This is a genomic window from Sphingomonas sp. IC081 (assembly GCF_006874585.1).
Lineage (GTDB): Bacteria > Pseudomonadota > Alphaproteobacteria > Sphingomonadales > Sphingomonadaceae > Novosphingobium.
Genome location: NZ_CP029767.1, coordinates 1 through 45,673 on the forward strand (window position 1 = coordinate 1; position 45,673 = coordinate 45,673).

Sequence of the window (45,673 nt, forward strand, 5' to 3'; positions counted from 1 at the left end):
GGTGGATGATAGCCCGAAGGTCGAAGATCTAGCTTCCAGAAAATTGGCAGCCCAGGAAGCCCGTAGAGCGCATTTGTCGTTCCGACCTCAATTCCCCCTTCCCCACGTTTGAAATGCGCTCCAGTGGCCCGGAAATCGCACTAGGGACGACGTTTCCGCCTTCCCGGCCCTCTCGATCGGACTGCCGCCCTATCCACCTGGCTTTTTTGGAAAGCCAATTCGCTACCTGGCCGTTGGTGCTGATGTGGCGGTAAGGATGCAGCGTTTAAACATTTCCAATAAAAGAAAAAGCACACCGGCGAAGCCGGTTCATTAGTGGGGATGCCGGGTGGGAGGATCGCTTTAGCGATCCGGGGCGGCCGAAGGCCGCGAGCCGGCGGGGCGAAGCCCCAAGAGGCGGTGCTTTCTTTCTTCTTCGAGCCTAATGGTACGGTCAGCGCAGAGTTATCCACAGGCAGGACTACCCTAAAACTCACCGTTTGCGTTCTGATTCTAAGATTCTTCTGGATTCAAGATTCAGGGTGCCTCAAACCCGCAGGAGACTGCGAAAAATTGCTCCGAAAAGTGAGTGTTGGGGTCGAGTCCGGTGAGTTTTGGGGTAGCCTTTGGTGAGTGTTGGGGTCGGTAAAGGTGAGTGTTGGGGTCGAGTCCGGTGAGTTTTGGGGTAGCCCCAAAATCGACGGTGAGTTTTGGGGTATCCCCTGCCCGCCCTCCATCGGCGAGTTTTAGAAATTGCCTAGCTCACCGTTGCTGCTAAAGTGAGGGCATGACTCGCGCAAGCTCACCTGTAACCAATGGTAAGGCAAAGGTCGCCCTAGGCGACGATACCGCCCTCACCCTCGCGCAAAAGGGGCGCGGCAATCCGTTCGATCCCGCCAATTACGGGGAAATCGTCAAGCCCGGCGAGCTGGTCGATATTGTCGAGCTATCGCCCCTCACCCTCGCCGATCGCCGAATCTACAATCTGCTGATCGCGAACGCCTGGGAACGGATCGGCGAGCCAGTCATTCACCGGATCGCCAAATCCGCGCTCAAGGGCACGCACCAGGGCAACGAGCGCATAGAAAGCTCACTGCTGCGTCTGATGGGCACCATCGCCATCGTCACGATCCGCAAGGGCGGCAAAAGCTATAAGCGCCGCGTCCAGCTACTCGGCCCCAGCGACGAAAGCCTCGAAAAAGACGGATTCCTGCATTACCGCATCCCCGAGGAACTGATCGAGATTTTGCGTAACAGCGAGGTCTATGCGCGGCTCAAGACGCAGGTGATGTATTGTTTCGAGTCGAAATACGCGCTCTGCCTTTATGAAATGATCGAACGCCGCATTGGCCTTGAATACAAGCAAAGCGAGGAGTTCACGATTGCGGAGCTGCGCGGCCTGCTCAACGTGCCGGAAGGCAAGTTGGAACGCTTCGCCGATTTCAACAAATACTGCCTCAAGGTCGCCAAGGACGAAATCAACAAGCTCTGCCCCTTCTGGGTCGAGTTCACGCCGATCAAGAAAGGCCGTAAGGTCGAGCGGGTTTCTATGATGTGGCTCGCCAAAACCATGAGCGGCCGCCGTGACGCACAAAACCTGATCGACCAACATAGCATCGTGCGACGGGCGAAGCTGCGCGGAGACATACCGGAAATGCCGGTGCTGGTGGATTTCAACCAGCCCGCCGCCCAACGGTGAGGACCTACCCCAAAACTCACCTTTCGCGCGCCAAGACCGCCTAGCCTCCGCCAGATCGGCCCACGCCTGCCCTATCCCTCGCCGGCATCAAGCGCGCGGCTCACCGTGAACTGAATCCATGCGCTGCGGCTGATCCCGCGCCGCTTGGCCGCTGCATCGACCTTCGCCAGCAACGCCCGATCGAACCGGAGCATCACCGGCGACTTGCGCGGCTCGGCCCCCTGCCCCGCCTCGTCGGCCTCGCCCCCGACCGGCGCGGCCTTCGGCTTGGCCGCTCCGGCAATGAAGGCATCAGCCGCCGCCTCATCCATCGGGGGCTTGGGCTTGCTATTCGGTTTACGAGCGATAGCCATCGCAATTCACTCCGCTATCATTATGCTATACAAATACCGCACTAACCAATGCGGCCAGCTCGTCGATCGCCTTGGCGTCACGCGGGGATTGCTCCACTACCGCCCTGCCCTCGGCCGCCGCGTTCGGGAACGCCTTGCGCCGCACGATCGACGTAGGCAGCACCTCGATCCCCTCGATGTCGCCGATCATTTCCAAGGCGGCCTCATTGTCGGCCCCTTGCGCGTCCGCGCCGTTCAGCACGGCGACGGCGCGCAAGCCCTCGTTGATCTCGCGCGCCTCGGCCACCAGCGCCGCCACCTGGTCGAGCGCCCACACGTCGAAGCTGCGCGGCTGCACCGGCACTAGCAGCGTGTCGGCGACGGTGAGCGCGGCGCGCAGCGAGCCGGTATCACGGCCGCCCACGTCAATGATGATGTCGTCATATTTGGCCGCGAGCTGGCGGACCTGGCTGCGAAGCGCCGCGCCGGTAAGCGCAACGGCGGTATAGCCCGCCTCGCCAAGTCGATCGGCGCGCAGCTCGGTGAAGGTGAGGGCGGTCCCCTGCTCGTCGCCGTCCACCAGCAAGAGGTCGCGGCCCGCAAGCGCGCGCGCCACCGCGAGGTTGACGGCAAGGGTGGTCTTGCCAACGCCGCCTTTAGTGTTTCCGACTGCCAATATCATTCTGCTCTCGCTCCGCAGGCAATATGGTTGCGCTATAACATCGTTTGTAATGCTAGGCGATATACATTTTATCGGGGCGCTTATCCGCCCTCGTCGCCTGCATCCTCGCTGTCGTCGTCCAGCGGCTCATGGCTCATCTGGCCGTGCCCTTCGATCGGGCAAAGCGGCGCTCCGGCCTGCTCAAGCCATTTGCGCGCGGTCCTGACGGTATAGCCGCATGTCCCGCACTCGCATTTGAGCATCCGGGGTTTCTGCTTCCTAGGCGCGGTCGACTCCCCGTCCGTGTCGAGACGGGCATGGGGGAGGGGGCCGGCGGCATCGAGGATTGGCGCGACGGCGGCAAGGAATGCTTCCCCCGGCGTCGTCGCCCGCATCGGCCCGACCAGGCCAAGGCCCAGCGCGACCCGTTTAAACGCCTTCCCATGCCCTGCCGGGATGCCGACGGCGGCATGGACCAGCTCATGCGCGAGAATGGCCGCGATCTGCGCCGGCATCGCGTCGGGCGCGTGCGCCAGGTCCGGGCGGATGAAGATTTCAAAATGGCCATCCGCGCTCAAGCGATTATCCCAGCACTCGCCGATCGCCTTGGCCTTCGCGCCTCTGCTGGTGAAGCCGATCGCCACGCGGATACGCGCGGGGAGGGGGCTTTCCAGCGCCTCGAACAGTGGGGCCATGCCCGCCGCGACCCGATTGAGCCAGCTTTCCCGGTTGTCCTGCGCCATGCTTTCTACTCCCTTCAAATCGCCTGTCCGGCGATGGCCATGCCATCGGCCGGAACACGGACGCCCAAGAAGGCCCAGTCGGCCCCAAGCTGCGATTTTGGCCAAGTCGGAGAACGTTTTGGGAACGTGGCATTCGGTATTGACGATGGAAATCATAGAAGAGGACAGTTCGCTCCATCATAGGGAGTGGGTTGATGGATCGGAGTATTCCGGGCGGGGATTTGATCGGACGATGGAGCCTGAGCTTTGCCGATATTGATTTTGTAAATTCGAAGCCGGCCCTGACGCGCCTTGGCCTCGCCGCGCAGCTGAAATTCTTCGCTTCCCTGGGGTTTTTCGCGATCGATCCCGGCTCAATCCCTACCGATGGCCTCTCGTATCTGGCCGAGCAACTCGGTGTCGAGGCTGGCGAGATAGCCGGTTATGACTTTTCCAGTCGGACAGCACGACGGCATTGTGCGGAGATCCTGATCCATCTTGGATATCACCGCATGAAGCGGGTGGATCGCGCGCAATTGACGGAATGGATTGCTGGCGAGCTGTGCCCGGGCGGCCAGTCGATCAATGCCATGCTTGAGCATGTTTTCCTGTGGTGCCGGGACCGGCGTATTTATGGGCCGTCGCGCAAGGAGCTTGAACGTGTCGTTCGCTCACAACGGCAAGATTATCTGGACACCTGGCTGATCGGAGCCAGTGATCGGCTTTCGTCAGATGCGGTGGCGTTATTGGAAGCCTCGCTTGCCGATCCGGACAGCTCGACCGGATTCAACAGGATGAAGGGTGACGCCGGACAGGCAACGCTCGACAACATTCTCGACGTGACCGAGAAACTCGCCTTTATCCAGAGACTTGATCTTCCCCATGATCTCCTGACGGCTACGGGCAAGCCATGGGTCGATCAGATTGTTCGCCGCGTTGCCGGTGAAAAGGCCTCGGAGATGCGCCGGCATGCGCCGGCGCGACAGCTCGGCCTTTATGCGATTTATCTAATGTCGCGGGAGGCGCAACTCACTGACGCGATGATCGACCTGCTGATCGAAACCGTTCACAAGATCGGAACGCGCTCGAAACGCAAGGTGGTGGGCGATATCGCGAAAGACATCGAGCGGGTCTATGGAAAGGAGCGCCTGCTGGTCGAGATCGCCAGCGCCTCGATCAATGAACCATCGGGGCGCATCTGCGATGTCATTTTCCCGATCGCCGGTAAGGCCAAGCTGGCGGCGATCGTCAAGGAGAGCCATGCGAAGGGCGCTCTGGACCGGCGCATCTACAAGGTGATGCGTGGTTCCTGGGCCAATCATTACCGGCGCATGCTGCCAAGCCTGCTTTCCGTACTTGAGTTCCGGTCGAACAACGCGGTGTGGCGGCCGGTCCTGGCGGCCCTCGACTGGATCAGGAGCAAGGTGGATGGCGGATGCCGCTTCGTGCCATTGCAGGATGTTCCGATCGATGAGGTGATTCCAGCGCGATGGCGCAGTTCCGTCATTGATGACGATGGGCGGGTAAACCGGATCAGCTATGAGCTTTGCGTCCTGACGCAACTGCGCGACCGCATCCGCTCCAAAGAAATCTGGGTGGTCGGGGCGGATCGCTATCGCAATCCCGATGACGATCTTCCCAAGGACTTCGAGATCAGGCGAGAGGCGTACTATTCCGGCCTCAGCCTGACGCCAGATGCGCAGGCGTTTTGCGCCTCGATCCGGGAGGAGCTTGAACGGGAACTGTTGCTCCTCAATGCCAATATTCCACAAAACGACAAGGTCCGGCTCCTGTGGCGCGGCGACAACCGGATATCGATTACACCGTTCAAGCCCTTGCCCGAACCGAAGGGTCTCGCTTCGATCAAAAGCGAGATCGGTCAGCGCTGGCCGATGACCGGACTGCTGGACGTGTTGAAAGAGGCTGCTCTGGACACGGGATTGATGGATGCTTTCGAAACGTCGGCCTCGCGGGTTACCCTGTCGAAAGCAGCCTTGGCTCAGCGTCTTTTGCTGTGTCTCTATGGCTTGGGCACGAACGCCGGGCTCAAGCGGGTCGCTGGCGCAACACCCGATGTCAGTTACGAGGAATTGCTGCATGTCCATCGCCGTTTCATCCACGCGCCAGCGCTGAGGGAGGCGTGCGCGCGGGTAGCAAACGCGACACTGGCAATCCGCAATGCCGCAGTATGGGGAGATGCGGGCACGGCATGCGCGTCCGATTCAACGAAGTTCGGCGCGTGGGACCGCAACCTGATGACGGAATGGCACGCCCGCTATGGCGGCCGTGGCGTCATGATCTACTGGCATGTGGAGAAGCGCGCGACCTGCGTTTATTCCCAGCTCAAGCGGTGCTCTTCCTCGGAGGTCGCCTCCATGATCGAAGGCGTGCTACGCCATTGCACCGACATGGAAATCCAGCGCCAGTACGTCGATAGCCACGGCCAGAGCGCAGTCGGCTTTGCGTTCTGCCGACTCCTTGGATTTGAGCTTGCCCCGCGGCTGAAAGCAGTGGCACGCCAGAAACTGGCCCTTCCCCAAGCCGGCATGCGCACGCGGCTTTCCAATTTACTGCCGATCCTCTCCAGCCCGATCGACTGGGACGAGATCGAGCAACAATATGACGAAATGGTCAAATATGCCGCTGCCATGCAATCGCGCACCGCCGATCCGGAAGCGATCCTGCTCCGGTTTGCCAGAGCCGAAGTGATGCACCCGACCTACAAGGCGCTGAGTGAACTCGGCCGCGCGGTCAAAACAATCTTCCTATGCCGGTATTTGCGTCAGGAGGCATTCCGCCGCGAGATCCACGAAGGGCTGAATGTGGTTGAGAACTGGAACGGCGCTAATGGTTTCGTGTTCTTCGGCAAGGGCGGCGAGATCGCCACCAACCGCATCCATGAGCAGGAAATCTCCGTTCTGGCGCTACACCTCCTGCAAGCGTCGCTGGTGTATGTGAACACCCGCATGCTTCAGACCGTACTGGTTGAGCCGAAGTGGGCGGGGCGGATGACGCCGGAAGATTATCGTGGTCTCACGCCGTTGATCTACAGTCATGTGAACCCTTATGGCCGCTTCGACCTCGACCTGAACGACCGGATTGATTTTGGACGGCTTGCAGCGTGAGGCGGCTGATCGGCCTATAACATTTGGGTACACCCCAGAGTGATAGGGCCGAGTGACACCATTCGTCTGTCACAAAAGGGTGGGTTTGCGCTCAATGTGACGATACACTGCAAGAGCCACCCTAATGTGACGGATTTTGCACTTGGCTCGTATCGGATATGCCCGCGTCAGCACCACGGACCAGGATCTGGATATCCAGATTGGCCGCCTCAAGAATGCAGGTTGCGAAATTATCCGTTCCGAGACCGGATCGGGGGCCTCGCGGAGCGGGCGCACGGAACTGGAAACGATCATGCAGTTTATGCACACCGGCGACGAGCTGGTCGTGCTGCGGCTCGACCGGCTCGGCCGCTCCACGCGCGATGTCCTGAACCTGGTGCATGAGCTTGATGAAAAGGGAGCTTCGCTGCGCATCCTTGAGCCAGAGGTGACGACGGCGGGCGACATGGGGCGAATGGTCATCACCATACTCGGCATGGTCGCCGATATGGAGCTGAAGTTCATCAAGGATCGTCAGCGCGCCGGGATCGAAGCGGCGCGCGCCGAAGGCGTTTACAAAGGCCGGAAGAAGAACGTCGATGACGATGAAATCCGCCGTCGCCTTGCCGCCGGCGCCAGCAAGGCCCGCGTTGCCCGCGACCTGAAGGTCTCACGAATGACCGTCTATCGGGCGCTCGACATTATTCCGTCACAGACCAAACTGCCGGAAAAGCCGCCCACTGCCAGCATCGCCCTGCATCTGATTATCGAGAACTTCAACAAGCGTGGAAGAGGTAGAAAACCCGCTCGGGAGCGGATTGAGGCGATGCTGGAACGCGACTACGCCATGGTAAAAAACGGCAATTGTGATTACAAACTGACCGTCGCCTATGACCCCGATCCGGATGGCATTTCCCTTGATGAGGAAATCCAAAGCCTCCTCTCCGAGATGTTCAACATCGCAGAGAGCTACAATTGCTCCATGGAAGCCGATATCTACGAGGTCGGTGGTCAGCAACGGTCCTGGTAGAATCAATCAAGCGTTCAGTGTTCGTTCTTCAACCTGGCCAAAATCGCAGATTCGGGCCGACTGGGCCTTGATCGTGCAAGGCGGCCAGCGCCCATTTTCCCATCAATACAGGAATAGCCAATCGAAGGACGGCAATCACAATCGCGCGGCATCGATTTCGCGCCCAACAGGAATGCCGACGCGACAAGAGGAAGGTCGTTCAAGCCGCAACCACCGAGCCGAATTGAGATGGCAGGCAGCTTTGGAAATGAGATGACGGTGCCGATCACGCCTCTGCGGCCCTTTGGGCTGGACGCTACGGCCGCGTTCGTCGATGAAAATCGCTATCAGCAAGCACGAACGTGGCCATTTGAGCGCGACGGAAACCGCTTGCTCCTCTCGGGAGCATCGCGACGCGTAGCGCCGCGTCCGACGGAGCGGCTAAGTGCCTCGGGGTGGGATTTTGTCCTGTGGGTTCGTCTAGGCCGTTCTGCGCCGTCAGGCGTTAGAGCGTTGGCCGACTAGGCCAACTCCATCTGCCCTTAGATTATATGAATCTAGGAGCGGTTGACCATTTTTTTGAGACTCTTGCTTCTCGAGCGCAATGGCAAGGCTGTCCAACACCCGGCGCAGACCGTCGTCCTCGATCTCCTCAGCCACCACCTGTCGCGGCGTCCGCCAAAGGCGCATCGTCTCGATTTCTTCGATGCGGTCGATCTCGCGTTGCACAACATCGTCGGGGAGCGGAACGGGACGCAGGAAGCGCGGAAGAAATCGAGCAAGCCGATTGGGAAAGCTCATGCGATAGACGTTCGACGTCTGCGCATTGCGGGCCTTGGGACGATCAGCGGGCGGATCGATCGGCACGCAGCGGCGCTGCTTCTCGATCAAGCCCATCGTGGCGAGGATCGAAAGGCCCCGCCCGACGCTCGCACGAGACAGGCCGCTTGCAGCCTCGATCCACTCCCAGGTCGGAAACACCTTGCCAGCGCACGTCCGGGCCAAGGTGGTAAGCTGCTCGAACACGCGCACGGCTGCCGGCGTTATCAGCGTCACAAGCCGCTCGTCTTCGGTGAGTTGTCGCCCCTCGGCGCGCGCCAGCCTGCGCACGGCATTCTTGCGCTTCAGCAGCTCGACGGCCTTCTTGTAGAGCCGGTCGGTCTCGCCTTTGGCATAGCTATAGAAGAAGTCGTCCTCGAACGTGCCCGCCTTGCGGCTGTTCGGGTGGACATGCGCCCGTGTCGGATTTGCAGACCCCGATCGCGATCGTGGGCGCGCCCGCTCGATGCGGTCGAGCGCCATGAAGCTCGCCTTCGCGAGTGAAACAGCTCCCATCTTCCGTCCCCTTCGTGGGGCCGGGACCAGGCAAAACTAGAGCGTGGCGCGAAGCGCGCTCCCTTGAACCAAGGCTCGGGAACGAGTATGAGGGGGGTGTCTTACGTCCCGATCGATGCTTGCAGGCATCGCTCATCACGTTCCAGGGTGCCCGGCCTTCGTGCCGGGCATTCGTTTATGTGGTCACGGCCGCTCCCTGATGGCCGATCGCAGAATGCTCCCGGCACTCCGATATTTTTGGCGAATTACGCGGAGGGGCGAAACAGTTGAAGTTCGTGCTTTCGACGACCGACTCCAACAAAAGTTCGTGCTTTCGCTGACCGTTGCCGATCGCGTTCGTGCTATTGGCGACCGCGCTTCGTGCTTTGGCCGACCCTACTTCGTGCTATCGCTGACCGAAGGGCGGCAACGCCGCTTAGTTGATTCGCGAAGTCGAACTGATGAAGAGGGGGTGACTACACGAAAGTGACGTATCTGCACGGTAAGGGCGAACGGATAGCGAACGTCATGCGGCTAACAGGGAGCTGACGGCGCGCAGCGGTCGCAACGCATCCGGATCGGGCCGATCATCGACATTCCAGCTATAATCACCGGTCAGCGAAATATGCTCCCAGCCCAAGGGTGCGATGTGGCGGGCGATCTCATCGGGCGTGCCGATGTCCGCCAGCGCCATTTCGAGATAGCGGGTGTTCCACAAGATGATGGCGGCGACGAGCAGATTGAGGCCGGAGGCACGATAGGTCTGGTTCTCGAACCGACGATCGCGCAGTTCGCCTAGCTGGTTGAAGAAGATCGCGCGGGCGAGCGCGTTGCGGGCCTCGCCCTTGTTGAGGCCCGCCTGGGTGCGCCGGCGCAGATCGATGTCGCGCAGCCAGTCGAGCATGAAAATCGAGCGTTCGAGGCGGCCCAGTTCGCGTAGCGCGAGGGCCAGTCCGTTCTGTCGCGGATAGGCGGACAGGCGGCGCAGCATCGCCGAAGCAGTGACGGTGCCGGTGCGGATCGACGTGGCGAACCGCAGCAGTTCGTCCCAATGCGTCGCGACATGACCCAATGCGATCGGCTCGGCTGTCATGCCGGTAAGCAAAGGGCCGGATTCCTGGCCCGGAAGAAGGTGCAAACGACGCTCTTTGATGTCGCGCAGGCGCGGTGCGAAGCGGTAGCCGAAGAAGGGCATGAGGCCGAATACATGGTCCGATGCCCCGCCCGTATCGGTGTAGTGCTCCTCGATCGTCAGGCCGGTCTGGTGATACAGCAAGCCATCCAGCACATAGGGCGCTTCGCCAGCGGTTGCCGCGATCACCCGACTTGCGAAGGGGTCATATCGATCCGAGACATGGGTGTAGAAGGCGACGCCCGGTTCGTTGCCGCTGCGCGCGTTGATATCGCCGATCGCGGCCCCACGGCCCCCGGCATGAAATTGCTGTCCGTCGCTCGACGAAGTGGTGCCGTCTCCCCACAGCGCGGCGATCGGCATGGCGCGATGGGCGTCGATCAGCCTTCCCAGCGCTTCGCCATAGGCTGCCTCGCTGATGTGCCAGTCGTGAAGATGGGCGAGCTGGCGCAGACTTGCGCCCCGGCAGGTTTCCGCCATGCGTGTGAGGCCGAGATTGATGCCATCGGCGAGGATGACCGTGAGCAGCGCATTGCGATCGTCGGCTTCCCGGCCCGAACGACGATGGATGAAGCATTCGCTGAACCCAGTCCAGGCATCGACCTCCAGCAGAAGATCGGTGATCTTCACGCGCGGCAGTCGATCATAGGCGGCGCGACGGGCAATCTCGGTGGCGGGCGGTGTTGCCGCTTTCAGCGGCGAGATGACGAGGCCGTTTTCGTCAAGCCTGACCTGAGGCAGCTCGCCCTGTCGGGCGAGGACCGTCACCTGTTGGCGTCACCTCAAGGTTTGTTCGCCAGACAACGATTTTATGGACATAAAGGGAACGAAGGTGTGACTGGGCGAACCATCTGCTCAGATCAAAGCGAGTTCGACCCTGCGCCCTACGACAGCTGCCGCGCGCTGAAGGGTTTCGATGGTGACATTGCCATCAGCGGGATCAAGCACGCGGTCAACCTGGGTTCTGCTGGTGTGCATTAATAGCGCCAGTCGTTTCTTGCTAAGCTTGCGCTCACGCATTGCCTCAGCGAGCTGCCAGGCAATGACTTCCTTGATGGCCTTGGCCTGAAATTCGGCGAGAACACCTTCCTCCGCAAGGAAGCTGTCTAGCGTCGGGCCGCGATGTTTGTTCTCAGCCATTTTCAACCTCTTTCTGCCGCTTGCGAGCCAATTCCAAATCTGCCGCAGGCGTCTTCTGCGACTTCTTGATGAACCCATGCAGCGCATACAGCTCGCCTTGATGAAAGCAGAACAATACGCGACTGATCGTGCCGTCAGGCAAGAACGTCCGTACTTCGAACAAGCCCTTGCCCATGGGGCGGACCAGCGGCATTCCGGCCGGCCAGCGAAACTGGACCCGCTGCAAGTCCTGGCCAATCTCGCGGCGATTGACTTCGGGGAGGCCGAGCAACCAGTCGCGAACGGGTACATTACCTGCATCGGTCTGGTAGAACACCAGCTCGATGCGTTGTGCTGCCCCTGATTTCATGGCCGCCACATGCACTATATAAGGTGCATAGTCAAGCCGCTTCCGGCCTGGTGGTAATGCCCGTGGCCTGCCGGCCGAGAGTGCGATAGACGGTCGGGCGCGAAATCGAGAACAGTTCGGCAAGGTCGCTGATGGCGTAATCGCCGGTGTCGTACATCCGCCGCAACTCCTTCTGCTGCCGCTCTGACAGCTTTGGCTTCTTGCCGCGCAGTTTCCCCTTGGCACGGGCGACGGCCATGCCCTCGCGAGTCCGCATCCTGATCAGATCGGCTTCGAATTCCGCGAAGGTGGCAAGGATGTTGAAGAACAACTTGCCCATGGGGTCAGCAGGATCATGGACACTGGCGCCAATCTGCAACTTCACGCCGCGCGCAGTCAGTTGGTCGCCTATCGACCGTGCATCAAGGACGGAACGGGCAAGGCGATCGAGCTTGGGCACCACCAACGTGTCGCCCTTGCGGACCGCCGCCAATGCCTGATCCAACCCGGGACGCGCACGATTGGTGCCGGTGAAGCCGTGGTCGGTATAGATCCGGTCCGGCGCAACCCCGAGCCGAGTCAGGACTTCGCACTGCGCGGAGAGGTCTTGTTTGTCCGTTGAGCAGCGGGCGTAGCCGATCAGGGTGTGGGTCATTCGGAATTTGTATCGTATATGGCACCCTCAATGCAAAACAAATCGGACCATTCAAATGAGACAATTAAATCGAAGCGATGCCGTGTGTGGGCAACGCTGCCATCAGATGTCCGGTAGAGGATCGTCTATCGGACAGTGCGCTCCTTCGCATTGGCGGACCCATGCGTTAAACTGACGCGACGAATCGGTTGGAGGGTAAATTGGCAAGACGGCGGCTCCTGACCGATCGTGAGCGCCGATGCTTATTCGAGCCGCCGACCGACGAAATCACGATCATCGCCAACTACACGCTGTCCCCTGACGACATCGAGGTGATTGGCAGACGTTACGGCGCGCCGAACAGACTTGGCCTCGCAAGTCACATTGCCCTGATGCGCCATCCTGGTTTCGGTTTGTCGGCAAGCAATGCCGTACCCGTTCCCATTCTGCATTATCTTGCCGCTCAGCTGAACGTCGATCCGACAGTGCTCACCACCTACGGTCAGCGCCCGCAGACCCGAAACGACCATGCCGAAATCGTCGCCGGCTATCTGGGGCTGCGCCCTTTCCGCCGCTTGGACATCCCCCTCGCACTGGAACTGGCAGAAACTGCCGCGCGCTACACGGACCGCGGCGAACCCATCGTTCGTGCACTGCTCGAAGGGCTCAAGGACAGGCGCTTTATCCTGCCGGCACCGGACACGTTGGAGCGGGCCGGTCTTGCCGGGCGTGCTCGCGCGCGCAGAGCGGCGGCCGCCGCGCTCATTGAGACGCTGGATTCCAACAAGATCGCGCACCTCGACGACCTGCTCGTCAACAATTCCGATTTCGGGATGACACCCTTGGCTTGGCTGCGGGCCTACGATGAAGCGCCAAATGCAGCGAACATCAATGGCCTCCTGGAGCGGTTGCGGTTTGTGCGTGCTATTGGCATCGACCCCGCTGTCGGCACGGCGATCCCCGAATTCCGCTTCGCCCAATTTGTTCGCGAAGGAGGCGTGGCCCCGGCCTTTCTGCTTTCCGACTATGGCCTCAACCGCCGCCGGGCAACGCTGGCGGCAGCCGTCGTCGACCTGGAAGCCCGGCTCGCCGATCACGCGATCCAGATGTTCGACCGTCTGATCGGCGGCATGTTCTCGCGTGCCAAGCGGGGCAAAGAGAGGCGCTATCAGGACAGCATCCAGTCCGTTGGCCAGCTGATGCGATTGTTCGGTGCGACGATTTCGGCCCTCGACGAAGCCGTCCAACACGGTGGCGATCCGCTCGAGCTGATCGATGAAATGGTAGGCTGGCACAAGCTGGTCGCCGCAAGGGCCCAGGTCGACGCGTTGGCCAATCTCGCGGGCGAAGATGCATTGGTCGCAGCAACCGAGCGCTACGCAACGTTGCGCCGGTTCAGCCCGGCCTTCTTCGAGGCGTTCTCATTCAAGGCGTCCGGCAGTCGGTCGCAGTTGATCAAGGCCATCGACATCATCAAGGATGCCAACCAGCGCAAGGCTCGCCAACTTCCGGACAACGCGCCGCTTCCATTCCCGAGCCGCAAATGGAAGCAGATCATTACTAGCGGCGGGCGCATTGATCGTCGGCTATATGAAACCGCAGTTGCCGCCACCTTGCGCGATGGCTTGCGCGCCGGCGATGTGTGGGTCGAGGGCAGCCGCAGCTATCAGCGCTTCGATGCCTATCTGCTGAGCCGCCGCGACACAGCGAAAGCCCTGGAGCAGCTTGCCTTCGAAACCAATGCCCAGGCCTACCTTGCCGAGCGCGGCAGAACGCTCGACTGGCGGTTGAGGCGCTTTGCAAAGCAGCTGAAGGGCGGAAAACTCGAAGGCGTGTCACTGGAACGCGACCGATTGAAGATCCAGCAAATGCCGCCGATCACTCCGCTCGAAGCCGAAACGCTGGACCGCCGGCTCGACGGGCTATTGCCGCGCGTCAGGATAACCGAGCTGCTGGTCGAGGTGGCCGAACGCACGGGCTTTCTGTCCGCGTTTCGCGACCTGCGATCCGGCAAGGAGCATGACAACCCGAATGCCGTGCTCGCGGCCATCCTGGCGGACGGTACGAATCTGGGGCTTGAGCGCATGGCCAATGCCAGCGAGGGCGTGAGCTATGCCCAGATCGCCTGGACCCACAACTGGTACCTGTCGCCCGAAAATTACCAGCAGGCGCTTCAGACAATAGTCGCGGCCCATCATCGCCTCCCGTTCGCTCGCCACTGGGGATCTGGAACCAGTTCGTCATCCGATGGCCAGTTTTTCCGCTCTGGAAGAAGCCGGTCCGGCGCCGCCGAGATCAATGCCAAATATGGTGCCGATCCGGGGGTGAAGATATATTCGCATCTATCCGACCATTTTGCATCTTACGGCTCACGGATCATGTCCGCGACCGCAGGTGAAGCCCCCTATGTGCTCGACAGCCTTGTCCTTGGCGCTGAGCAACTCCCGTTGCACGAACACTATACCGATACCGGCGGCGCAAGCGACCATGTGTTCGCGCTGTGTCATTTATTGGGCTTCCGGTTCGTACCGCGTCTGCGCGACATCGCCGATCGCAAGCTCGCTTCCATCCTGGCCCCGTCGACCTATCAGGGCATCGAATGCCTGATGGGACGCCCAATCAAGGTTGGCGCGATCGAGGCCGATTGGGATGATATCGTTCGGATCGTGGCATCGATCAAGGATGGCACCGTCGCCCCATCTGTCATCATGCGGAAACTCGCGGCCTACAAACGGCAGAACAAGCTGGATTTTGCGCTTGCCGAACTCGGCCGGATCGAGCGCACGCTGTTTACCCTCGACTGGTTAGAACAGCCCGCGCTGCGGCGAGCATGTCAGGCGGGTCTGAACAAGGGCGAAGCGCGCCACACCCTGGCAGCGGCCATCTACACCAACCGTCAGGGACGATTCACGGACCGAAGCCTTGAAAACCAAGAGTATCGCGCCTCTGGCCTCAATCTACTAATTGCCGCGATTGCCTATTGGAACACGCTCTATCTCGATCGGGCCATGCAGCACCTCATTGCCACCGATGCCGAATTTGACCCGGCACTCCTCGCCCATCTTTCGCCGATGGGCTGGGCGCACATCAGCCTTACCGGCGATTATCTTTGGGACCAGGCCATGCGTGTTCCTATGGGCGAATTTCGGCCGCTGAACGACCCCTTGGCGCGGCTCAAGCTCGTAGCATGACCAGTGTTCTCGAAATGTCCGTGAAATCGTTGTCTGGCGCACAAACCTTGAGGTGATGCCATATCCCCCAGACCACGGTTTTCGTGCTGCCGGATCACCCACGCGCGCCCAAGCGCAAGCGGGCGAGCATCAAGCCCATGCGGCTCGATGACGATGAGCTGGCGGCGATCGAGGCGGCCGCCGATCGCTACGGGCTGACCTTTTCCTCGTTTGTGCGCGCCGCGTCATTGTCGGCCGCCCAGGGCAAAGGGCTGGCGGGCCTGCCGATCCGCAGCGTGCGGCGCAAGCCCGTGGACCGGGAGATGTTGGCCCGTGTGCTCGGGCAGCTCGGCAAGATCGGCAACAACCTCAACCAGCTCGCCAAGAACGGCTATTCCGGGCTCGATCCTGCCGAGCGGGCGCAGGTGGCCGAGGTGCTTGGTGAAATTCGTGCGCTCGCGCCGCAGATCATGGACGCGCTTGGGAAGGGCGGGCCATGATCATCAAGGGGGGCAGCGTCGGCAACGCGAAATGGTGGGGCAATCACCTGCTCAGCGAGAAGAACGACCGCGCCGAGGTCAAGGACATGCGCGGGGTGTTGTCGGAAGACCTGCGCAAGGCGCTCTATGAAATGCGCGGGGTTGCCGAAGGCAGCCGGTGCGGCGCGAATTTCCTATACCAGGCCAATATCAACCCGGAGCGCGGCGAGGAGCTGAGCGAGGCGCAATGGGCGCAGGCGTTCGACGTGCTGGAACGCAATCTCGGGCTTGAAGGCCATGCGCGGGTGATCGTCGAGCACGAGAAGGAGGGCCGCGTTCACCGGCATTGCATCTGGAACCGGGTCGATTCCGAGACGATGCTGACCGCGAACATGTGGGGCAATTATGAGACGCACGCCGCGACCGCGCGCGAGCTTGAACAGAGCTTCGACCTGTCGCCGACGCCGAGCCCGTCGCGCGAGGCCGATCGGCTGCGCTCACCTGAGCAGTGGGAATATGAGGCGGAGCAGCGCAGCGGGATCAGCCGCGCGGCGGTGCGCGAGGAATTTACCGAGCTGTGGTATGAGGCCGAGAACGGGCAGGCATTCAAGGCGGCGATCGAGGAGCGCGGCTATATCCTGGCGCGGGGCGATCGTCGCGATTTTTGCGTGATCGACCAGGCCGGAGACTATCACAGCCTGGCGCGCCGCCTGGACGGGGTGAGGGCGGCCGAGGTCCGTGCGTTCATGGGCGATGTTGACCGGGAATCCCTGCCCAGCGTCACCGAGGCGCAGGCGATGCAGCGCGAGCGCATCGAGCAGGGCCAGGAGCAGGTTGCAGCACACGATCGTACCCAGGCCGAGTATCCGGGTATGTCGGGGGCATACGATAGCAGGGTGACCGAGGCGCATAATCTGCGCGATGACTTCCGGGCGGCGCGGGTTGAAGCCGAGCAGCCGCAACGCGATGCCCACGACACCGATTCCGATACCGACGCGGGAGGTCAGGGGCAGGACGCCGGGGCCGATGGCGTCAGGGACGGCCTGGCGGTTGTCGATGCCGCTGCCAACACATTCGCCAAGCTGGGCGATTTTATCGCGGATTTGCTTTCGTTCGGAGCAACCGAAACGAAGCCCGATCCGGCGCAGGAGATCATTGCCCGTCGCCGTGCCGCGGCGGCGCTCAGCAGCATCCGTGACGACATCGAGCACGATCGGCCGCTTAACGCCGAGGATGTACGCAACCTGTCACCGGCGACGCTGGCCAACATCCAGGCCAAGGGCGACGCCTGGCTCGTCATGCTCGCCGAGCAGCACCAGCGCGAGGAGGAGGAGCGCCGAAGGGGCGGGTTGGAACGGTAGCGGCCTATCGCCCGCCTCGCGGCGGTAGGTCAGGACAGAGCGGGGAGGGAGGGAAACGCGGCGTTTATGGGAACGCGGCGCGAAGCCGCTTTTCTGGTGCATCGCGGGCTTTGCTGGCGCGGCAGGGTGGCCAGGGCGATGCAGATCGGCGTGACGCGGGCCAGGTGAAAGGCGGGCGGCGCGGCAGGGGCGACGGCCGAACGGATATTTCGGTGCGGTGTGGCGGCGGGCCTATCCGGAGCGGCCGGATTGATCCGCAGGCGCTTGGCCGCGCACGGGATGCCTACAAGGAGGTTTTGCGCGGCATGGCGGCGCAGATCGAGGCGATCATGCGCGATCCTTCGCTGACCCATGATCAGAAGCTTGCCGCTGTTGCGAGCCTCAGGGCGGCGAAGCTGGCCGAAGCGAAAGCCGTGCGAGCGCGGATCATTGCGGAGGCCAAGGCGATTGCCAAGGTCCGGCGGCGTATGTCGAGACCCAGGAGGGGATTATGACATATTGCCCTTTGTTCGACGCGCTGCAGGCGTGGAGAACCGGACGCGGAGCGGACGAAGGCGACGCCCTTCGTCCCGACACCACCCGATCGGCATCACGCGCAGGCCAGGGTCAAGGAAAATAGGAGCCGCTGCACCGCATTTTCCTTGAGGCGGCCGAGCATGATGGCACTCAAGCCGCATAAACCGGGCACTTCCACGAATTTCTTGCAAAATTAGAGATTTACATGTCAAATGTTCCCTGTCCGGCGATGGCATGAGGCGCGCTGGACCCATAACAGAACAGGAGGGGGCAATGGCCAAACCGACACACGACCTGACGCTGATTTCAGGGGAGGGCAAAAGCGCGCAATTCACGCGGGTTGCGGCGCTGTGGCCGACGAAGGACGGCACGGGCTTTACAGGCGAGATTCCGGCAGGGGTGACGATCACTGGCCGCGTTGCCGTCCTGGCGCGCAAGGATCAGGACGACGAACAGTCCTGAAATTTTGTTGCTATTGGCCATTTTGCTACGAAATGTGGCTGTGGCAGAAAATAGCTTCAAATTCGAGATTATCTGGCTATTGCCGCAATGCGGTATAAGGCAATGCGGTATAAGGCAATGCGGTATAAGGCATTGTGGTGGGGCTGGTGAAGATTCTTTTGGCAGATTATTCGGGCCATCCGTTCCAGGTGCAGCTCGCGCGCGAGCTTGCCCGGCGAGGACACACCGTCCGTCATGTCTATTCGGCCAGTTTCCAGACACCAAAGGGCAATCTGACACACCAGCCCGGCGATCCTGAGGGTTTCGAAATCGTTCCGGTTCGCAACGTCGCAGTCTTTGCGAAGGGAACTTTCTATGCCCGCCGTCGGCAGGAAATAGAGATAGGCCATGCATTTGCCCGACAAGTTGCGGACTTCCGGCCCGACGCTGTGGTGTCGAACAATGCGCCGCTCGATACCCAGCGCGTTTTCCAGAAGGCTGCATCCCGCTACGGTGCGAAATTCGTGTTCTGGCTGCAGGATATCTACAGCGAGGCGATTTCGCGGGTGATTCCGAGGAAGCTTCCGGTCGCCGGTCACGCCATCGCGGCTTGGTATCGTCATCTCGAATTCAGCATGTTGAAATCCAGCGATAGGATCGTCGCAATTACCCAGGATTTCGTTCCGATCCTTACGGCCAAGGGCGTCGCTTCCGATCGCATCGCGGTGATTGAGAACTGGGCGCCGGCCGATGAACTGCCGCACTATCCACGTGACAACGACTGGGCCGCGAGTAACATGCCTGAAGGGCTGCGGATTATCGAGCGCAACGAAGCTGGCTTCACCGGCGCGCCGGGTGAGGATGCTGTTCTGCTCGGTGCGCTCGCGTGTCTCGCCGCCGAGCCTGATCTGCGCAAGCGGCTTGGCGACAATGGGCGGGCCTATGCTCACAAGACTTTCGACATTGGGGAAATCGGCGATCGGTTTTGCGCGGTTCTGCAGGACGCATAAACTCGGAAAGGTATTTCTATGAAAACGGCACTGGTGCTCGGCGCAGGCGGCTTTATCGGAGGCCATCTGGTCAAGCGGCTCAAACGCGAAGGTTTTTGGGTGCGTGGTGTGGACCTCAAGTTTCACGAACACGCTGAGACCGAGGCGGACGACTTCGTTATCGCCGACCTGCGCCAGCAGGATGCCGTTCATCGCGTGATCGATCGTAATTTCGACGAAGTGTACCAGTTGGCGGCCGACATGGGCGGCGCTGGTTACATCTTCACCGGCGAGCACGACGCGGACATCATGCACAATTCGGCGACGATCAATCTCAACGTCGCCGACATCGCACACAAGCGCAACATCAAGAAGATCTTCTACTCCTCCTCAGCTTGCATGTACCCCGCCTACAATCAGGAAGATCCAGACAACCCGAACTGTAAGGAAGAATCGGCCTATCCCGCCGCGCCCGACAGCGAATATGGCTGGGAAAAGTTGTTCTCGGAGCGCTTGTTCCTCGCCTACAACCGCAACTACGGCACCAAGAACCGGGTCGCGCGCTATCATAACATCTTCGGGCCGGAGGGCACTTGGGACGGCGGCAAGGAAAAGGCTCCGGCTGCGGTTTGTCGCAAAATCGCCCGTGCCAAGTCGGGCGACGCCATCGACATTTGGGGTGACGGGCTGCAGACGCGCTCGTTTCTCTATGTTGACGAATGCGTCGAGGGCACACTGCGGCTGGCCCGTTCGACTGACTTCGAGGGACCGGTCAACATCGGTTCGGACGAGATGGTGACGATCAATCAGCTGGTCGAATATGTCGCTGACATCGCCGGCAAAAAGATTGAGAAGAATCATATTCCCGGGCCGACCGGGGTGCGTGGGCGCAATTCCGACAACGAGTTGATCAAGGAGCGCCTCGGCTGGGCTCCATCGCAGACGCTACGCGCGGGTCTGGAGAAGACTTACGAATGGATCGAGCTGCAAGTTCGTCGAAATGTCCGATGATGCCATTTTGACCATCTAGTTCGAATATGCAGCGAGAAAGGGGCGATGTAAATGAAAGCGCAAAAGCACGCATCCTATTTGGCATTGTTAATCGAACAACCAGCAGCTCTAGGCGACGCTCTGGGCAGGATAGAGAATTTTCTTTCTAGAGAAAATAATTTGGAGTTATTCTCTAAATTCAATATTTCTCGCGATGATCTGGAATTAATCATTGCGCATAGCCGTGCGACTAGCAACTCCGTTATAATGCATGTGATGAAGCCGAATGCATCTGATGTGAGTCATTAAGGGGGGTGAGGACAAATTTCGGTTTATCCGTTGAGGACTGTGCGAGCCCGGAAGGTTTCGGTCGATCGGTGCGTCCTGCCGATTACCTGCTGGACTCGATGGCGGCGGAAGTTGATAGTCTCTTGTAAACGAGGGCGATCGGGAGGGCCAGCGCCCATCACGCCCAGGCCCTTCCGATCGGCCCTTTCTATCTCTCAGAACTATCCCTTGCTTCAATCTCCCAAATCACGGTACCTTGTGGCGGCAATTCGGAGATTGAACCTTGTTTGTCGGCTATGCCCGCGTTTCCACGCGCGACCAGAATCCCGCCTCGCAGATCGACGCGCTATCGGCGGCCGGCTGCGAGCGCATATTCACCGAGAAGGTGTCCGGGGCCAACCGCGACCGCCCCGAGTGAGGTGGTGCCGTTTTTTTGGACAGGGTGATAAGCTCAGCTTGACCTGAGGAACGGACAGGAATGAAGACGACGAGAAAGCGCTACAGCGCGGAGTTCAAAGCCAAGGTGGCGATGGAAGCGATCCGTGGCGATCTGACGCTGGCGGAACTGGCAGCCAAGCATGGCGTGCACCACACGATGATTGGCGCTTGGAAGCGTCAGGCGATGGATGGCATGGCCAGCCTATTTGACGGCGGGGATCAGGCTGCCAAGGCTACCAGCGAGGCCGAGATCGAGAAATTGCACGCCAAGATCGGCCAATTGCTGGTGGAACGGGATTTTTTGGCGCGGGCCTCCGGTCGATGAGCATGGATCGGAGGCGGAAGATGGTCGAGCCAGACAACCCGAAACTGTCGATCACGGCGCAATGTCGCCTGCTCTCGATCAGCCGTTCGGGCTATTATTACGCGCCCGTACCGGAGAATGGCGCGATGCTGGCGCTGATGGGCGTGATTGACCAGGTGTTTATGGACTGCCCATGGTACGGTAGCCGGCAAATGGCCCGTCACCTGCAGCGGATGGGCCATGCTGTTGGCCGTCGCCGGGTGCGGCGCCTGATGGCGAAGATGGGGTTGGCGGCAATCTACCAGCGCCCACGCACCAGCGATCCCCATCCAGAGCACCGGATCTATCCCTATTTGCTGCGCGATCTGGCGATCACGCGGCCCAATCAGGTGTGGTGCGCGGATGTAACCTATCTACCGATGCGGCGGGGCTTTCTGTATCTTGTCGCCATCATGGACTGGGCGACACGTAAGGTGCTCGCCTGGCGCATCTCGAACACGATGGACGCCGGGTTCTGCGTCGAGGCGCTGGAGGATGCCATGGCCCGCTATGGCAAGCCGGAGATCTTCAACACCGATCAGGGCAGCCAGTTCACCAGCCATGCCTTCACCAGCGTGCTGCGCGAGGCCGAAGTGCGGATCAGCATGGACGGCCGGGGCCGCTGGATGGACAATGTCTTCATCGAGCGCCTGTGGCGATCCGTGAAGTACGAGTGCGTGTATCTCCACGCGTTCGAGACCGGCAGTGAACTGAGGGCAGGCCTCGGGCGTTGGTTCACCTATTATAATCACCATCGGCCCCATTTCGTCCTTGCCGGTAGAACCCCGGCAGAGGCATATGGAAACATCGACCCATCAGGTCATGGGGGGCATGCCCCCCATGACCTGATGCTCAAACGCGCGGCATAATGACATCGGCTTGAGCTTAACTTCGCCGCAAACCTGTCCAAGGAAGCGAGACCACCTCAATGAGTGCGGCCGGCATTTCCGATCAACGCGCGGGCCGAACAATGGCGGGCGCCATATACAATCGCCCCCAGACCGTTTGGCAGAGGCTGTTCGTTTGCGCGTATCTTACAATGCTCTTTGGGCCAATATACAGCCTGTTTTCGGGTATTGAAGGGATGGGAATTGTCGTACGATCTTCCAACTCGACAATTTACATGGCGATTTGGGCAGCATTATACGCGCTATTGGCGGCCAACACCGTATTTAAATACGACATGTTTTTTGTACCGTTTCTACGCGGATGGGCTGTCTATTTATTTTTCATTTTTGCGATATTTTCATATTTAAGTTATACGCCAGAATATTACGCTGTTTATATTAAATTTGCAGGATATGTTTTCAGTTTTATTTTTGGATCTTATTTGTCATCATGTTTTGGTATAAGAAACACGATGAAATATTTGATATTGATTGGTCCATTCATCTTAATATTCCATTTTCTAGCCTACCCAATCGCGAGCAACATGATCGACTATGACCTGTTGGGGCGATCCAATGTGCTGGGCTTCAAGCCCTATGGTGGCTTCTTCGGTCATAAGAATCTCGCTGGAATCGCATTTGGCGTGTTGGCCGTTTGTGCTTTTGACGATCAAGCCTTGTTGGCGTTTGGAAAATTCAGAAAAGTCTGGGTAGGGCTCTATTTCGTCGCGCTATTGGCGACTGGCGCGGCCGGCCCGTTGATCGCGACGATCATGGCCCTAATTCTGGCATGGGGTCTGAAGCTGATTGTACGGCGCAGCCAGTTCTCCTTCTTTTTCTTGCTCGGTTCCTCGTTCACGGCGGCACTGGCTGCCTTGGTTGGCGCCAATGGCCTTCTGTCGCTCGTCGGCCGCACGTCGGGCATGACTGGCCGAGACATGCTGTTTGAAGCCTGGAGGATTTATTTCTGGCAGCGGCCGATGCTCGGATATGGCTATGCCAATTTCTTCACTGGCCTGCCCGATTCACCGGGTGCTCAGCTAATGTGGTTGACGCCATGGCATAAGGTATTCTTGACATTCGAGAGTAGTTATCTAGAGGCGGCGATTCAATTCGGCATATTTGGCTGCATTCTTCTTTTCATTATTTATATAATGGGTTTCTACAAGGCCCTTAAGGGTGCAATGACTGATCCAACGGATTCTGTTCCAAGGACAATGGTCGCCTTACTCGTGCTCATTCTGGTCTCGTCGATTTCCGATACATATCTGACCCTGCAGAATTCGATCTTCCCGACCCTTGTCGCGGCGAGCTTCTATGCGGTTTACGCCCGGCCCGCGCCCAGAAGGACCAGACGCAATGAACCCATTCCAGGCGGAGGGGCGGCCCGTGCGTGATTGCGCCATTGGCGTGATCGACGACATCACGCTCGGAATTGGCCAATATGTATCCGGTGTCGTTGAACAGGCGGGCCGACTGGGTGAGCGTGAATTCTATGCTCATGCATTTGGCGTCTGGATGTTCAGCTGTCTCGGCAAGTCGTTCGATCGGCCCAGGCATCGGTTGCTGGACGCGATCCACGCGAATGGTGATGCGGTCAGCGATCACCATCCGACCAAATTTCACTGGGAATTTGTCCGCTTTGCCCTCGAAAAGGCAAAGGTCCTCGGCGGCCTCGAACCATATCATTCGGTGACCTCCCTTTTGGGCGGCAAGCGCTTCGCCAACGTGCCAGTCGCCAATTGGACATTGTTGCGGGCCGCTGCCCGGGCAGCGGGTTCGCCGATTGCTGGTGCCCTTGCCGCACATGCCGAGCGCGGGCTGGCGCTGCTCTATTTTCAGGGGAGGCACGGATTCATCGAGGATCGCCGCCATGCTCCGACCGCGCAATATCATGCTTTCTCGACAGCGCTTGTCGGCATGCAGGTCATGGCTTCCGGCTTGGCCCGGCGGATGCATCTCGCAGCCTTCCTCAAGGCTATCGGCGCCCTTGAACGGATCATGCTGCCCTCCGGAGACATGAATGTCTTCGGGCGCGGCGCGAAGCAGTCCTTCGGCTATGCCGCCGCGACGCTGGGATTTGCCCAGGCCTATGCACTCACTGGCGACGAGCGCTACCTTGCCTGCGTCCGACGGGTAGTGCGGTTCCTGGCCGACGCGCAGCGCGCCGATGGGTCGCTGCCGCTGGTCCTCGGTGGTCATGAAACCTGCCGTGGCGAGTTGGTCGACCTCGACGATCCCCGTTTCGCGGGCTGGTATATCTATAACAATTATTTCGACTATCTCTGCTTCACCGGAGCGCTGCTCGCGGAAGCCCGCGCTGTCCTGGCGCGCACGTCCCACCCTGTGGCGCCGTCCCCCGCGCCTCAAGCCGACGCATGCGTGGCCGACAACATCCTGCGCATCAGCCGGCCGCTCTATTCCGCCCTTGTCCTCCCGCCCGCCACCGGCACGGCCGACAGTCTGCCGCTCCCGTTTCTGGAAATCGCGGGGCGCCAGCCGCTCCCTTGCTATGGCGGCGAGAATTATCCCAACCAGCTCTATCGCCTCGAAGGATTGCCGCTCCCACGTCTCATTGCCCCGGATGGAACGAGCAAGATGCTGTTCGAGCCGCGTGCCTATCGGTGGACTGGGGACCGGAGCTTCTCCGGGAGTGGGGACGGCTGGCGGCTGACCCGCCATTTTCTGTTCGAAGATGATCACTTTACGGTGCAGGACGAGCTGCATGTCGATGCTCGCCATGCGGGATGGGCCCTCTTTTCGCCTCGCATCCTGATGATGGCCGATTGCGTCGAGCAAGATGAAGACGGGGCCTTGCGAGCGCCGGGCCTCAGGATCGCAAGCGAGCGACCGTTGACCGCCGAAACCGATGAACAATGGTGCGCCCGCGGTCGATTGATCGCCTATAGCAACCCTACCACCATTCCCTCCGAAGGGCTGTCTCAAAGCGCGACCATCACATTCGACATCGACGGCAAATGCTGACGCTCTTCTTCCGCGTCGGACGCGCGGCCGGGTTCGGCATCACCGAGCAGGCGCTGTCGAGCATTTCCAATTTTCTTTACATCGTTTTCCTCAGCCGACTTCTCGACGGCGTGGCCTTTGGCTGGTTCAGCATCGCCTGGTCGGGCGCGATGCTGATCGAGGCCATTATCTGGGGCATGATCGGCGACGGCGTCCCGGCAATTGCCGTGCGCGTGCCGATGGAGAACTGGCCGCAGCTGCGCGGAGCGATATTGGCGTTGTCCGTCGCTGTGGTGGGGAGTGTTTCGGCCCTGCTGCTGATTGCCGCGGCGCTGACGACGATATTTGACCCGTCGGTGACGCCGGTTCTGGCCGGAACCGCGATCGCCGTGCCCGGACTGCGTGGACAGCAGGTCTATCGCCGGCTGTGCTATCTCGACGAGCGACGCGACTACGCGCTTTATGGAACAGTCTGCTTTTCGCTGTCTCTGGCCCTGTTGTCGGGGATCAGCTGGTATTTCAGGCTGAACAGCACCTTTGTGGCGCTCGGCGCGCTCGGCCTGGCGTGCGGCGCGACCTTGCTCCCGCTCAGCCTGGGTATCCTGACCTTGCGCAAGCCGACCGCGCGGCTCCTGGTCTGGGCGACGCGGCGCATGTGGCGCTCGGGCCGATGGCTGATGGCGTCATCGCTGAGCTTCTGGCTGGGCAACACCGGCATGGTGCCGCTGGCCGGCGCTCTTTATGGCCTTGAGGCCAGTGGCTCACTACGTGTCCTCCAGAACATGGCCAATCCTCTCACGCAGCTGTCGGCCGTCATGTTCTCGATCGCCCTGCCGCCTGCCGCCAGGAAGCTGCGGAACAATCCGAAGGCCAATATCCTGCGCCTGTCGATTGCCATGCTGGCGGTCTTCTCGCTGGTCGGATTCTCCTATGTCGTCGCCTTCACCGCGTTGGGCACGAGGTTCCTCAATGCTGTCTTTCCGGGCAAGACGGCCGGTATTTCCGATTGGACCGTTGCCGTCGTCATGTGTTCCGCTGCGTTCGACGTTGTCCGGTCCGGCGCGTCCGTCCCCATGTTCGCGCTGGGAAACACGCGGGAATTCTTCATGGCGCGCAGTGTGTCCTTGGTCGTGCTTTTCGTCAGTCTCCTGGCGCTCTCGTCGGTCGGCGGTCTGCTGGGGCTCTGTCTGTCGATGGCTCTGGGCAACCTCGCGGCGACGATCATCATTTTCATCAGCCTGACGTTCATGATCCGCAAGATGTTCCGATCATCTTGAGACACAGCCCCCCCTACGATCGCGCAGCGACAAGTTTGGCATCTGTGCGATGCCGGACCCGTTTCGACCGAACCAACGGCGATGCGGCTCTGGCGTCATTGGCCAGGCGGCCTGCGGTCCCGCGCGTCTCGTCCGGGCCCCATGCCGCAATCGGCCCGGCGTATAGCCATCCTGTGCCGGCGGTCTTCTCGAACCCCCATGAAGGGAGCCGCCATGCGAATCCTGATTGCCCATAATCGCTATCAGCAGCGGGGCGGGGAAGACACGGTTGTCGAGGTCGAAGCCGCCAATCTTCGACAGGCGGGCCACGATGTGAAGGTCTGGCTCGTCGACAATGACGGGATTTCGGGTCTGGCTTCAAAGATGAATGCCGCCCTTCAGGCGACGAAGTCCCCTGCCATGCAGCGCCTATTTGACACCGTGGCATTGCCCTTCAAGCCCGACATCGTCCACTTTCACAATATTTTCCCGCGTATTACGCCAAGCGTCGTCGAGCACGCCTTGCATATGGGGCTGCCGACGCTGCTCACATTGCACAATTTTCGCTTCATCTGCGCGGGGGCAATGTTGATGCGCGACGGCGCGATCTGCGAGCAGTGCGTGGGGAAAAGCCGCATTCCCGCCGTTCTGCACGGTTGCTATCGCGGTTCTCGCCTGGGCTCGGCCATCACCGCGCGGATGGGGCTTGCGTTCAAGGCGGTCTGCAACCGCAACCCGGGCTTGCGCCTGATCGCGCTGACCCAATTTGCTCGGTCCCGCTTTATTGCCGACGATTTTCCGGCGGATCAGATTCTGATCAAGCCTAATACCGTCGAGGATCTCGGCGTGGGTGATCCGGTCCGCGATCGCAAGGTGGTTTTCGTGGGCCGCTGCTCGCCCGAAAAGGGCGTCGATTTCCTCATGCGCATCGCGCCAAGGTTGCTGGATCAGGATATCGGCATTGATGTGATCGGCGACGGTCCGGCACTCGGGGAGATCCGGCGCAATGGCGTGCCGGAGAATGTGCGCCTGCTCGGTCATATGCCCCGTGAAGAGGTCATTGCGCGGATAAAGCGAGCCGCCGCGGTGGTCATGCCGTCGCGCTGGTACGAAGGCTTTCCGATGGTTCTGCTCGAAACCTATTCCACTGGCACGCCGGTGATCGCCTCGCGATTGGGATCACTCGCCGAACTTGTCCATCCCGAAAAGACGGGCTGGACCGTGGACGTCGATGATGAAGAGGGCTGGATCCGTGCGATCCAGCAGGCGTGCAACAATCGCGACAACACCAGCATGCTGGGCCGCAATGCGCGACAACTCTATGAATCCCAATATGACAGGATTCGCAATGTTGTGCTGATAGAGGAAATTTATCAAAGTATGCTGCGATTGCGTAATGACCAACGGTCGCGTAATCGAATCTAGCGCCAGCGAAGTGAGATCTATCTTGGTCGGACACGAAACACTCAGCATGGCCATTTCCAGGGGCAGCCCTGATGCCGTTTCCTGGGGGGGGGCGGTCATGGGCACGCATTGGGGTATAGAAACGGCTGACCGGGGATCGTTTATTTCGACGACAGAAGGCGGTTGGAATAATTCTCAAAACATATTGAAAGAGTTGTCCAACGACACAGGTGGGTCTTGCCTATTTGACGTAAATATGTCCGAAAGTGGCCATATTATTGAAGCAAGTTGTGAGATATCCGAAAGAACAATTGAGCGGATCATCGAACTGAAAACGAAGCGTCCTAGTGTATTTCAGGATTTTGTCTGCCGATTTCGTTTCGATGCGCGGCAATTTCCAGTCGGAAATATCGCTGGGCGGAGACTGGAACATCGGGGTACCAATGTCTGGCACCAGTTCCCGGTTCAAGAGGCGAGCGTCAGCGGACCGATCGGTACATTCCATGTGCAAGCGACCGAGTGGGAAACGGCGGGGCTGTTCGAGCTGCAATGCTATCTGCGCGACGAGCCGACGGGCCTTTGGATATTGCACTTGCGAATGATGCCGGTCCGAGAAGACCTGTTCTGGATTAGGTGGCAGAATCGGTTCGGCAATTTCAAGGTGACGGACCGTCCAGCGGACTGGCTCCTGCGCAATCGTCGATTGCGCAAGGCGCTCTGGTATTATGCCGAACGTCATGGCGGCAGTCCTAACATTCAGGCGCAGCCTCTGGCCGTCGCAGACGCCGGCGTGCGGTTGGCCATCCGCTCGATCACGACCTTCGTTCCGGAGCGCGGCTCATGACAACCGTTGCCGATTTTTCGTTCGTGACCACCGTCTACAATGGCGTGCCCTATCTTCCGCGCTACATCGCGCATCTTGGCAAGATCGCGGCCGACAGTGGCGCCGAGATCGTCCTTGTCGACGATGGCTCCAGTGACGGCAGCGTCGAATTGGTCAGGCAGGCGAACCATCCGGCGATCAAATTGGTGGCACTCGAGAGGTCGGGGCGTTCAGCAGCACTCAATGCCGGATTAAGGGCCGCAAGCCGCCCACTTGTGGCCATCATAGACGTCGACGATGTTGTGTTGCCACAACGGTTGATGAAACTGACGGCTCTGGTCAACAGTTTTCCGGACTTCAAGCTGTTCGCGACTGGCGGCGTCGTCGTTCCGGAAGATGATCTGAAGGAAACCGAAGATTACGCCAGATTCATACCTTCAGATGGCGGTATTGATGATATCAGAATCTTTGATAAGAGCGATATTTTCAACAAGAATTTTCTCATTCATTCTGCGGTCGCATATTTTCGCGAAGACCTCTTGCGGCGCGGCGGTTATGACTCAACGCTGAAATCATGTGTGGACCTGGCCGCCTATTTCGAATTGCTCGGTCAGGGCAATGGCGCCTATGACCCGGCACCCACTGTCCTCTTTTCCTATAACAAGAAAAGCTTCTACAGAACGCGCTCTCGCAGCGCCTATCGACAGGACCTTTTCGAAGTCCTGAAGAGATATGGCGCAAGGTTCGATATTCGAGCGAAGGATAAGCTGATCGGCTACCTTCGCGCCTTTAAATATACGACCTTGTAGAATGAAGGTCGTCATATTCAATAATATGCTGACACCATACACGGCCAGATTGTACAATAATCTGGTGGCGAGAGGACTTGACCTGACGGTCCTGAGCTGCACCGCGGTTGAATCCAATCGCAGTTGGGGGGCGTTTTCCGTCCAATTTGCGCATGTCGTGCTGCCGGGCATGGTGGTTAGACTCGGGCCCGGACGCTTTGCGCATGTCAACCGGGGCGTTTTTAGGACGCTGGATCGACTTTCGCCGGACCTGCTCGTCATCAATGGATTCTATCCATCGATGCTTGCCGGCTATCTCTGGGCGCGGTGGCGGAAGCGGCGGCTGGCTCTGACGATCGACGGCTGGGCCGAAACCATGCCGCAGTCACTGTTGCATCGCTTGATCCGGCCGCCCGTCGTGCGCCGATGCGCCGCGATTGCGGTATGTGGCAAGAAGGGGCGCGCCTATTTCGAGGAGTGCGGCGTCGATCCTGCGGCGATCTTTGAGGTTCCGCTGGTTCCAGCCTGGCCGGCGCCAAGCGACACGCCCGATTTCGACGCACGCCCATGGGATGTGCTTTGGGTTGCCCATCTCAATGATGAAGCGAAAAACATCAGCTTCTTCCTCGATGTCATCGAGCGACTTGCGGGGCAGCGCGCCGGACTGAGCGTGCGTCTGGTCGGAAGCGGGCCGATGGAGCAGGAGGCTCTGGAAAGACTGCGCGCGTTGCCCATTCGCTTGCTTCACGAACCGTCGTTGCAATGGCATGAAATGGCGGGGGTTTTTTCATCGGCCCGGATATTGCTATTCCCTTCGCGATGGGAGCCCTGGGGATTGGTTTCCAATGAGGCCATGCAATGCGCGACTCCGGTATTCGCGTCGTCCCATGTCGGGGCGAGTGACGATCTGGTCCTCTCCGGCGTGAATGGACTGGTTCTGCCGCTGGAAGTGGCGGCATGGAGCCGGCAGATCGATGCCCTGCTGGACGATCCGGAGAGGTGGCGCAGTTGGGGAACACAGGCCAGGCTGGCGGCTCTTTCGCGGACTCTTGATGGGTCATCGAAGGCATTTGAACAAATGGCAAAACATGCCATGGGGCATGCCGGAACATGCGACAGCGCATGCGACAGCGCATGCGAAATGCATGGAGGAGCTAATGGATCCACAATTTGAACCCATCGGAACCTACAATGTCATCGGGGTCCCCATTTCGGTCGTGACTCCCGATTTGGCGGCGACGCTGGTCGAGAGCTGGGCGCGGGACGATGTCGGGCGTTTCGTCTGTTTTCGCGATGTTGCGAGCCTCATGACCATTGCGGAGGACGAAACTATTCGTGACCTGCATCATGACGCCACGATCGTCGCGCCGGACGGCATGCCACTCGCCATGATCGGCAAGTTCAGAGGGTTCAAGGTGCGGCGGACTTGCGGACCGGACTTCATGGATCAACTGATGCGGCGCTCCGTGCAGACCGGTCTCCGTCATTATTTCTATGGCGGCAAGGAAGGCGTCGCCAAACAACTGAAAGAGCATTTCGAGGCAAAATATACGGGTGTCGCCATCGTCGGCTATGAAAGTCCTCCCTTTGCTCCGGTCAGCGATGAGCCGGACCTGGCGGCCCTCGCGCGGTTCAAGGAGAGCAAGGCTGATGTCGTCTGGATCGGTCTGTCGTCACCGAAGCAGGACGTCTGGATGTGGCGCAATTACCGCCATGCCAGTCAGACACTGCTGGGCGTCGGAGCCGCCTTCGATTTTCATAGCGGATCCGTCGATCGGGCTCCTTTCTGGATGCAGAAAATGATGCTGGAATGGTTCCATAGGCTTTTGCAGGAACCACAGCGTCTGTGGCGCCGCTATCTCGTCCTGGTTCCACGATTCCTGGTGCTTTTGGCCATCGGGCGTTCGCCGCGATAGCCGGCTGTGAACGCCGTTGAGCCGACGATGGGGCGAGCCGCCACAGGCCTGGAAAAGGCAGCGTTTCACGGCGCGGCCGAACCTCGACAAGAGCGCCCCGCCATTACCAATTCATAATATTGCAGAACTTTTCTTTAAATCGATTCCATTATATTATGAGTTATATTGTATTTTTGCATTTCATGACTTTAACTTCATTTTCCAGACTCGGGCAGCCGGCGACAAACGAAAGGTTTATCCATGAACCGCAGGGATGTCATGATTGCGGGTGTTTTGGGTATTTCCTCGGATCCGCTCAAAGTCTTGACCGCTAACGCCCAAGAGGCACAGCGCGAGACAGTGAACAAAGTAGCGGCATCGTTTCGATACAATGAGGACAGCCTCGAGGCGGCCAAATATAACTCAGACCTGCTTGACCAGATCGCCGAGCATCTCCGCCTTGCGAACCCGCGCAATCCCGCGGCAATCGCGGCCGATGCGGGCCAGGTCTTTCTGTCCCGGACATTCGAGCTCCCGCATCAGGTCTCGCTCGACACGCCACAGACGCGCTGGAGCGCGGCGCAGTCGTTCCAGAGCCAAGGCTACGGCCCTGAAATGATTGGCTATCTTTTTACGCTCGGATCGAGCCGACTGCAGGACAAAGTTGCCTTTCATTGCCGGATCAACGCTGTCATCGACTGCAATCACGTGCCAGGGCTCGGCGGGGTCTGGACCAACATGGCGCAGGAGCACAGCGGCATCGATCAGGCCACGATCATGAACTGGGGCAGCAGTGCCATAACGTTCGAAGCTTACCAGCACTGCACGCCGCAGAACTGGACTCTGAACGACATTCACGCCTTTCCGTCCAGCACGGCGAAGGACCGGACATTCGTCCAGATCAACGGCAATGCCAATCAGGGCCGCATCACCAAGGCATCGCTCACCACCGGGGCACTGGGCCAGCGGCAGGCATGCGGCCTGCTCGCCAATGCCTCACGGGTCGTCGTCGAAGGCCTGCACGTGGAGAATCTGGACAGTGGAGTCATCTTCACAAATGGCGCCTCCGGGAGTGTCCGTGACAGCGAGGGCTTGGGCGGAACCATTGGAAAGGGACTGGTCGAGACGCTCGTACGGATCCGAGCCGGTGCTGGCGCCGCCATCGTGGTCGACAATTGCCGTCGCTTCGGCGCGGTGAATCTCGTCGTCGACGAGCGCCTCGGTCTGCGTATCACCGAAGACCTCGCGCGCTACACCAGCGGCGAGACCGCCAGCTTTGTCGAGCGGGCGGACAGACTCTACGCGGGCAACCCGGACAACAGCGCGCTGGATATCGTCGCGGCCGGACAGCAAAGGGCGGACCTGATCCGCTTCCTCAAGCCGGATGGTACTGTGATGAGCGCGATCGACGCCTCGGGACGGTTCAGGATCAACCGCGCCCTTGATGAGCGGAGCACCGAGATCGAGAGCTGGTCGCCGGCCAGGGGCATTGCCGATCGTTCGCCGTTCGACACCCGCTCGGCAAACGTCGCGCAATTGGCTGAGCGGCTTAAAGCGCTGATCGACGATCTGCTCGCGGCCGGCGTCATTGAATGACCGGGCACATGCGAGCCTTGACACTCCGGCCGGCGGAGACGCCTGATCGATCCTCGGCCGGAATCATCGTCTGGACTGATGAAGCGCGAAGGGAGGCGGCGCCAATTTCATGATCACCGATCTGCAGAATGCCGCGAGCGACCTGGATCTGACCGATGAAATCTGCGTGATCGGCGCTGGAGCGGTCGGTCTGGCCCTGGCCGTCAAGCTTGCGCGAGCCGGGCACAAGGTCACTCTGCTGGAGGGCGGCGGCAAGGGACTCGAAACCAAGTCCCAGGAGTTGATGAAGGGCTTTTCGGTCGGTCATCCCTTCAAGCATCTCGGCATCGGGCGCTATCGGGTGCTTGGTGGCTCGACGACATTTTGGGGCGGGCAGGTCGTTCCATTCGACTCCTTCATCTTCGAGGAGCGTCCGTGGGTCGCGCCGTCCGGCTGGCCGATCAGCCATGCTGACCTGCGCCCCTATTATGACGAGGCCTATGCGCTGGTTGGCTTATCCCGGGCCGAAATGGAAGATGCGAAGATCTGGGACAAGGTCGGCGTGTCGGCGGATCTGGGTGATGACGCGCTGTCGCTTCAGCTGACAAGGTGGATTCCTCAGCGCAATTTCGCGAAACTCTTCCGGAAGGACATCGACGCAAACACCAGTCTGCGGATCGTCACGCACGCCAATGTCACCGGGTTCGAGGTCGATATGGCGGGCAAGGTGACGGAGACCAACGCCAAGGCCGTCAATGGCCGGACGTTGCGTCTCAAGACGGACCGAGTCATCGTGGCTTGCGGCACGATCGAGACGGTCCGGCTGCTGCTTCACCCCCTGTCCAACGGGCAGCCGGCACCATGGCACGATAATCCCTGGCTTGGCGTCGGCTTCCTCGACCATCTCGACAGCTTGGCGGGCGAGGTCGAAGTGATCGACCGCGACCGCTTCCATGACCTGTTCGACAACATCTATCTCAAGGGTTTCAAATATTATCCGAAGATCAGGCTTTCCCAAGCCGCGCAGAAGTCCAAACAGGCCGTGGATGTCGCAGCTCAGTTTCGCTTCGATAACCAGTTCAGCGAGCATCTCGACAATATCAAGATGTTCATCCGGTCGCTCATGGACGGCCGGATGCCCGACAATCCGCTGAAGATACCCGCCCATCTGCTCGCGGTACTCCGGGTCGCCGCGCCGCTGGTCTGGCGCTATATCGTCGCCAACCGGTCGTTCAAGCCGGGCGGGACGCGCGTGCGTCTCGCCCTTTATGGCGAGCAGATTCCCACGCGCGTCAGCCGGATCCGCTTGAGCCCCGAACGCGACGCCCTTGGCATGCAAATGGTGGAAGTCGACTGGCAAATCGATGGCCGGGAACTCCAAGCGTTTTCGGATTTCGCCGGGCATGTCAAAGCGGCGCTCGAACGGCTTGGCCTGGCGAACGTCACACTCGACCCGCAGCTCGAACACGAGGATCCGGCCTTCCTCTCGCGCATAGGCGATGCGATCCATCAGATGTCGGGCGCGCGGATGGGGCGTAACGCCGACGAGGGCGTGGTCGATGCCAATTTGCGCGTGTTCGGTACGTCGAACCTCTATCTCGCCAGCGCGGCCGTTTATCCAACGACGGGCTTCGCCAATCCGACCTTCACGGCGATCTCACTGGCGTTGCGTCTGGCGGACCACATCGGGGAGAATCGGCTTTGAACGTGATCCTGCCCGGCGGACGCGTGACGACGCGCATCGGCTTTGGCTGCTCGGGGCTGAACGGCGGGCGGGACCGCAGAAACAGTCTGGCCCTCATCGAGGCCGCACTCGAAGCGGGTATCCGGCATTTCGACGTTGCGCCATCCTATGGCAATGGGCAGGCCGAGGCGATCCTCGGCGAGGCGCTTCGCGGCCACCGCGATGCCGTGACGATCACGACCAAGTTCGGCATACCGCGTCCACGCAACGCAACGCTTATTGCGTCGCTGCGTGGGTGGCTGAGGCCAATTCTCGGTGCGCTGCCGGCGCGCTGGCGCGAGCGGGCGCGCAGGCAGACCGTGGGGGGCTCGGCGCGCACCTTCGAGCCTGCGGCGCTGAGGCAATCGCTGAGTGAGAGTCTGACAGCGCTTGGCACCGTTCATGTCGATCTATTGCTGATGCACGAGATGCGGCGGGGCGATTGCAGCGCAGGCCTTTCCGACACCCTGTCCGAGCTGCGCGCCGCCGGCCGGGTTCAGGCGCTTGGTGTCGGTAGTTCACGGCCGGACAGCCAGGCTCTGTGCACGGAATGGCCGGAGCTGTTTCACGTGGCACAACATGAATGGTCGATCGCGGATGTTGAGATTGTGCCGCTTCCTGGAAGCTTGACCATTACACATCGTGCAATCCGCAATGGCCTGACCGCCATCGGTCAGCTCCAAGAAACGGACCCCGCGCGACTGGAGGCCTGGTCGCGGATCATCGATGCGGACCTTCGTGATCCTGAGGTGCTGCCGCTGTTGCTGTTGGGCGCCGCGTTGGATCAGAATCGCGGCGGCATTGTGCTGGCATCGACTTCACGCCCACGACGTGTCGCGTCTTTGGCGCGCGTGGCAAACGACGAAGGTCTCATCCTGAAGGCCAGGGCGCTCTATGAACTATATGGTCGTGTCCCGCGGAGTGGTGTAGGAAGGTTTCCCTGAGAGGGTAGCCACCGTCGATCTTCTGGTAGGGTTCGGATGCGACTCGAACCTGGAGAAGACGACGATGACCGACGACAGAATGGCCCTGATCGAGCTGATTGAACCGCGCCGGGTTTGTCGGAGGCTGTTGATTTGCGCTGAGACTTGACCCGGGATTTTCATTGAGAACTGACCCGGGTGGGTGTGGGTTATGTGCTGCCCCGGGCGGGCAGGGTCAAGAGTTGGCTTTACCCCTTTCTGACTTTTGGTGTTGTGGAACTGGTCCTGAAGCGGAAGCTGTCATTGCCGGTTTCCAGGATATGGCAGTGGTGAGTAAGGCGATCGAGCAAGGCCGTGGTCATCTTGGCATCGCCGAAGATGCTGGCCCATTCGCTGAAGCTCAGGTTGGTGGTGATCACGACGCTGGTGCGCTCGTAGAGTTTGCTGAGCAGATGGAACAGAAGTGCGCCGCCTGACGGGCTGAATGGCAGATAGCCAAGTTCATCCAGGATGATGAGGTCGAGCTTGAGCAGGCGTTCGGCCAGCTGGCCAGCCTTGTTGGCCGCCTTTTCCTGCTCGAGCGCATTGACCAGATCGACGGTGGCGAAGAAACGCACCTTCCTTCGATGGTGTTCGACAGCCTGGACGCCGAGGGCGGTGGCGATGTGACTTTTTCCGGTGCCGGGCCCACCGATCAGTACGACATTGTCGGCGCTGTCCATGAAGGGGTCGTTTGCGGGAGGGGGCGAAATCCTACGCTAAGCCGAGGACGCGCTTTCCGTAATCTCTGAGTTCACCCTTGGGACCGACATAGCGGTAGAGAGTGACGCGCTCGATCCCGAGTTCCTTGCATAGATCGGAGACGGACGTGTCGCGCTGGGCCATGGCGGCCTGGGCGAGGCGCACCTGAGCTTTGGAAAGGGCAAACTTGCGGCCGCCCTTACGGCCCCGCGCGCGGGCGGCGGCCAGGCCAGCCATGGTGCGCTCGCGGATCATATCCCGCTCGAACTCCGCCAGCGTGGCGAAAATGCCGAATACCATACGGCCCGATGGCGTCGTGGTGTCGATCTGCGCGCCCTTGCCGGTCAGCACCCTCAGACCGATGCCTCGATCCGACAGGTTCTGCACCGTGCTGACCAGATGCGCGAGCGTTCGGCCGAGCCGATCGAGCTTCCAGACAATCAGGACGTCGCCGTCGCGCAACGATTTGAGGCAGGCGGCAAGACCGGGTCGATCATCACGGCTACCGGATGCACGATCATCATAGATATTGCCTGGCTCGACACCGGCGGCGCGAAGAGCGTCGTGCTGCAGGTCGAGGGACTGCGAGCCATCAGCTTTGGAGACGCGGGCGTAGCCGATCAGCATGGATCACAAACGAAGGTTTGAGGTGGCGGAGCGAGCATAGGCATTTGAGGGGTGACTACACGAAAGTGACGTATCTGCACGGTAAGGGCGAACGGATAGCGAACGTCATGCGGCTAACAGGGAGCTGACGGCGCGCAGCGGTCGCAACGCATCCGGATCGGGCCGATCATCGACATTCCAGCTATAATCACCGGTCAGCGAAATATGCTCCCAGCCCAAGGGTGCGATGTGGCGGGCGATCTCATCGGGCGTGCCGATGTCCGCCAGCGCCATTTCGAGATAGCGGGTGTTCCACAAGATGATGGCGGCGACGAGCAGATTGAGGCCGGAGGCACGATAGGTCTGGTTCTCGAACCGACGATCGCGCAGTTCGCCTAGCTGGTTGAAGAAGATCGCGCGGGCGAGCGCGTTGCGGGCCTCGCCCTTGTTGAGGCCCGCCTGGGTGCGCCGGCGCAGATCGATGTCGCGCAGCCAGTCGAGCATGAAAATCGAGCGTTCGAGGCGGCCCAGTTCGCGTAGCGCGAGGGCCAGTCCGTTCTGTCGCGGATAGGCGGACAGGCGGCGCAGCATCGCCGAAGCAGTGACGGTGCCGGTGCGGATCGACGTGGCGAACCGCAGCAGTTCGTCCGGCTCTGTTGCAAAGATTGGCGGCAGTCAGAGGTAGGCTGTCGCTCTGCGCCGATCAGGCGGCTGCTGCGAAATGGTGGTTGAGCATGCCCATGGCCTCCGTCAGCGCCGAGGGCCCAATGCCAAAAGCTCTCTCCACAAGGCGCACCTCGCCCCTGATGCCGGGCTGCAGGCACCAGGGGCGAGCCTGTCCTTTGCGCAGGGCTCGCATGACTTCGAATCCCTTGATCGTGGCATAGGCCGTGGGGATCGATTTGAAACCGCGCACCGGCTTGATCAGTATCTTGAGCTTTCCGTGATCGGCCTCGATCACGTTATTGAGATACTTCACCTGCCGGTGGGCCGTCTCCCGGTCCAGCTTTCCTTCGCGCTTCAATTCGGTGATCGCTGCACCATAGCTCGGCGCTTTGTCGGTATTGAGCGTGGCAGGCTTTTCCCAGTGCTTCAGGCCTCGCAGGGCCTTGCCCAGGAACCGCTTCGCTGCCTTGGCGCTGCGGGTCGGCGACAGGTAGAAATCGATCGTGTCGCCCCGCTTGTCGACTGCCCGGTACAGGTAGGTCCACTTGCCCCGCACCTTGACGTAGGTTTCATCCAGGCGCCAGCTCGGATCAAAGCCACGCCGCCAGAACCAGCGCAGCCGCTTCTCCATCTCCGGGGCGTAGCACTGGACCCAGCGATAGATCGTCGTATGGTCGACCGAAATGCCGCGTTCCGCCAGCATTTCCTCAAGGTCGCGATAGCTGATCGGATAGCGACAATACCAGCGCACCGCCCACAGGATCACATCACCCTGGAAATGGCGCCACTTGAAATCCGTCATCGTTCCGTCCGTCCAATCTCCGCCAAGCATGCTCAAGCTTCACGATTTTTGCAACAGAGCCTACCAGGCCAAGCCCCTGATTGTTGGACGAAGGCTCGACAACTTGCGGGAGCTACAGACCGAAATTGACGAGCGGTTCAATGTGCCGTGCGAGATTATAGTGGCTGATCAACGTGAAATCGAGGGCAGGGAGAAAATCGCGGCTAAGGTTGCAGAATTGCAAGTAACAGCCGCTTTGTTGGTTGCCGGAATGACGAGCGTTGGTTCATTTGATGCAGGCCGTGCCGACACTTATGCCGAGGTAATTGAAACAAACATACTCGGTTTCACGGATTTGCTGGCTCGCCTGATTGCGATTTTCAGGGAGCAGCCGTTTGAATCCTCAGTAATCGCCGTGTCGAGCCTGGCGGGCGAAACATCCGTGCCCTTCCAAGCGGTCTACGGCGCGTCGAAAGCCTATGTGAGCACCCTCATGCGAGCGCTTTCCGTGGAGCTTGCCGGGACGGGAGTGAGTGTTGGGTCTTTTGCACCCGGTGGAATCGACACAGACATGGCTGCCCTCAGCGATTTGAAGTGGGGGAGGTTGGGTTTGATGGACGTTGACCGGTGCGCGGCCCATGCAGTCCACGCTCTGGTTTATCGGCAATCCTTCGCCATACCGGGGATGGGCAACCAGCTCACATATTTGGCGAGCAGGGTTCTACCTCGATCGTTGGTCAATCGGATTGCCGCCCTCCCATATCGGCGCCCGTAGGGCGGCACCACATAAAAGGGGCAGGAAAGCCTGCGAATAGCATCTGCTGGCATCGTACCGGATTTGTTCGCCCTTAGCGTGCAGATACGTCACTTTCGTGTAGTCACCCCAATTGGGCGCAAGACGAAGCGCCTCAGCAACACCCCCCTCCCCCAGCAGAGCGCGCACGCCATGATCCGCCGGCGGGCGGCCGCGATCGGCATCGAAACCGCGATCGGCAACCATTCTTTCCGCGCGACCGGGATCACCACCTACCTGAAAAACGGCGGAACGCTGGAAACGGCTGCAACGATGGCAAACCATAGCTCAACCCGCACCACCCAGCTTTATGATCGCCGGCCCGACGATGTGATACTCGACGAGGTGGAGAGAGTCTTGATTTGAAAGCTGGGCAGCGCAGCAACGGACTTGCGCCGGCGCAAGTGAGGGAAGGGAAGATATGACGGAACCACAACCCCAGTGGATGCCAGATCAGGACGTTGCCTATGACGGCGCAAGGGACAGCATCAACTACGTGGTCGGGATGTGTTCGGCCGCCCTCGACGAGGAAGAACGGAAAGAGGCCCCCAATCCTGACCGCCTCGCTTTCCTGCACCTGCGGATGCGTCAGTGCGCTGAACTTCACAGCGCCTTGAGCTTCTATGACGGCGCGTCCGTTGCCGATGTTAGGCGCGATTTCGGTGCCATCATTCGTGCTGATCGGGCCGAGTGGGACCAGAAAAAGCAGGCGGTGGCTCTCGATGCCTGACTTGCGCCGGCGCAAGCCTGCAACCTCACCCCCCGATCACCGGCTTCACCTCGATCGCGCAGCGCACCGGCTTTTTGGCCTTGGTCGCTGCCGCGCTGCATTTCTCGATTTCCTGCCGGTTCCCGTCCGCAAGCGGCGCCGCCACAACGATCAGGTGCCAGCTTTGCGGTGAAGCGCGCTGCATGAGCCGCTGCCCTGCATCCCATTGGTCGCTTTCGCCCAGCACGCGCGTCGCCATGCGCTCAGGCCATAGCCAGCTTGCCGGCATCATACGCGCGATCGGCCCCGCCAGCACGGCGTAGAGCAACAGCCCCAGCACCACACCGCCGATGCCGAACACATAGAGCCATTGGTTCTGTTCATCGCCATGCCGCGCCGACGCCACCAGGCCGGAAAGATCGCGGGTGGCCCCGTCCAGCGACGATTTCGAGGATTGCACGAGGCTGCGCAATTCGCTGGTCGCCTTGGTGACGGAGGCGTTTACACGATCCCCCAGCGTTTCCGGGGTGATCTGCATGGCCGGACTCTTGCGCACGCCGTCCACCTGCTGCGCCAAAAGCCCCAGCACCTTTTCGGTGCGCTCCAGCGTCGGCTGATAGTTCGGTATCTCGATCGACGTGCGCGCCGCCGCCATATCCGCGACCGCACGGCGCAGCAACGCCACCTCCCCGCGCAACCGATCGAACGCCACCGCCGGATCATCGCCAGCCTGGGCATCGTCGTGATATTCTCCCTCGACCATATTCTCTCCTACCGGCTCATGCCAAGATCGCGGCCCCGGCCCATGCCTAACTCCAGCGCCAGTTCACGCCCAAGATCGCCGCGTCCGAAGTCGTGGCTGCGGTTCTTGCCGATCTCCAACCCCAACTCGCGGGTGCGCCCGCGCAGGATCGATTCCACCTGCGGATCGCGCTCAAGGCTTTTCGCCATACCGGCAAGCGCCTGCCCGGCCTTCTCGCGGCCCGCCATGTCGCCGGCACGGTAAAGCTGGTCGCGCTCCTGGCGCAGCCCCTGCCAGCGCTCCACGAACCGATCGGCACGCAACACGGGATCGGTGCGCACCCGCGCCTCGGTATTGATCGCCGTGAGCATCGGCCCGCTACGCCCCGCCGCCGCCTCGCCGATCAGGCCGGGATCGCGCTCGATGGCCGCGATCATGTCGCGCGAGGCACCGGGCCGGATTTGCTCGAGCGTGCCGCGCGCGGTCTCGAGCGCGACTTTCTGATGCTCCAATACCGGCGCGCCGCGCTCCTGCGCCTGGATGATCGCCTGCGCCGCGCGCGCCGTCCGTTCGACCGCCTGGACATAGCTGCGATCCTGCCCACGCTCGGCCGCCTTCGCCGGCGCCGGCGATGCCGGTCCGGCCGACAGCTTCAACCCGTCGAACATCGACCGCTTCGGCTTGTCGCCGGCAGGCACCTGCTCCGGCGCTGGCCGCGAGAAGCCGGAACGCAGGCCATCGAACATCCCGCGCCGCGGTTGCTGCTCGGGCGCGGCCTTCGCCGCGCCAACGCCGCGGTCATCCCCAATTCCGCGCTTTTCGGGCGCATCCGCCATGCGGATCTCGCCCGACAACCCGCGCCGCTCGGCAAAGTCGCGCACCCCGGCATCGGGGTCCCGAAACATCGGGTAATCCGATGCCATGTCTTTCGCCCGCTCCCGGCCAAGCGTGCGGACAAGCTGGCGCTGATCGGCAAAGTCGTCGCGGCCGTAATGGAGCTGCACTCCGTCCCGGTGCCGCGACAACGCCACATAGGCCGAATGCCGGTCCATGCCGGGGGTCGCCAGCACATGCGCGCGATCGACCGTCACCCCCTGCGATTTATGAATGGTCGCGGCATAGCCATGATCGACATGGGCATAGTCCTTGAGGTCGAACGCCACCTGTCGGCCATCATCAAGGCGGACGGCCAGGCGCTCCGGCGATACCTGCTCGATCTTCCCCAAGGTGCCGTTCTTGACCCCAAGCCCGCGCTCGTTCTTCAGGAACATGATGCGATCGCCGCTCGCAAACTCGCGCGCACCCCGCTCGGCCGATACCCGCACGTCCTCGCCCAGCTCGCCGGCATCGCGCAGCCGATCGCGCGCGGCCAGGTTGAGGTCGCGCACCTCGGCATTGGTATGGGTGAGGATGATCCGGGTCTGATCCGGATCGGCCACGCGCTGCGCGTCCCAGCGCTCCACAAGGGCTTCCCGGGCCTGCTCGCGGGTTTCGGCAACCGCAACCATGCCGCGCGCCTCATAGGCGTGCACCGCCTCACCAGTGCGGCCCGTCGCCAGCGCCCTGGTCGCATCACGCTGCCAGTCCTCGTGCTGCCGCCGTATCTCCGTGATCTCGGCCCAGCCATGCCGCTCGGTGACAGAACGGAACGCCGCCCCGGCCTCGATCGCCTGTAGCTGTTCCGGATCGCCGACCAGCACCACCTTGGCCCCGGCCCGTTCCGCCGCCGACAATACCCGCTCCAACTGGCGCGTGCCGATCATGCCGGCCTCGTCGATCACCAGCACATCGCGCGGCCCCAAAGCCTCGCGGCCTTGCCCCCACTGATATTCCATGCTGGCGATCGTCCGCGAGGCGATGCCCGATCCCCCTTCCAGATTCTCCGCCGCGATCCCCGACAACGCTGCACCGCGCACCTCGTAGCCCGCCGCCTCCCAAGCCTCGCGCGCCACCCCCAGCATCGCCGACTTGCCGCTGCCAGCATACCCCACCACCGACGCCAGCCCGTCCCGGTCCGTGATCCGCTCCAGCGCCCCGCGCTGCTCGGCCGACAAGACAAGCCCTCGCCCTTCCGCCAACTCCAGCGCGCGGCTCACATGCCGCTCGGCAACGCCATGCACAGCCCTGTCGGCAAGCGTATCGGCCGCCCGCTCCAACCGCTGCTCGGCCGCGATCATGTCGCGTGAGGTGAACCGCTCCTGGCCTTTCCCATCCTGCCCCAGCGCCACCAATTCAGGCGAAGACCGCACCGCCCCCAGCACCTGGTCGAACTGCTCCTTGCCGTCACTGTGCCGGTGCGCGAACATGGCGAGGTCACGCACCGTGAACGTCGCCTGCCCCCGCGTGATCGCATCAAGCGCAATACCCGGATCGGCGATGATTTTCGCGCCGTTCTCGCGCGCAATGCGCAAATGGTCATCGGCCCGCTCGGCATCCTCACCACGCTCCAACCGCCGCGATCCAGCGGGGCCGATCTTGTGCTGCGGCTCTAGCTCGATGCCCTGCGCCTGCAACGTCCGGTGATCGATGCGGGCGTCTATATCGAGTGCCGCCAGGCGCTCGTTGACATGGACCTCCCACGCCTCGCGCCAATCCTTCAGCAACTCCGTGCCGTTCCACTCGCGCACCTTCTGGCCGAACCCCTCCGGCCCCACTTCGCGCATCGTCAGCATGACATGGGCATGGGGCTTGGGCTGGCCATCCTTGCCCACATCCCAATGCACATTGAGGTCCGCGACCATGCCGCGTTCCACGAACTGCTTGGCCACAAAGTCGCGCGCCAGGCTGACGCCCTGCTCCCGGTTCATCTCGCGCGGAATCGAGAATTCCACCTCACGGGCAAGCTGCGCGTCCTTGCGGATCTCGCCAGCCTCGACCTCGTTCCATAGCCTTTCGCGGTCGCCTAACCGCTCTGGCGCACCTTCCGGCAACAACACTTCGGAATGCACGACGCCGGCCTTGTTCGTGAAGTCATGGGTGCGCCCAAGCCGCTCGTCGTGAAGCTCGGCTGCCGAACGATAGGCAGCAGACGCCACCGCGCTCGATCCGCGTCCGCGACTGATCACTTTGGCCGAGAAATGATAGATCGCCATGACGGCCTCTACACTACCCTTCTTAGCGCACGTCGGCAACGACGTATAAGCGCGCACTCAAACTCTCTCCGTTCGCCTGATTGACATTGTTCGTGTTGTGGTCAAAGCTCTGTTCTCGTATCGCGGTATGATAAGCTGCTACTTGTCGATGTGTGCGAGGGAGATGCCATGCGCAGGGTTCGGAACTATGACGCGGAGCTGAAAGCGCTGGATGCCAAGGCCCGCGTGCTCAAGGCCAAAAAAATCGAGCAGCTTGGGCAACTGGTGACAGCGTGCGGAGCTGATGTGCTCGATACTGAAACCCTCGCGGGCGTGCTCATCGCCGCCGTGGAAGCCGATGCGGATGCAAGGGAGGTGTGGCGCGCGAAAGGCTCCGCCTACTTTCAGCAACGCAGCCGGGAAACTGCCCGACGCGCTCGCAGCAACGGCGAAGGCGCAAGCGAAACTGGTCCAGGCGAGACGCCGCGTTGAAGCCGCCCAGCGCCGCACCGATACGAGAGGATGGGTCGTGGCTCGCCGTGAACGCACCCGTCATCTGATTGAGCTTGGCGGCCTCGTCCAGAAAGCCGGCCTGGTCGAGCTGACCGACGACGATCGTGCCACCCTCTATGGCGCGATGCTCGATCTGGCCGCGCGCGTCCGGGGGAACGACGCCGGCGACATCCTGGCGCTGTGGAAGCGGCGCGGCAAACGTGCGTTCGAGGCGGAAGCGGACGATGGCGCATAGGCTGGCGGTGACCCCGCCGCCGATCACGGTTGCGCTCAATTCGATGTTGCGCAATGGTGTGCCCCCAACAGTGCGTGACAGCAGTTCAAGGTCTGCGGCACCCCCGCTCCTCCTGACCTTGCGCTGTGCCTGAAGCCGGTCCGGTTCCCGTCCGGGCCGGCTCTCTTTTCCGGCAGTCGGAGTTCACCTCATGCCGGGTGGCGCCCCCAAAAAAACGGCCTGGGCCTTAGTCGTCGCGAGACAAGTCCCTGATCGTCCGTTGGAGACAACCGAGATGATGCTTCATGAGTTTGATGTCGTGAGCATAGTCCGGCTCGGGGCGGAACTCGAAATCAGCGTCGATGTGCAGGGTGTTGCGGGCAACACACTCGAACAAGTTCATGCCGTCATATGTGGCCACGACATGGGCGATGCTGTCCGCCAGATGGTGGATCGGCGATCCCGGCGCGTTTTGGTCCTGCAATAGATGAACGTGCCGGTGGATACCGAGCAGCAGATCCGTCCGCATGTAGTTGTTCAGGAGCAGCAGCGAATGGCCGGGTGAAACCGGAACCGCAAAGCCCCTCCTGTCCCCAGGAGGAAAGAGACCATTATCAGTGGTAGCCACGTTTTTCGCCATTGTCGGATCAGGCAATGACGAAGAAGACGGCCAGTGCTCGCGTGACCGGCAGCATGGCTTCGGCATCGAGGTGGCCGATCGTCGCCCCGATCTTGTCGCGGTTCACCGACATGGCCTTGTCCACCATGACCTGCGACCGCTTCCTCAAACCATTGGCCGGAGTCGGATCGATCGTCGTGCGGATCAGGGGTGCGTCCACCAGCGTGCCCGACACCAGTAGCACCGTGACGGTGCCGGTCTGGTCGAACTGGTCCGACTGGATGATGAGGGCGGGGCGCGGTTTGCCAAATTCACCGGACAGCGCGATCGTCACCAGATCACCTCGGTTCACGCCTCACCCTCGGGATCAAGATCGACCAGGGCTGCATCCATGAAGGCATCTAGATCGCGATCCGCCGCGTCGGCCGCTGCGACTACCAGCGCCTGTCGTCGACATTCCTCCGCGAATCCTGGCCGTCGGGTATCGGGAACCCATATCTGGATCGGTCGCAGACCGGCCGCGCGCAGGGCGTCGCGACGCTTCTGGACTCGTTCTGTTACTGGTGCTGGCACCAAGGTTACTCCAATTCAAATTGTTACATGTAACATAGGCCATGTCGGCCGTCGCTGCAAGGAAACTGGCCGTTTTTCTGATGGTCGGCTGATGATCTGCTTCTGTAAACCTCATACGGGCCACCATGGGTGGGAATGGACCATCCTCATGCGAGCGGGGGCGCTGCGGTCCATCACAACAACCCGCAATCATTATAATATCGTTTGTATATCTATCCGATGACGATTTGCTATACCTCCGCCTGCGACAAAAATCGCCCGAAGGCGCGAAAAATCGCGCTCTGGCGGTCTAAAGGTGAGTTTTGGGGTATGACCTCACCGTTAGCAATCGGCGCGAC

41 protein-coding genes and 5 pseudogenes are annotated in these 45,673 nt (G+C 60.8%); 29 read left to right on the forward strand and 17 right to left on the reverse strand.

Going from position 1 to position 45,673, the window contains the following annotated elements:
* Window positions 1-766: 766 nt before the first annotated feature.
* Window positions 767-1,678 carry a replication initiation protein gene (locus DM450_RS25310; RefSeq protein WP_142640208.1) on the forward strand — a complete coding sequence of 304 codons (912 nt, stop codon included), beginning with the start codon at window positions 767-769 and terminating at the stop codon, window positions 1,676-1,678.
* Between the two features lie 71 nt (window positions 1,679-1,749).
* On the opposite strand, the gene DM450_RS25315 is transcribed toward DM450_RS25310, so the two are convergent.
* The 3 genes from DM450_RS25315 to DM450_RS25325 all read right to left on the reverse strand — a co-directional run bounded on the left by DM450_RS25315 (window position 1,750) and on the right by DM450_RS25325 (window position 3,414).
* Window positions 1,750-2,031: a hypothetical protein gene (locus DM450_RS25315; protein ID WP_142640209.1), complete on the reverse strand. Its 282-nt coding sequence runs from the start codon at window positions 2,029-2,031 to the stop codon at window positions 1,750-1,752.
* Between the two features lie 25 nt (window positions 2,032-2,056).
* Window positions 2,057-2,692: an AAA family ATPase gene (locus tag DM450_RS25320; protein WP_142640211.1), complete on the reverse strand. Its 636-nt coding sequence runs from the start codon at window positions 2,690-2,692 to the stop codon at window positions 2,057-2,059.
* Between the two features lie 80 nt (window positions 2,693-2,772).
* A complete protein-coding gene (locus DM450_RS25325) occupies window positions 2,773-3,414 on the reverse strand; it encodes a SprT family zinc-dependent metalloprotease (RefSeq protein ID WP_142640213.1) in 642 nt (213 codons plus the stop codon).
* A 194-nt stretch (window positions 3,415-3,608) separates the two neighbouring features.
* On the opposite strand from DM450_RS25325, the gene DM450_RS25330 reads away from it, so the two are divergent.
* On the forward strand, window positions 3,609-6,518 hold the full coding sequence (locus DM450_RS25330) for a Tn3 family transposase (protein ID WP_066270942.1): 2,910 nt from the start codon (window positions 3,609-3,611) through the stop codon (window positions 6,516-6,518).
* A 142-nt stretch (window positions 6,519-6,660) separates the two neighbouring features.
* Window positions 6,661-7,527 carry a recombinase family protein gene (locus DM450_RS25335; RefSeq protein WP_006953933.1) on the forward strand — a complete coding sequence of 289 codons (867 nt, stop codon included), beginning with the start codon at window positions 6,661-6,663 and terminating at the stop codon, window positions 7,525-7,527.
* Between the two features lie 477 nt (window positions 7,528-8,004).
* Here the strand turns inward: DM450_RS25335 and DM450_RS25345 are convergent, their stop codons facing one another.
* The 5 genes and pseudogenes from DM450_RS25345 to DM450_RS25365 all read right to left on the reverse strand — a co-directional run bounded on the left by DM450_RS25345 (window position 8,005) and on the right by DM450_RS25365 (window position 12,075).
* Window positions 8,005-8,808, reverse strand: coding sequence for an RNA replicase (locus DM450_RS25345; protein ID WP_236704404.1), 804 nt, complete (start codon window positions 8,806-8,808; stop codon window positions 8,005-8,007).
* Between the two features lie 538 nt (window positions 8,809-9,346).
* Window positions 9,347-10,723: pseudogene (locus DM450_RS25350) on the reverse strand (Tn3 family transposase); the annotation flags it as partial.
* Between the two features lie 84 nt (window positions 10,724-10,807).
* Window positions 10,808-11,092 (reverse strand): XRE family transcriptional regulator, encoded by a 285-nt coding sequence (locus DM450_RS25355; protein WP_142640217.1) that lies wholly within the window; start codon window positions 11,090-11,092, stop codon window positions 10,808-10,810.
* A complete protein-coding gene (locus DM450_RS25360; RefSeq protein ID WP_142640219.1) occupies window positions 11,085-11,441 on the reverse strand; it encodes a type II toxin-antitoxin system RelE/ParE family toxin in 357 nt (118 codons plus the stop codon). Before DM450_RS25360 ends, DM450_RS25355 begins: the two co-directional genes overlap by 8 nt.
* Window positions 11,442-11,472: 31 nt before the next feature.
* Window positions 11,473-12,075 (reverse strand): recombinase family protein, encoded by a 603-nt coding sequence (locus DM450_RS25365; protein ID WP_142640221.1) that lies wholly within the window; start codon window positions 12,073-12,075, stop codon window positions 11,473-11,475.
* A gap of 200 nt (window positions 12,076-12,275) precedes the next feature.
* Between DM450_RS25365 and DM450_RS25370 the strand changes: the two genes are divergently transcribed.
* The 21 genes and pseudogenes from DM450_RS25370 (at window position 12,276) to DM450_RS25470 (ending at window position 35,328) form a co-directional block, all read left to right on the forward strand.
* On the forward strand, window positions 12,276-15,245 hold the full coding sequence (locus DM450_RS25370; RefSeq protein ID WP_142640282.1) for a Tn3 family transposase: 2,970 nt from the start codon (window positions 12,276-12,278) through the stop codon (window positions 15,243-15,245).
* A gap of 83 nt (window positions 15,246-15,328) precedes the next feature.
* Entirely contained in the window at window positions 15,329-15,724 is a 396-nt protein-coding gene (locus DM450_RS25375) for a plasmid mobilization protein (RefSeq protein ID WP_409529382.1), read from the forward strand.
* Window positions 15,721-17,064 carry a relaxase/mobilization nuclease domain-containing protein gene (locus DM450_RS25380; protein ID WP_142640225.1) on the forward strand — a complete coding sequence of 448 codons (1,344 nt, stop codon included), beginning with the start codon at window positions 15,721-15,723 and terminating at the stop codon, window positions 17,062-17,064. The genes DM450_RS25375 and DM450_RS25380 overlap by 4 nt, the downstream gene beginning before the upstream one ends.
* 305 nt (window positions 17,065-17,369) lie before the next feature.
* Window positions 17,370-17,558: a hypothetical protein gene (locus tag DM450_RS25385; protein WP_142640227.1), complete on the forward strand. Its 189-nt coding sequence runs from the start codon at window positions 17,370-17,372 to the stop codon at window positions 17,556-17,558.
* A gap of 295 nt (window positions 17,559-17,853) precedes the next feature.
* Window positions 17,854-18,042: a hypothetical protein gene (locus DM450_RS25390; RefSeq protein ID WP_142640229.1), complete on the forward strand. Its 189-nt coding sequence runs from the start codon at window positions 17,854-17,856 to the stop codon at window positions 18,040-18,042.
* A gap of 137 nt (window positions 18,043-18,179) precedes the next feature.
* Window positions 18,180-19,031, forward strand: a complete 852-nt coding sequence (locus tag DM450_RS25395) for a glycosyltransferase (protein ID WP_260610786.1) — start codon at window positions 18,180-18,182, stop codon at window positions 19,029-19,031.
* 18 nt (window positions 19,032-19,049) lie between these two features.
* The gene (locus DM450_RS25400) at window positions 19,050-20,021 is read left to right on the forward strand and encodes an NAD-dependent epimerase/dehydratase family protein (RefSeq protein WP_142640233.1); all 972 of its coding nucleotides are present in this window, start codon (window positions 19,050-19,052) and stop codon (window positions 20,019-20,021) included.
* A 51-nt stretch (window positions 20,022-20,072) separates the two neighbouring features.
* Entirely contained in the window at window positions 20,073-20,309 is a 237-nt protein-coding gene (locus DM450_RS25405) for a hypothetical protein (RefSeq protein ID WP_142640235.1), read from the forward strand.
* A gap of 262 nt (window positions 20,310-20,571) precedes the next feature.
* Window positions 20,572-20,703 (forward strand): annotated as a pseudogene (locus DM450_RS25410) (recombinase family protein); the annotation flags it as partial.
* A gap of 63 nt (window positions 20,704-20,766) precedes the next feature.
* Window positions 20,767-21,938, forward strand: a protein-coding gene (locus DM450_RS25415; protein ID WP_142640239.1) for an IS3 family transposase whose coding sequence is annotated in 2 segments (ribosomal slippage) — window positions 20,767-21,034 and window positions 21,034-21,938 — 1,173 coding nt in all. Because the reading frame shifts where the segments join, the coding sequence is not laid out codon by codon here.
* 59 nt (window positions 21,939-21,997) lie between these two features.
* Window positions 21,998-23,353 (forward strand): O-antigen ligase family protein, encoded by a 1,356-nt coding sequence (locus DM450_RS25420; RefSeq protein ID WP_142640241.1) that lies wholly within the window; start codon window positions 21,998-22,000, stop codon window positions 23,351-23,353.
* Entirely contained in the window at window positions 23,316-24,941 is a 1,626-nt protein-coding gene (locus DM450_RS25425) for a hypothetical protein (protein ID WP_142640243.1), read from the forward strand. Before DM450_RS25420 ends, DM450_RS25425 begins: the two co-directional genes overlap by 38 nt.
* Window positions 24,935-26,197: a lipopolysaccharide biosynthesis protein gene (locus tag DM450_RS25430; protein ID WP_142640245.1), complete on the forward strand. Its 1,263-nt coding sequence runs from the start codon at window positions 24,935-24,937 to the stop codon at window positions 26,195-26,197. The genes DM450_RS25425 and DM450_RS25430 overlap by 7 nt, the downstream gene beginning before the upstream one ends.
* A gap of 213 nt (window positions 26,198-26,410) precedes the next feature.
* Window positions 26,411-27,601 carry a glycosyltransferase family 4 protein gene (locus tag DM450_RS25435; RefSeq protein WP_185928889.1) on the forward strand — a complete coding sequence of 397 codons (1,191 nt, stop codon included), beginning with the start codon at window positions 26,411-26,413 and terminating at the stop codon, window positions 27,599-27,601.
* A gap of 97 nt (window positions 27,602-27,698) precedes the next feature.
* On the forward strand, window positions 27,699-28,424 hold the full coding sequence (locus DM450_RS25440; protein ID WP_142640249.1) for a hypothetical protein: 726 nt from the start codon (window positions 27,699-27,701) through the stop codon (window positions 28,422-28,424).
* The gene (locus DM450_RS25445) at window positions 28,421-29,212 is read left to right on the forward strand and encodes a glycosyltransferase family 2 protein (RefSeq protein ID WP_142640251.1); all 792 of its coding nucleotides are present in this window, start codon (window positions 28,421-28,423) and stop codon (window positions 29,210-29,212) included. Before DM450_RS25440 ends, DM450_RS25445 begins: the two co-directional genes overlap by 4 nt.
* Window position 29,213: 1 nt before the next feature.
* Window positions 29,214-30,365, forward strand: coding sequence for a glycosyltransferase family 4 protein (locus DM450_RS25450; protein WP_142640253.1), 1,152 nt, complete (start codon window positions 29,214-29,216; stop codon window positions 30,363-30,365).
* A complete protein-coding gene (locus DM450_RS25455; RefSeq protein WP_185928890.1) occupies window positions 30,349-31,107 on the forward strand; it encodes a WecB/TagA/CpsF family glycosyltransferase in 759 nt (252 codons plus the stop codon). The genes DM450_RS25450 and DM450_RS25455 overlap by 17 nt, the downstream gene beginning before the upstream one ends.
* Before the next feature lie 240 nt (window positions 31,108-31,347).
* Window positions 31,348-32,682 carry a hypothetical protein gene (locus DM450_RS25460; protein ID WP_142640257.1) on the forward strand — a complete coding sequence of 445 codons (1,335 nt, stop codon included), beginning with the start codon at window positions 31,348-31,350 and terminating at the stop codon, window positions 32,680-32,682.
* 109 nt (window positions 32,683-32,791) lie between these two features.
* Entirely contained in the window at window positions 32,792-34,366 is a 1,575-nt protein-coding gene (locus DM450_RS25465; protein ID WP_142640259.1) for an FAD-dependent oxidoreductase, read from the forward strand.
* 2 nt (window positions 34,367-34,368) lie between these two features.
* Window positions 34,369-35,328 carry an aldo/keto reductase gene (locus tag DM450_RS25470; RefSeq protein ID WP_260610789.1) on the forward strand — a complete coding sequence of 320 codons (960 nt, stop codon included), beginning with the start codon at window positions 34,369-34,371 and terminating at the stop codon, window positions 35,326-35,328.
* A 227-nt stretch (window positions 35,329-35,555) separates the two neighbouring features.
* On the opposite strand, the pseudogene istB reads toward DM450_RS25470, so the two are convergent.
* From istB to DM450_RS25490, 4 genes and pseudogenes are all read right to left on the reverse strand, one after another.
* A pseudogene (gene istB, locus DM450_RS25475) lies at window positions 35,556-36,032 on the reverse strand (IS21-like element helper ATPase IstB); the annotation flags it as partial.
* Window positions 36,033-36,060: 28 nt separating this feature from the next.
* Window positions 36,061-36,675, reverse strand: coding sequence for a recombinase family protein (locus DM450_RS25480; RefSeq protein WP_142640263.1), 615 nt, complete (start codon window positions 36,673-36,675; stop codon window positions 36,061-36,063).
* 105 nt (window positions 36,676-36,780) lie between these two features.
* Window positions 36,781-37,302, reverse strand: a pseudogene (locus DM450_RS25485) (Tn3 family transposase); the annotation flags it as partial.
* A 55-nt stretch (window positions 37,303-37,357) separates the two neighbouring features.
* Window positions 37,358-38,122: an IS6-like element IS6100 family transposase gene (locus DM450_RS25490; protein WP_001389365.1), complete on the reverse strand. Its 765-nt coding sequence runs from the start codon at window positions 38,120-38,122 to the stop codon at window positions 37,358-37,360.
* On the opposite strand from DM450_RS25490, the gene DM450_RS25495 reads away from it, so the two are divergent.
* From DM450_RS25495 to DM450_RS25505, 3 genes and pseudogenes are all read left to right on the forward strand, one after another.
* Window positions 38,109-38,876 (forward strand): SDR family NAD(P)-dependent oxidoreductase, encoded by a 768-nt coding sequence (locus DM450_RS25495; protein ID WP_260610780.1) that lies wholly within the window; start codon window positions 38,109-38,111, stop codon window positions 38,874-38,876. The two genes, DM450_RS25490 and DM450_RS25495, sit on opposite strands and share 14 nt — an antisense overlap.
* A 111-nt stretch (window positions 38,877-38,987) precedes the next feature.
* Window positions 38,988-39,260: pseudogene (locus tag DM450_RS25500) on the forward strand (tyrosine-type recombinase/integrase); the annotation flags it as partial.
* 55 nt (window positions 39,261-39,315) lie between these two features.
* Window positions 39,316-39,624: a hypothetical protein gene (locus tag DM450_RS25505; RefSeq protein ID WP_142640265.1), complete on the forward strand. Its 309-nt coding sequence runs from the start codon at window positions 39,316-39,318 to the stop codon at window positions 39,622-39,624.
* 25 nt (window positions 39,625-39,649) lie between these two features.
* Here DM450_RS25505 and DM450_RS25510 read toward each other — a convergent pair whose 3' ends face one another.
* Both DM450_RS25510 and traA read right to left on the reverse strand, forming a co-directional pair.
* The gene (locus DM450_RS25510; RefSeq protein WP_142640267.1) at window positions 39,650-40,366 is read right to left on the reverse strand and encodes a DUF6118 family protein; all 717 of its coding nucleotides are present in this window, start codon (window positions 40,364-40,366) and stop codon (window positions 39,650-39,652) included.
* Between the two features lie 8 nt (window positions 40,367-40,374).
* Window positions 40,375-43,437: a Ti-type conjugative transfer relaxase TraA gene (gene traA / locus DM450_RS25515; RefSeq protein WP_142640269.1), complete on the reverse strand. Its 3,063-nt coding sequence runs from the start codon at window positions 43,435-43,437 to the stop codon at window positions 40,375-40,377.
* Between the two features lie 168 nt (window positions 43,438-43,605).
* Between traA and DM450_RS25520 the strand changes: the two genes are divergently transcribed.
* Both DM450_RS25520 and DM450_RS25525 read left to right on the forward strand, forming a co-directional pair.
* Window positions 43,606-43,908 carry a conjugal transfer protein TraD gene (locus tag DM450_RS25520; protein WP_142640271.1) on the forward strand — a complete coding sequence of 101 codons (303 nt, stop codon included), beginning with the start codon at window positions 43,606-43,608 and terminating at the stop codon, window positions 43,906-43,908.
* Between the two features lie 37 nt (window positions 43,909-43,945).
* Window positions 43,946-44,164 (forward strand): conjugal transfer protein TraD, encoded by a 219-nt coding sequence (locus DM450_RS25525; RefSeq protein WP_142640273.1) that lies wholly within the window; start codon window positions 43,946-43,948, stop codon window positions 44,162-44,164.
* A gap of 226 nt (window positions 44,165-44,390) precedes the next feature.
* Here DM450_RS25525 and DM450_RS25530 read toward each other — a convergent pair whose 3' ends face one another.
* The 3 genes from DM450_RS25530 to DM450_RS25540 are packed head-to-tail and all read right to left on the reverse strand — an operon-like array spanning window position 44,391 to window position 45,335.
* Complete coding sequence (locus DM450_RS25530) at window positions 44,391-44,771, reverse strand: hypothetical protein (RefSeq protein WP_142640275.1); 381 nt, start codon at window positions 44,769-44,771, stop codon at window positions 44,391-44,393.
* 19 nt (window positions 44,772-44,790) lie between these two features.
* The gene (locus DM450_RS25535; protein WP_142640276.1) at window positions 44,791-45,114 is read right to left on the reverse strand and encodes a type II toxin-antitoxin system PemK/MazF family toxin; all 324 of its coding nucleotides are present in this window, start codon (window positions 45,112-45,114) and stop codon (window positions 44,791-44,793) included.
* Window positions 45,111-45,335, reverse strand: a complete 225-nt coding sequence (locus DM450_RS25540; RefSeq protein ID WP_142640278.1) for an antitoxin MazE family protein — start codon at window positions 45,333-45,335, stop codon at window positions 45,111-45,113. Before DM450_RS25540 ends, DM450_RS25535 begins: the two co-directional genes overlap by 4 nt.
* Window positions 45,336-45,673 lie beyond the last annotated feature (338 nt).

Excerpts from the sequence above, each read along its gene's own strand:
- DM450_RS25505 (WP_142640265.1), top strand. The coding sequence starts at position 39,316 with ATGACGGAACCACAACCCCAGTGGATGCCAGATCAGGACGTTGCCTAT.
- DM450_RS25315 (WP_142640209.1), bottom strand. The coding sequence starts at position 2,031 with ATGGCTATCGCTCGTAAACCGAATAGCAAGCCCAAGCCCCCGATGGAT.
- DM450_RS25465 (WP_142640259.1), top strand. The coding sequence starts at position 32,792 with ATGATCACCGATCTGCAGAATGCCGCGAGCGACCTGGATCTGACCGAT.
- DM450_RS25310 (WP_142640208.1), top strand. The coding sequence starts at position 767 with ATGACTCGCGCAAGCTCACCTGTAACCAATGGTAAGGCAAAGGTCGCC.
- DM450_RS25400 (WP_142640233.1), top strand. The coding sequence starts at position 19,050 with ATGAAAACGGCACTGGTGCTCGGCGCAGGCGGCTTTATCGGAGGCCAT.
- DM450_RS25325 (WP_142640213.1), bottom strand. The coding sequence starts at position 3,414 with ATGGCGCAGGACAACCGGGAAAGCTGGCTCAATCGGGTCGCGGCGGGC.
- DM450_RS25345 (WP_236704404.1), bottom strand. The coding sequence starts at position 8,808 with ATGGCGCTCGACCGCATCGAGCGGGCGCGCCCACGATCGCGATCGGGG.
- DM450_RS25420 (WP_142640241.1), top strand. The coding sequence starts at position 21,998 with ATGAGTGCGGCCGGCATTTCCGATCAACGCGCGGGCCGAACAATGGCG.
- DM450_RS25330 (WP_066270942.1), top strand. The coding sequence starts at position 3,609 with ATGGATCGGAGTATTCCGGGCGGGGATTTGATCGGACGATGGAGCCTG.
- DM450_RS25450 (WP_142640253.1), top strand. The coding sequence starts at position 29,214 with ATGAAGGTCGTCATATTCAATAATATGCTGACACCATACACGGCCAGA.
- DM450_RS25455 (WP_185928890.1), top strand. The coding sequence starts at position 30,349 with ATGGATCCACAATTTGAACCCATCGGAACCTACAATGTCATCGGGGTC.
- DM450_RS25380 (WP_142640225.1), top strand. The coding sequence starts at position 15,721 with ATGATCATCAAGGGGGGCAGCGTCGGCAACGCGAAATGGTGGGGCAAT.
- DM450_RS25440 (WP_142640249.1), top strand. The coding sequence starts at position 27,699 with ATGGGCACGCATTGGGGTATAGAAACGGCTGACCGGGGATCGTTTATT.
- DM450_RS25480 (WP_142640263.1), bottom strand. The coding sequence starts at position 36,675 with ATGCTGATCGGCTACGCCCGCGTCTCCAAAGCTGATGGCTCGCAGTCC.
- DM450_RS25460 (WP_142640257.1), top strand. The coding sequence starts at position 31,348 with ATGAACCGCAGGGATGTCATGATTGCGGGTGTTTTGGGTATTTCCTCG.
- DM450_RS25365 (WP_142640221.1), bottom strand. The coding sequence starts at position 12,075 with ATGACCCACACCCTGATCGGCTACGCCCGCTGCTCAACGGACAAACAA.
- DM450_RS25430 (WP_142640245.1), top strand. The coding sequence starts at position 24,935 with ATGCTGACGCTCTTCTTCCGCGTCGGACGCGCGGCCGGGTTCGGCATC.
- DM450_RS25320 (WP_142640211.1), bottom strand. The coding sequence starts at position 2,692 with ATGATATTGGCAGTCGGAAACACTAAAGGCGGCGTTGGCAAGACCACC.
- DM450_RS25360 (WP_142640219.1), bottom strand. The coding sequence starts at position 11,441 with ATGAAATCAGGGGCAGCACAACGCATCGAGCTGGTGTTCTACCAGACC.
- DM450_RS25490 (WP_001389365.1), bottom strand. The coding sequence starts at position 38,122 with ATGACGGATTTCAAGTGGCGCCATTTCCAGGGTGATGTGATCCTGTGG.
- DM450_RS25425 (WP_142640243.1), top strand. The coding sequence starts at position 23,316 with ATGAACCCATTCCAGGCGGAGGGGCGGCCCGTGCGTGATTGCGCCATT.
- DM450_RS25445 (WP_142640251.1), top strand. The coding sequence starts at position 28,421 with ATGACAACCGTTGCCGATTTTTCGTTCGTGACCACCGTCTACAATGGC.
- DM450_RS25520 (WP_142640271.1), top strand. The coding sequence starts at position 43,606 with ATGCGCAGGGTTCGGAACTATGACGCGGAGCTGAAAGCGCTGGATGCC.
- DM450_RS25355 (WP_142640217.1), bottom strand. The coding sequence starts at position 11,092 with ATGGCTGAGAACAAACATCGCGGCCCGACGCTAGACAGCTTCCTTGCG.
- DM450_RS25385 (WP_142640227.1), top strand. The coding sequence starts at position 17,370 with ATGGCGGCGCAGATCGAGGCGATCATGCGCGATCCTTCGCTGACCCAT.
- DM450_RS25435 (WP_185928889.1), top strand. The coding sequence starts at position 26,411 with ATGCGAATCCTGATTGCCCATAATCGCTATCAGCAGCGGGGCGGGGAA.
- DM450_RS25390 (WP_142640229.1), top strand. The coding sequence starts at position 17,854 with ATGGCCAAACCGACACACGACCTGACGCTGATTTCAGGGGAGGGCAAA.
- DM450_RS25510 (WP_142640267.1), bottom strand. The coding sequence starts at position 40,366 with ATGGTCGAGGGAGAATATCACGACGATGCCCAGGCTGGCGATGATCCG.
- traA (WP_142640269.1), bottom strand. The coding sequence starts at position 43,437 with ATGGCGATCTATCATTTCTCGGCCAAAGTGATCAGTCGCGGACGCGGA.
- DM450_RS25405 (WP_142640235.1), top strand. The coding sequence starts at position 20,073 with ATGAAAGCGCAAAAGCACGCATCCTATTTGGCATTGTTAATCGAACAA.